This is a genomic window from Campylobacter sp. GB48, assembly GCF_049221845.1.
GTDB classification, from domain to species: Bacteria; Campylobacterota; Campylobacteria; order Campylobacterales; family Campylobacteraceae; genus Campylobacter_D; species Campylobacter_D lari_C.
Map to the genome: position 1 here is coordinate 57,672 of NZ_JBMJAR010000001.1, position 57,671 is coordinate 115,342.

At 30.3% G+C, this 57,671-nt stretch carries 58 protein-coding genes and 1 tRNA gene (2 of these 59 cut by a window edge); 11 read left to right on the forward strand and 48 right to left on the reverse strand.

From position 1 onward, the window contains the following. From ACOTVC_RS00285 to ACOTVC_RS00360, 16 genes are all read right to left on the reverse strand, one after another. A protein-coding gene (locus ACOTVC_RS00285) for a PD-(D/E)XK nuclease family protein (RefSeq protein WP_421627344.1) crosses the window boundary here: on the reverse strand, positions 1 to 400 show its 5' portion. The gene continues 1,988 nt to the left of window position 1, outside the view; the window shows 400 of its 2,388 coding nt (coding positions 1-400); it begins with the start codon at positions 398 to 400; its stop codon lies beyond the left edge, outside the window. After that, the gene (locus ACOTVC_RS00290; RefSeq protein WP_214114866.1) at positions 400 to 912 is read right to left on the reverse strand and encodes a FixH family protein; all 513 of its coding nucleotides are present in this window, start codon (positions 910 to 912) and stop codon (positions 400 to 402) included. The genes ACOTVC_RS00285 and ACOTVC_RS00290 overlap by 1 nt, the downstream gene beginning before the upstream one ends. A gap of 1 nt (position 913) precedes the next feature. Further along, complete coding sequence (locus tag ACOTVC_RS00295) at positions 914 to 1,489, reverse strand: hypothetical protein (RefSeq protein WP_421627346.1); 576 nt, start codon at positions 1,487 to 1,489, stop codon at positions 914 to 916. Then, the gene (locus ACOTVC_RS00300) at positions 1,486 to 1,587 is read right to left on the reverse strand and encodes a hypothetical protein (RefSeq protein ID WP_087685197.1); all 102 of its coding nucleotides are present in this window, start codon (positions 1,585 to 1,587) and stop codon (positions 1,486 to 1,488) included. Before ACOTVC_RS00300 ends, ACOTVC_RS00295 begins: the two co-directional genes overlap by 4 nt. 2 nt (positions 1,588 to 1,589) lie before the next feature. Then, positions 1,590 to 1,802 carry a DUF4006 family protein gene (locus ACOTVC_RS00305; protein WP_039617641.1) on the reverse strand — a complete coding sequence of 71 codons (213 nt, stop codon included), beginning with the start codon at positions 1,800 to 1,802 and terminating at the stop codon, positions 1,590 to 1,592. Further along, entirely contained in the window at positions 1,802 to 2,680 is an 879-nt protein-coding gene (gene ccoP / locus ACOTVC_RS00310) for a cytochrome-c oxidase, cbb3-type subunit III (protein WP_214114864.1), read from the reverse strand. The genes ACOTVC_RS00305 and ccoP overlap by 1 nt, the downstream gene beginning before the upstream one ends. Next, positions 2,680 to 2,883, reverse strand: coding sequence for a cytochrome c oxidase, cbb3-type, CcoQ subunit (locus ACOTVC_RS00315; RefSeq protein WP_039617636.1), 204 nt, complete (start codon positions 2,881 to 2,883; stop codon positions 2,680 to 2,682). The genes ccoP and ACOTVC_RS00315 overlap by 1 nt, the downstream gene beginning before the upstream one ends. Positions 2,884 to 2,891: 8 nt before the next feature. Next, entirely contained in the window at positions 2,892 to 3,557 is a 666-nt protein-coding gene (gene ccoO / locus ACOTVC_RS00320) for a cytochrome-c oxidase, cbb3-type subunit II (protein ID WP_039617633.1), read from the reverse strand. An 11-nt stretch (positions 3,558 to 3,568) separates the two neighbouring features. After that, positions 3,569 to 5,035, reverse strand: coding sequence for a cytochrome-c oxidase, cbb3-type subunit I (gene ccoN, locus ACOTVC_RS00325; RefSeq protein ID WP_039617631.1), 1,467 nt, complete (start codon positions 5,033 to 5,035; stop codon positions 3,569 to 3,571). A 106-nt stretch (positions 5,036 to 5,141) separates the two neighbouring features. Then, complete coding sequence (locus ACOTVC_RS00330) at positions 5,142 to 5,804, reverse strand: sulfite exporter TauE/SafE family protein (protein ID WP_421627349.1); 663 nt, start codon at positions 5,802 to 5,804, stop codon at positions 5,142 to 5,144. Further along, positions 5,801 to 6,919 (reverse strand): glutamine-hydrolyzing carbamoyl-phosphate synthase small subunit, encoded by a 1,119-nt coding sequence (gene carA / locus ACOTVC_RS00335; RefSeq protein ID WP_214114862.1) that lies wholly within the window; start codon positions 6,917 to 6,919, stop codon positions 5,801 to 5,803. The genes ACOTVC_RS00330 and carA overlap by 4 nt, the downstream gene beginning before the upstream one ends. Further along, the gene (locus tag ACOTVC_RS00340; RefSeq protein ID WP_039617626.1) at positions 6,916 to 7,467 is read right to left on the reverse strand and encodes a DUF507 family protein; all 552 of its coding nucleotides are present in this window, start codon (positions 7,465 to 7,467) and stop codon (positions 6,916 to 6,918) included. Before ACOTVC_RS00340 ends, carA begins: the two co-directional genes overlap by 4 nt. 61 nt (positions 7,468 to 7,528) lie before the next feature. Next, a complete protein-coding gene (locus ACOTVC_RS00345) occupies positions 7,529 to 8,044 on the reverse strand; it encodes a MotE family protein (RefSeq protein WP_115645129.1) in 516 nt (171 codons plus the stop codon). Continuing rightward, positions 8,044 to 8,463, reverse strand: coding sequence for a flagellar FliJ family protein (locus tag ACOTVC_RS00350; RefSeq protein ID WP_039617622.1), 420 nt, complete (start codon positions 8,461 to 8,463; stop codon positions 8,044 to 8,046). Before ACOTVC_RS00350 ends, ACOTVC_RS00345 begins: the two co-directional genes overlap by 1 nt. After that, the gene (locus ACOTVC_RS00355) at positions 8,460 to 9,710 is read right to left on the reverse strand and encodes an adenylosuccinate synthase (RefSeq protein WP_421627352.1); all 1,251 of its coding nucleotides are present in this window, start codon (positions 9,708 to 9,710) and stop codon (positions 8,460 to 8,462) included. Before ACOTVC_RS00355 ends, ACOTVC_RS00350 begins: the two co-directional genes overlap by 4 nt. Positions 9,711 to 9,734: 24 nt before the next feature. Continuing rightward, positions 9,735 to 9,832: transfer RNA gene (locus ACOTVC_RS00360), tRNA-Sec, on the reverse strand. 158 nt (positions 9,833 to 9,990) lie between these two features. Here ACOTVC_RS00360 and yedE point away from each other — a divergent pair. Further along, a complete protein-coding gene (gene yedE, locus ACOTVC_RS00365; protein WP_214116214.1) occupies positions 9,991 to 11,205 on the forward strand; it encodes a selenium metabolism membrane protein YedE/FdhT in 1,215 nt (404 codons plus the stop codon). After that, entirely contained in the window at positions 11,202 to 11,429 is a 228-nt protein-coding gene (yedF, locus tag ACOTVC_RS00370; protein ID WP_012661107.1) for a sulfurtransferase-like selenium metabolism protein YedF, read from the forward strand. The genes yedE and yedF (ACOTVC_RS00370) overlap by 4 nt, the downstream gene beginning before the upstream one ends. 61 nt (positions 11,430 to 11,490) lie before the next feature. Here the strand turns inward: yedF (ACOTVC_RS00370) and ACOTVC_RS00375 are convergent, their stop codons facing one another. From ACOTVC_RS00375 to nspC, 14 genes are all read right to left on the reverse strand, one after another. Then, positions 11,491 to 13,026: a type I restriction-modification system subunit M gene (locus tag ACOTVC_RS00375; RefSeq protein WP_214116216.1), complete on the reverse strand. Its 1,536-nt coding sequence runs from the start codon at positions 13,024 to 13,026 to the stop codon at positions 11,491 to 11,493. After that, positions 13,023 to 14,204: a restriction endonuclease subunit S gene (locus tag ACOTVC_RS00380; protein WP_421627355.1), complete on the reverse strand. Its 1,182-nt coding sequence runs from the start codon at positions 14,202 to 14,204 to the stop codon at positions 13,023 to 13,025. The genes ACOTVC_RS00375 and ACOTVC_RS00380 overlap by 4 nt, the downstream gene beginning before the upstream one ends. Continuing rightward, on the reverse strand, positions 14,197 to 17,157 hold the full coding sequence (locus tag ACOTVC_RS00385) for a type I restriction endonuclease subunit R (RefSeq protein WP_421627356.1): 2,961 nt from the start codon (positions 17,155 to 17,157) through the stop codon (positions 14,197 to 14,199). Before ACOTVC_RS00385 ends, ACOTVC_RS00380 begins: the two co-directional genes overlap by 8 nt. Before the next feature lie 74 nt (positions 17,158 to 17,231). Continuing rightward, positions 17,232 to 18,713, reverse strand: a complete 1,482-nt coding sequence (gene putP / locus ACOTVC_RS00390) for a sodium/proline symporter PutP (RefSeq protein ID WP_039617615.1) — start codon at positions 18,711 to 18,713, stop codon at positions 17,232 to 17,234. Positions 18,714 to 18,728: 15 nt separating this feature from the next. Beyond that, entirely contained in the window at positions 18,729 to 22,226 is a 3,498-nt protein-coding gene (locus tag ACOTVC_RS00395; protein WP_214097738.1) for a bifunctional proline dehydrogenase/L-glutamate gamma-semialdehyde dehydrogenase, read from the reverse strand. Positions 22,227 to 22,366: 140 nt separating this feature from the next. Continuing rightward, a complete protein-coding gene (gene selD / locus ACOTVC_RS00400) occupies positions 22,367 to 23,398 on the reverse strand; it encodes a selenide, water dikinase SelD (protein ID WP_214116428.1) in 1,032 nt (343 codons plus the stop codon). Next, positions 23,395 to 23,973 carry a sulfurtransferase-like selenium metabolism protein YedF gene (yedF, locus tag ACOTVC_RS00405; protein ID WP_039625428.1) on the reverse strand — a complete coding sequence of 193 codons (579 nt, stop codon included), beginning with the start codon at positions 23,971 to 23,973 and terminating at the stop codon, positions 23,395 to 23,397. Before yedF (ACOTVC_RS00405) ends, selD begins: the two co-directional genes overlap by 4 nt. Before the next feature lie 48 nt (positions 23,974 to 24,021). Beyond that, positions 24,022 to 24,750, reverse strand: a complete 729-nt coding sequence (locus ACOTVC_RS00410; RefSeq protein ID WP_039617610.1) for a ModE repressor domain protein — start codon at positions 24,748 to 24,750, stop codon at positions 24,022 to 24,024. 55 nt (positions 24,751 to 24,805) lie between these two features. After that, a complete protein-coding gene (gene fdh3B / locus ACOTVC_RS00415) occupies positions 24,806 to 25,375 on the reverse strand; it encodes a formate dehydrogenase FDH3 subunit beta (RefSeq protein ID WP_039617607.1) in 570 nt (189 codons plus the stop codon). A gap of 10 nt (positions 25,376 to 25,385) precedes the next feature. Beyond that, complete coding sequence (locus ACOTVC_RS00420; protein ID WP_236681184.1) at positions 25,386 to 28,208, reverse strand: formate dehydrogenase subunit alpha; 2,823 nt, start codon at positions 28,206 to 28,208, stop codon at positions 25,386 to 25,388. A 16-nt stretch (positions 28,209 to 28,224) separates the two neighbouring features. Beyond that, entirely contained in the window at positions 28,225 to 28,428 is a 204-nt protein-coding gene (locus ACOTVC_RS00425; RefSeq protein ID WP_012661099.1) for a twin-arginine translocation signal domain-containing protein, read from the reverse strand. A 176-nt stretch (positions 28,429 to 28,604) separates the two neighbouring features. Next, complete coding sequence (locus tag ACOTVC_RS00430) at positions 28,605 to 29,285, reverse strand: TorD/DmsD family molecular chaperone (protein WP_214116427.1); 681 nt, start codon at positions 29,283 to 29,285, stop codon at positions 28,605 to 28,607. A 63-nt stretch (positions 29,286 to 29,348) separates the two neighbouring features. Continuing rightward, entirely contained in the window at positions 29,349 to 30,278 is a 930-nt protein-coding gene (locus ACOTVC_RS00435) for a formate dehydrogenase subunit gamma (RefSeq protein ID WP_115645114.1), read from the reverse strand. Positions 30,279 to 30,414: 136 nt separating this feature from the next. Beyond that, the gene (nspC, locus tag ACOTVC_RS00440; protein ID WP_214114856.1) at positions 30,415 to 31,578 is read right to left on the reverse strand and encodes a carboxynorspermidine decarboxylase; all 1,164 of its coding nucleotides are present in this window, start codon (positions 31,576 to 31,578) and stop codon (positions 30,415 to 30,417) included. A gap of 144 nt (positions 31,579 to 31,722) precedes the next feature. On the opposite strand from nspC, the gene ACOTVC_RS00445 reads away from it, so the two are divergent. The 6 genes from ACOTVC_RS00445 (at position 31,723) to ACOTVC_RS00470 (ending at position 37,667) form a co-directional block, all read left to right on the forward strand. Continuing rightward, positions 31,723 to 33,267 (forward strand): multicopper oxidase family protein, encoded by a 1,545-nt coding sequence (locus ACOTVC_RS00445; protein WP_421627361.1) that lies wholly within the window; start codon positions 31,723 to 31,725, stop codon positions 33,265 to 33,267. A gap of 9 nt (positions 33,268 to 33,276) precedes the next feature. Next, positions 33,277 to 33,498 (forward strand): molybdopterin synthase, small subunit, encoded by a 222-nt coding sequence (locus tag ACOTVC_RS00450; RefSeq protein ID WP_039627993.1) that lies wholly within the window; start codon positions 33,277 to 33,279, stop codon positions 33,496 to 33,498. A 3-nt stretch (positions 33,499 to 33,501) separates the two neighbouring features. After that, positions 33,502 to 33,948 (forward strand): molybdopterin synthase catalytic subunit, encoded by a 447-nt coding sequence (locus ACOTVC_RS00455; RefSeq protein WP_039627992.1) that lies wholly within the window; start codon positions 33,502 to 33,504, stop codon positions 33,946 to 33,948. A gap of 1 nt (position 33,949) precedes the next feature. Next, positions 33,950 to 35,131, forward strand: coding sequence for a molybdopterin molybdotransferase MoeA (locus ACOTVC_RS00460; protein WP_421627364.1), 1,182 nt, complete (start codon positions 33,950 to 33,952; stop codon positions 35,129 to 35,131). 34 nt (positions 35,132 to 35,165) lie between these two features. Beyond that, a complete protein-coding gene (locus ACOTVC_RS00465; RefSeq protein WP_214098977.1) occupies positions 35,166 to 36,422 on the forward strand; it encodes a hypothetical protein in 1,257 nt (418 codons plus the stop codon). Between the two features lie 162 nt (positions 36,423 to 36,584). After that, positions 36,585 to 37,667, forward strand: a complete 1,083-nt coding sequence (locus ACOTVC_RS00470; RefSeq protein WP_214098978.1) for an NAD(P)-dependent alcohol dehydrogenase — start codon at positions 36,585 to 36,587, stop codon at positions 37,665 to 37,667. Here the strand turns inward: ACOTVC_RS00470 and ACOTVC_RS00475 are convergent. Beyond that, on the reverse strand, positions 37,664 to 38,116 hold the full coding sequence (locus ACOTVC_RS00475) for a lipocalin family protein (protein ID WP_214114847.1): 453 nt from the start codon (positions 38,114 to 38,116) through the stop codon (positions 37,664 to 37,666). The genes ACOTVC_RS00470 and ACOTVC_RS00475 overlap by 4 nt on opposite strands. Then, positions 38,113 to 38,442, reverse strand: coding sequence for a MarR family transcription factor RrpA (gene rrpA, locus ACOTVC_RS00480; RefSeq protein ID WP_039617585.1), 330 nt, complete (start codon positions 38,440 to 38,442; stop codon positions 38,113 to 38,115). The genes ACOTVC_RS00475 and rrpA overlap by 4 nt, the downstream gene beginning before the upstream one ends. 416 nt (positions 38,443 to 38,858) lie before the next feature. Here rrpA and ACOTVC_RS00485 point away from each other — a divergent pair, with 416 nt between their 5' ends. Further along, complete coding sequence (locus ACOTVC_RS00485; RefSeq protein ID WP_039617583.1) at positions 38,859 to 39,443, forward strand: NAD(P)H-dependent oxidoreductase; 585 nt, start codon at positions 38,859 to 38,861, stop codon at positions 39,441 to 39,443. On the opposite strand, the gene ACOTVC_RS00490 is transcribed toward ACOTVC_RS00485, so the two are convergent. The 6 genes from ACOTVC_RS00490 to lgt form a co-directional block, all read right to left on the reverse strand. Further along, a complete protein-coding gene (locus tag ACOTVC_RS00490; protein ID WP_214098980.1) occupies positions 39,433 to 41,250 on the reverse strand; it encodes a dynamin family protein in 1,818 nt (605 codons plus the stop codon). The genes ACOTVC_RS00485 and ACOTVC_RS00490 overlap by 11 nt on opposite strands. Next, on the reverse strand, positions 41,240 to 43,465 hold the full coding sequence (locus tag ACOTVC_RS00495; RefSeq protein ID WP_214116460.1) for a dynamin family protein: 2,226 nt from the start codon (positions 43,463 to 43,465) through the stop codon (positions 41,240 to 41,242). The genes ACOTVC_RS00490 and ACOTVC_RS00495 overlap by 11 nt, the downstream gene beginning before the upstream one ends. Continuing rightward, entirely contained in the window at positions 43,443 to 44,168 is a 726-nt protein-coding gene (locus tag ACOTVC_RS00500) for a fumarate reductase iron-sulfur subunit (RefSeq protein ID WP_012661078.1), read from the reverse strand. Before ACOTVC_RS00500 ends, ACOTVC_RS00495 begins: the two co-directional genes overlap by 23 nt. Beyond that, entirely contained in the window at positions 44,161 to 46,152 is a 1,992-nt protein-coding gene (locus ACOTVC_RS00505) for a fumarate reductase flavoprotein subunit (RefSeq protein ID WP_087685170.1), read from the reverse strand. The genes ACOTVC_RS00500 and ACOTVC_RS00505 overlap by 8 nt, the downstream gene beginning before the upstream one ends. Continuing rightward, positions 46,136 to 46,915 carry a fumarate reductase cytochrome b subunit gene (locus tag ACOTVC_RS00510; protein WP_039617578.1) on the reverse strand — a complete coding sequence of 260 codons (780 nt, stop codon included), beginning with the start codon at positions 46,913 to 46,915 and terminating at the stop codon, positions 46,136 to 46,138. Before ACOTVC_RS00510 ends, ACOTVC_RS00505 begins: the two co-directional genes overlap by 17 nt. Before the next feature lie 77 nt (positions 46,916 to 46,992). Next, positions 46,993 to 47,808, reverse strand: a complete 816-nt coding sequence (gene lgt / locus ACOTVC_RS00515) for a prolipoprotein diacylglyceryl transferase (RefSeq protein WP_115645084.1) — start codon at positions 47,806 to 47,808, stop codon at positions 46,993 to 46,995. A 72-nt stretch (positions 47,809 to 47,880) separates the two neighbouring features. Here lgt and ACOTVC_RS00520 point away from each other — a divergent pair, with 72 nt between their 5' ends. Next, a complete protein-coding gene (locus ACOTVC_RS00520) occupies positions 47,881 to 48,678 on the forward strand; it encodes a membrane lipoprotein lipid attachment site-containing protein (protein WP_421627369.1) in 798 nt (265 codons plus the stop codon). Here the strand turns inward: ACOTVC_RS00520 and ACOTVC_RS00525 are convergent. From ACOTVC_RS00525 to ACOTVC_RS00550, 6 genes are read right to left on the reverse strand one after another with little or no spacing between them, the layout of a single operon-like run. After that, positions 48,665 to 49,204, reverse strand: a complete 540-nt coding sequence (locus tag ACOTVC_RS00525; RefSeq protein ID WP_039640850.1) for a hypothetical protein — start codon at positions 49,202 to 49,204, stop codon at positions 48,665 to 48,667. The genes ACOTVC_RS00520 and ACOTVC_RS00525 overlap by 14 nt on opposite strands. Continuing rightward, positions 49,188 to 49,742 carry a hypothetical protein gene (locus tag ACOTVC_RS00530; protein ID WP_039627963.1) on the reverse strand — a complete coding sequence of 185 codons (555 nt, stop codon included), beginning with the start codon at positions 49,740 to 49,742 and terminating at the stop codon, positions 49,188 to 49,190. The genes ACOTVC_RS00525 and ACOTVC_RS00530 overlap by 17 nt, the downstream gene beginning before the upstream one ends. Continuing rightward, on the reverse strand, positions 49,739 to 50,704 hold the full coding sequence (locus ACOTVC_RS00535; protein ID WP_214116647.1) for a hypothetical protein: 966 nt from the start codon (positions 50,702 to 50,704) through the stop codon (positions 49,739 to 49,741). Before ACOTVC_RS00535 ends, ACOTVC_RS00530 begins: the two co-directional genes overlap by 4 nt. 5 nt (positions 50,705 to 50,709) lie before the next feature. Further along, entirely contained in the window at positions 50,710 to 51,333 is a 624-nt protein-coding gene (locus ACOTVC_RS00540; protein ID WP_214114839.1) for a lysophospholipid acyltransferase family protein, read from the reverse strand. Then, positions 51,317 to 52,615: a tRNA (N6-isopentenyl adenosine(37)-C2)-methylthiotransferase MiaB gene (miaB, locus tag ACOTVC_RS00545; protein WP_039627961.1), complete on the reverse strand. Its 1,299-nt coding sequence runs from the start codon at positions 52,613 to 52,615 to the stop codon at positions 51,317 to 51,319. Before miaB ends, ACOTVC_RS00540 begins: the two co-directional genes overlap by 17 nt. After that, a complete protein-coding gene (locus tag ACOTVC_RS00550; protein ID WP_039617566.1) occupies positions 52,612 to 52,854 on the reverse strand; it encodes an HP0268 family nuclease in 243 nt (80 codons plus the stop codon). The genes miaB and ACOTVC_RS00550 overlap by 4 nt, the downstream gene beginning before the upstream one ends. Positions 52,855 to 52,977: 123 nt before the next feature. On the opposite strand from ACOTVC_RS00550, the gene nusA reads away from it, so the two are divergent. Beyond that, positions 52,978 to 54,069, forward strand: a complete 1,092-nt coding sequence (gene nusA / locus ACOTVC_RS00555; RefSeq protein ID WP_214116650.1) for a transcription termination factor NusA — start codon at positions 52,978 to 52,980, stop codon at positions 54,067 to 54,069. On the opposite strand, the gene ACOTVC_RS00560 is transcribed toward nusA, so the two are convergent. The 4 genes from ACOTVC_RS00560 to ACOTVC_RS00575 all read right to left on the reverse strand — a co-directional run. After that, entirely contained in the window at positions 54,066 to 54,419 is a 354-nt protein-coding gene (locus ACOTVC_RS00560) for a membrane protein (RefSeq protein WP_039627957.1), read from the reverse strand. The two genes, nusA and ACOTVC_RS00560, sit on opposite strands and share 4 nt — an antisense overlap. Further along, a complete protein-coding gene (locus ACOTVC_RS00565; RefSeq protein ID WP_214116652.1) occupies positions 54,416 to 55,789 on the reverse strand; it encodes a cytochrome P450 in 1,374 nt (457 codons plus the stop codon). Before ACOTVC_RS00565 ends, ACOTVC_RS00560 begins: the two co-directional genes overlap by 4 nt. Positions 55,790 to 55,798: 9 nt before the next feature. Then, positions 55,799 to 56,929 (reverse strand): DUF829 domain-containing protein, encoded by a 1,131-nt coding sequence (locus tag ACOTVC_RS00570; RefSeq protein ID WP_214116654.1) that lies wholly within the window; start codon positions 56,927 to 56,929, stop codon positions 55,799 to 55,801. Between the two features lie 132 nt (positions 56,930 to 57,061). Next, positions 57,062 to 57,671: the 3' portion of a capsule biosynthesis protein gene (locus tag ACOTVC_RS00575; protein WP_214116656.1), read on the reverse strand. The gene runs 569 nt beyond the window's last position; 610 of the gene's 1,179 nt are visible here — the last part of the coding sequence; its start codon lies beyond the right edge, outside the window; its stop codon occupies positions 57,062 to 57,064.

Here is a 57,671-nt window from a genome sequence, read left to right on the forward strand (position 1 = left end):
TTTGTTCTTTTAATAAAGCAAGATAATTTTTAAAAAGTTCTTCTAAAATTTGCAAATGCTCATCATACTGAGCATAAGCATCATGAAATTTTAGCGAGTTGATATCTTTTTTTTCTAAACTAAGCTCTTTAAAGAAACTAAATAAATAAGCATTATTCTTTAAGAAAGCAAAAAAATTACTCGGTATTTTTAAACTTTGCTCTAAATTTTTAGTTTGCTCGCAAGCCTTTTTCATCAAAAGCAAACACTCATAATGAGTTGCTTGAAAATATGGAGAAAAAACTAATTTTTGCATAAATTCAGCTACACTCATAGCCGGTTCTACTAAACTATCATTCTGTAGTTTTTTCTCATAATACTTTCTTAAAGCTCTTAGTGAGCTAAATACAAAAAGTTTCATTATCTAGTTTGTAAAAAGAATTTAAAAAATCCTACACTATTTTCATCTTGAGTGATTTTTAAAAGTATTTGCCAAACACCTTTTTCTTTGAGATTAAAATCAAATACTAAATCACTTCCTTCTAATCTAACTTGTAAATTCTCATCATTTACATTTGTATGTGGGCGTGAAAGTAAAGTTTGAATTTGAAGCTTACTTAAGTCATAATCTTTTAAATTTTCAATAGCAATTCTCAGCTCATTTTGCCCTTCATTGATATAATAAACTTTATTTTTCTTATGCACAAAGCTTTCTTTATCTTTAATGCTTAGTTTAAAATTTTCATCAAAAGTCTTTTGTCTGTTTTGAATTTCATTATAATTTAACTCTACATTTTGATAAGAATCAAAATAAAAATTATCTTCATACACAGGTGCCTTGCTTGCAATAAAAATTGTAACAATACAAGCTATAACAATAAGCCCCAAAGAAATCAAAATACCATAAGGCCAAAATGTTTTCTTATTTTCCATTTTATCTTCTCCTTTTGATTTTTCTTTGAACTAGCATTAAAATTGCAACGCATAAAAAGCCATAAATTAAAATTCTCATGATATTTAAAGTATCACGGTTTGAGTTTCCATAAAAAGGCTTTATATTAAAATGATTTGCCACTTGATCGGCAATATCTGCATAACCATTTAAAATAGCAGCGTTGTAAATGTCTTTTTGTTTAGGATTTGCAAGTATAGGCAAAATCGTTCCTTTTTCAGGATAAGGACTTAAAACGCCTTCTTTATCAAAAAAAGCTAAAGCATCATCACTTGCAAGTATATCTACCTTATGCGAAGCCTTAGAAAAAACAAGTAAAATATATGGTTTACTCAAATTAGCTTCATAGCTTTTTAAATTTTCAAAATCTTTCTTATCACTTAAGGCTAAAGCGATATTCACACCAGTTAACTCATGAATTTGTTTCGAACTTAAAGTGATGTTTTGTTCTATTGCAGTGTTTAAGATGTTATCATTTAATAATATTTCAGCATACAAGAAATTAGTAAAGCAAATAAAAATGGCGGTTAAAAAACCGCCTTTAAATATATTTTTCATCCTATAAAAAGATGATTTACAGTTAAAACCGACCAAGCAGTAATTCCTGCTGCTACAACTAAGCCAGCTATGATTAAGTATTCAAGAACTTTTGCCATAATCATTCCTTTATGATGATATGTTCTTCTCTTTTAGAGTCAAACATTTTAATTTGCTCTGCATTTTCTATTTTATAAGGTTTTTGCATAACATCTTGCTGAGTTTTAAGACCCCAAACAGTAAGTCCAGCTAAAATCGATAACAATAAAACAGTTGCTATTAACATTCCACTAACGCCTGAAAGTGAAAATACACATCTATTTGAATTTTCCATTATTCACCCCTTGAAAGAGAAATCACATATTCACTAACTGCTTCTTTTTGAAGCTCATTTAACAACCCATTGTTAAAATGAGGCATTACCCCTATACTTCCTGCTTTACCACGATTTAAAACATCTACTACAAATTCAGCATTGCCATATTTTGTTAAATCTGGAGCTACTAACTGACCATCAATAGTTCCTTTTCCATCTTCACCATGACATACTGTACAAGTTGCAAAAAGTTCTTTTCCTTTTGCTATAAGTTGAGGATTTTCAGTTTTTTTAATCGCTGAAATTTCAGAAGCAACATAAGCTGCAATTGCAGGAATATCAGCTTCATCTATACCATTATCCGCTGCGCTTAACATCTCGCCCATAGGATAATTCATACCTTTAGAACCTTTAGTAATTACTTCTATAAGTCCTTCTTCTGAACCCCAAATATTAAGATTTTGTGCTTTTCCATTAATACCATCACCAGTAATTCCATGACAAGAAGAACATTGAACCAAGAAAATATTTTTACCCATTTCTTGTTTATCTTGTGCACTTAAATTTGCAAATTTCTGCGCAAATTTCTCATTATGTGTTTGCACTTCTTTATTATACTCACCAATTTGAGAATAGCTATTTAAAGGATATCCCCAAAGAAAATACCATATACACCACACTATAGCCAAGAAAAATACAACAGCCCAGCCAAGTGGTATAGGATTTTTAAACTCACCTATACCATCCCAACTATGCTCACTTAGTTCGCCTTGGCTTTTTTCTTCTTTCATACTTTTAAACAATTTTCCTACCACAACCAGTGTAATCAAGATGATAAGAATTGCTCCAATAAAAGATAACAAATTAACATTATCTTGTAAATTCAACCATTGCATTAAGCACTCCTTTTATTTTGCTCTAAAACACGATCGCTGATTTCATCATGCAGTGCCAAATCAGCGTATTTTTCATAGTTTCTTCTACCTGTCTTTTCAGATCTATACAAATGAAACCAATAAGAATACAAAACCACCACTAAAAATACTACAAGAGCAAAAAAACCATAAGCCTGTAGCTCTCTTATTAGTTCTAAATCCATAGTTTTTCCTATTTTAAGCTATTAAGATACGCGATTATAGCTACAATTTCTCTAATTTCACCTCTAGCAAACGCATCTTTAACATCTTGGTTTTTCATTTGATCTACTATAGCTTGAGCTTCTGCCTTAACTTCTGCTTGAGCTTCTTCCCAAGTACCAAGTTTTGTACCATTTTCAGCATCATAAGGTACATTGAAAACTTTTTTTACAGTTAGTGCTTCCGCATAAGCTGTTTCTATGTTTGCATTATTACTAAACATATGCTTATAGGCTGGCATAATAGAACCAGGTACTACAGATACTGGATCCCACATATGATTTTCATGCCAATCAGTGGTTCTAAAATTTCCTACACGCAATAAATCAGGTCCTGTTCTTTTTGAACCCCATAAAAATGGTCTATCATAAGCATATTCACCGCTAACTGAATACATACCATAACGATCTGTTTCTGATTTAAAAGGACGAATAAGTTGCGAATGACATGCATTGCAACTTTCTTTAATATAAGCATGACGTCCTGCAAGTTGTAAAACAGTGTAAGGTTTTTTACCTTCAATTGGTCTTGCATTTTGTGCAAAATCAGGTAAAACCTCCACAATACCTGCATATGCAATTACAATAAATACTGCTACAGCAAAAAAGAATGGATTTTTTTCTAACCAACTAAACATATTTTTCCTCCTTATGCTGCCATAGGTGAAGCACTTTTTGGTTCTTTATCAAGCACTCTACCCACTGAAATTGATTTATAAATATTATAAACAAACATGAAAAATCCTACTAAGTATAACAAGCCACCCACAGCTCTAATCCAATAATAAGGAATAATAGCTTCAACAGTATCGATGAAAGTATAAAGTAAGTTACCATACTCATCTGTAGCTCTCCACATCATACCTTGAGTAATACCTGCTATCCACATAGAACTAAAATATAGTACTATACCTGTGGTTTGAATCCAAAATTGAGCCTCCATTAATGATTTGCTATATAGCTCTCTTTTAAACATTCTAGGTACCATGTGATAAAGCGCAGCCATAGTCATAAAGCCAACCCAACCTAAAGTACCATCATGAACGTGACCTGGAATCCAATCTGTAAAGTGTGCTAATGCATTAACTGATTTAATAGAAAGAATAGGACCTTCTAAAGTTGAGAACATGTAGAAAGTTGAAGCTAAAATCATAAATTTAATCAATGGACTTTCTCTTAATTGACTCCACTCACCTTTCATAGTAAGCAAGATATTAATTGCTGAACCCCAAGAAGGTAAAATAAGAACAATTGAGAAAACTGAGCCCATAGTTTGCATCCAATCAGGTACAGTCGAATAAATTAAATGGTGTCCACCTGCCCATAGATAAACAAACATTAAGCCCCAAAACGCAAATAAAGATAATTTATAAGAGAAAATTGGCTGACCGCTTTCTTTTGGCAAGAAATAATAAATTTGAGCAATAATACCAACAGTGAATACAAATGCAACAGCATTGTGTCCATACCACCATTGAACTAACGCATCATTTGTTCCTGCATACATAGAAACACTATGCCACCAATCACCCATTCCACTTACAAAGTATGTTGGTACGGCCATATTATTAAATAGATAAAGCATTGCTATACCTAAAAAGGTAGCTATATAATACCAAAGTGAAACATATAAAGTTTTTTCACGGCGAATTCCGATAAGCCCAAAAATACTTACACCCCATAAAACCCAAACTAAAACTACCAATATATCAAGTGGCCATTCAAGTTCTGCGTATTCTTTTGAAGTACTAACACCTGCAAATAAAGTGATAACAGCTATAATCATAGTGATCATATAAAGCCAAAAATGCAATTTACCAATAAACATTAAAAAGCTTGATTCTGCCATACTAACTTTTAGCACGCGTTGACCAATATAATACCAAGTAGCCCAAATTCCTGAGAGCATAAAACCAAAAATTACACCTGAAGTGTGTAATGGTCTAAGTCTTGAAAAAGTACCATACTCACCAGCTAAATAGTTTAAATCCGGATAAGCCATTTGAAAAGCAATAAGCGTTCCAATAGCCATACCAATAACACCAAACAATAAGGTAGCAAACATAAAATATTTAGCGACCGTATAGTCATAGTTTAATGCATTTCCTGGGTGCATTTCCTCTCCTTAATTTTTTTTCTGCAATTATGCAATCTTTATATTATATGATAACTAATATCTTTTTTAGCTTAAAAATTATGTTTATTAATTATCTGTTAATAAATTACTTTGTAAGTATAAAGCCTGTATATGAAAAATACACTCCATATAAAAAGATTAATAAGTAAGAAATCAAACTAGCCGTTTTTTGAAATTTTTCATTTAGTGCTTTAGAAAAATAAGCAAAAAATACCAATGCAGGCAAGGTTGAAAGTCCAAAAACAAGCATAATCAATGCTGCTAAATAAACATTTTGCACACTCATTCCAAAAGCTATATAAAAATATACTAAGCCACAAGGCACAAAACCATTTAAAAAGCCTAAAAAAATAGTACTTTTTAAAGACTTGTTTTGAATTAATCTTGAAATGCTTTTTTTAATGACATAGTCAAAAATTAAAGAATTTTCAAAAAAAACTAAAAATTTTCCTTTAAAAATTAAAGCACAAGATAAAATCATCATAAAAAGCCCAATAATAAAAAACATTACACCTTTTGCAAATTCATTAAAAGAAAATAAATTTCCAAAAATTCCAAAAAATACACCTAAGCAAACATAAGCAAAAATTCGAGATAAATGATAAGAGAAAATCAAAAGAGAAAAAGGAAGTTTGATTTGCTTTGAAAGCTGAGTATAAGCTAAAACAAAGCCTCCACACATTCCATAGCAATGTCCAAAGCTCGAAAGAAAAGCTATACTCGCTAAAGCAATAAAATCTAAATTCACAAAAGCTCTAAAAATTCTTTAAAAATATACTTGCTCTCATGTGGCCCTGATGAGCTTTCTGGATGGTGCTGTACTGATATAATAGGATAATTTTTATATCTTACACCCTCTACATTATTACCAAATAAATTTCTATGAGTAATTGTTGCAACCTCTGCTATTTCTTCAGGAACATTATAGTTGTGATTTTGTGCTGTAATTTCTACTGTGTTATTTGTAAGATTGATTACTGGGTGATTTGCACCGTGTTGACCAAATTTCATCTTATAAGTTTCATAACCAAAAGCATTACTTAAAAGTTGGTGCCCCAAACAAATACCTAACATGGGAATTTTTGCTTCTGCTAATTTTTTAATCTCTGCAATTTCATCTTTTAAAATTCTTGGCTCGCCTGGCCCATTGGATAAAAACACCCCATGAATTACACCTTTTTGATATAAATCAATCAAATCTTTTGCCTTGGTATTATAAGGAAAAACTTCTACTTCAAGTCCTACGCTTACAAGCTCATTTAAAATATTTTCTTTTACACCATAATCAATCACAGCTACTTTTTTACCACTTGCTTTTACATTCTCATAAGCTTTTTTACTATGATCCCAAGCACCTTTACTATGCTTATAAGAGTTTTTAGTGCTAACTTGAGCTACATAATTTACCTCATCAATTTTAGCACTAGAAAGAAGCATTTTTTTAAGTTCTTCTTTATCTTTGATTTCAGTAGAAATAACAGCTCTTAAATTGCCTTGATCTCTAATCATTTTAACTAAAAATCTTGTATCAATTTCACAAATACCTATTTTTCCATGTTTTTTTAAATAAGCACTTAAAGAGTCATTTGCTCTAAAATTTGAATAATCTTCATTTAGCTCTCTTATAATCATGCCACTAGCAAAAACTTCTTTGCTTTCGTTATCCTCATCATTAACACCAACTATACCAATTTCTGGCATTGAAAAAACCACAAATTGACCTGCATATGAAGGATCGGAAATAATTTCTTGATATCCTGTCAAAGAAGTATTAAAGACAAGTTCGCCAAAAAAAGTTCCACCTTCTCCAAAAGCTTTTGCGCTTAAAAAAACATCGTTTTCTATATAAATATATGCTTTCATAAAAGTCCCTTTTTTCTAAGCTCTTCTTGGTAAAGCTTTTCAAATACTAATTCATATTCTTCAGAACCTGGGATAAGCTTTCTTTTATAATTTGAAATTTTTTCATAAACCAAATCTTCTAAATTTTCATACTCTTTTAAATAAGACATAATACTTGAGAAAATGAGATTTTTCACACGATTTTCCGATACATTGTAATTTATCAAATCTTCTTCTACTAAATTTTCTAAAATTTTGTGAGAAAGATTATTGTATCTATCTTCACTATCAAGCATAAATTTAAACTCATTTGCCAATTTTTTCTTAATCATCCAAAACATACTTTTTCTATCTATTTGCATAAACTCGATTTCATCTTCTTGACTTTCTAAAAGCTCTTTTGCTTTTTCATCAAGCTTACGTTCATTTAAAACATCTATTTCTATAATTTCTTTTGCTATTTTTAAAAGCTTTTGACTATCATCTTTAATTTTTACAAAAGAAGAGTGCATTAAATCAAGTATTATTTTATTTGCTATATAAGGTATGTGAGCTGGTTTGATACGCATTTATTCACCTTTTTATTTTTATTGAAATAATACTAAAAAAAAGGTAAAAACTGCTTAAAACTTACTGCGAACTTGCATTTTGATCTAAATTTTTCAAAAGTAGTGTTAAATCCGAAGCTTTTTTAGGTTCCATTTTTGCCATAATAGATGAAATTTTTCTAGGATCTAATGAAAGTAGAATTTTTGAAGCTTCATCAGGTTCCATTTCACTTAATATACCTGCAACAGCCACATCTTTCATTTTTGCATAGATTTCTGTAATACGCCCCATGGTTTTATCATTAATCGCTTGAAGATTTTGCCTAGTTGCTTCTAATATACGTTCATTTTGTTCTTTTAGGCTTTTAATTTGTTCTAAACTTGCATTAACATCAGCTTCTTTTTGCACCAGTGCTTGCATTTTTTCTTTTTGCAAAGCCTCAAAAGATGCTCTATATGCCTCTAAACTTTGCCTTGCCTCATCATATTCTCTAATTTGTTCTTGCATTTGCTCTTTTCTTGCTTCAAAATATTGCTCACAATTTTGCTGTGCATTTACAAAATTTAAAAAAATTAATAAAAATATTATTTTTTTCATTATTTATCCTTATTAAAATGTCTTGTTATAGCAAGCTCGTCTATAAATTTTTCCTCTTCTTTTTGCAGGGCTTTTTGAATCTTTTTTAATTCTTCATTTTCTAAAACTTTGATTTTTTCAAATTCCAAATGAGCTTTTTTATATAAATGCTGATGGTGTGCTAATTCTTTTTTGGTTAAATCCAATTTTTGTTTAACTCTTTGCTTGCCCTCTCTTGCGATTTCTTGCATTTTTAAAGACGATCTTAACAAAGCTATCGAACCCTTTTCGGCCAAAGTTAAGCTTTCGCAAGTTTTTGAGGCTTCTTTAAGCTCTTCCTCGCATTGCAAAAGCTTTTGTCTTGTTTTAGTTAAATTTGCTTCTGCTTTATCAAGCTGTTGTTTTCTAAGCTTAATCACAGAAGAATATTTGCTTTTCATAAAATGATAGTATCTTCTCTTTCAGGGCTTGTAGAGATATAACCTACTTTAACACCACTTAATTCTTCTAAACGTTTAATGTATTTTTTAGCATTTTCAGGTAACAAATCATAATCCCTAATCCCTGCAACTTTATCCCAACCTTCCATTACTTCATAAATAGGTTTAGCATTTTCTAAATCACAAGGTACATAATCTATTTCTTGTCCCTTATACTCATAAGCTTTACAAATTTTAACACTTTCAAAACCATCTAATACATCAAGTTTCATTAATGATAAAGTATCTAAGCCATTTAATCTTGCAGTATATCTTACCGCAACCGCATCAAACCAACCACATCTTCTTTTTCTACCTGTACTTACACCGATTTCTTTACCAATAAGTCCTATTTTTTCACCATCTTCGCCTAAATCTTCACTTGGAAAAGCTCCATTTCCTACTCTTGTTGTATAAGCTTTTACTATACCTATAACTTTTCCAATTTCTTTTGGATTTAACCCCAAACCACTTAAAGCTCCAGCTGAAATAGTCGTTGAGCTAGTAACATAAGGATAAGTTCCATGGTCAATATCAAGCATTGATCCTTGCGCACCTTCTAATAATACTTTTTTATCCTCATCTAAAGCTTTCCAAAGCATTCTTGTAGTATCTGTAATATATGGTGCCAATACCTCTTTAAAGCGTTTTAAATTTTTTAAGATTTCATCATAACTAGGCATTGCGATACCCAAAGCATCAAAATAAGTTTTTTTAAGTTCAAAATCTTTCATTAAATTTTCACAAAGTTTTTCAGGCTCTAGCAACTCCCCTACTCTATGTCCATTGCGACTTATTTTATCTTCATAACTTGGTCCTATACCTTTGCCTGTTGTACCTATAGCTTTATCGCCTTTAAGTCTTTCTCTTGCTTGATCAATCAAAGCATGGTGGTTTAAATTTAAATGAGCCCTATCACTTATAAATAATCTTCCTTCTAAATTTTCAAATTGAGCCATTTCACTAATTAATACATCAGGATTAACCACAACCCCATTTCCTATAACATTAATACATTGCTTATTTAAAACACCTGATGGCATTAAATGTAAAGCATATCTTATACCATCAACCCATATAGTGTGACCTGCATTATGTCCACCTGCACTCCTGCAAACATAATCATAATTTTCGCATAGTTTATCAACTATCTTACCTTTACCTTCATCACCCCATTGGATACCAACGACAATATCTGCTTTACTCATAAAAACTCCATTTTGACTTAAATTTGGCGAGAAGGTGAGAGAATCGAACTCCCCAAAAAGTAGTCAACTACCCTTTCATCTGATTTGAAGTCAGTGGCCATCACCAGATAAGCTAACCTTCCAAAAAATATATTATATCTTAATATTTTTAATTAAAACAAAAATTAAATACTTAAAGTTATAAGTGGTTTTGTTTTATTCTATTATCAAAATTCTTAGTTATAATAGTAGTTTTTATTTTAGTGTCAAGTTTTGACAATCACAATTTTTGGATACAACAATGCATTCTTTCAAACAATCTTTTTTTATAAATTTTTGGGATAATTCCAAAGGCATGATTATGCTTGGAATTTTAAGTGCTATTTATTTTGGAATTTTTGGTAGTGTTTGGGCAGTCACTGGCGAAATGACACGCTGGGGCGGAGAGTTTTTAGAATTTTTTGGTATGGACTTAAGCTCTTATTCTTATTATCAAAAGCAAAATTTAAACGGTACTCCCTTAACAAGAATTGATGGTATTATGCTTATAGGTATGTTTATAGGGTGTTTAAGCGCTGCATTTTTAGCAAATAAATTCAAATGGCGCTTACCTGCTAGCAAAATTCGAATTTTTCAAGCTATTATAGGTGGAATTTTATCTGGTTTTGGCGCAAGACTTGCCTTTGGATGCAACCTAGCAAATTTTTTTACAGGCTTGCCTTATTTTTCTTTACATACTTGGGTTTTTACTTTATTTATGATTTTAGGGATTTATTTAGCTGTTAAAGTTTGCAATCTATCACCTTTTAAACCAAAAGCCAAATTACAACGTGTTTGTAAAGAAAACCAACCATTAAAAACGCACAATAAAACCGCAAAGATATATTTTTATATAGGACTTGGTGTATTTATAATTTTTATAACTTATGTTGTACTTATACTACAAAAACAACCTTTAAATATTAAAAACAAAGAAAGTATTCTTCCTTTAGCGTTAATATTTGGCTTTGTTTTTGGTTTTATCATATCTAGAGCTCAAATTTGCTTTACTTCTTGCTTTAGAGATTTATTTTTATTTGGTAGAGATAATGCCATAAAGGGAGCTTTAATAGGTATGATTATAGCTTGTTTAATAGCTTTTGCATTTATCTTACAAGGACACACTAGCAAAATAATAGAAATATCACCAAATATTGCTTTAGGTGCTTTTTTATTTGGCTTTGGGATAGTTTTTGCCGGAGGATGCGAGTGTGGCTGGATGTATCGAGCTTGTGAAGGACAAAGTCATTTTATTATAGTGGGTATTGCAAATATTATTGGCACTATGATATTAGCTTTAAGCTACGATTATTTTCCAAATTTCTTAACAGATGGAGTAAAGATTCATCTTTTAAATGAATTTGGTTATTTTAATGGTTTAGTAATCAATTTAACTTTATTTGCAATTTTATTTTTATTTATATTAAAGTTTAAAAAATCATTCTTTTTCAAACAAAATAAAAAAGGGAAAATATGATTATTCATTATAGTTTAAATTTAGAAGGTGAAGCTTGTCCATACCCTGCTATAGCTACTATTGATGCCTTAAAAGAACTAAAATCAGGTGAAGTTTTAGAAATTTTATGCGACTGTCCGCAAAGTATCAATTCTATACCTCAAGATGCTAAAAATCGTGGTTTTGAAATTCTAGAAATAAATCAAGATGGCCCAACACTTAGATTTTTAATTCAAAAGCCTTGATAAGTTTTAATTTTAAGTTTAAAAAATAGAGAATATTTGCTCAAATATTCTCATATTAACTTTAATTACCTTCAAGTTCTGCAACGAGATTATCAATTTGTTCCCTTAAAATACTTTGGCGTTTTACTATCCCAACAAGTTCTAAATTTAATGCTTTTATATCGATTGCTTCTCTCGTATCTTTTGCTTCTACATAACTTGATACACTTAAGTTATAATCATTATTTTTTATTTCTTCTATACTTACTAACTTAGTAAGATATGGCACTTCTACCCTATCTTTATAAAGATTTAAAATATTTTCTAAATTTTCTTTACTTAGTATGTTTTTGTTAGTTACTTTGATAAATTCTTCGTTTGCATTGATAAAATGCACATTTTTATCAGTTTTGTTTTTTCTAAGCACCAAAATACACACTGCAATACCTGTCCCAAAAAAGAGATTCGGAGCTAAAGAAATCACACAATCTACAAAATTTTCTTCTATCATATATTTTCTTATTTCTTTTTCTGCACCACCTCTATACATTACACCCGGAAAACAAACAATCGCCGCACTTCCTTTCTCGCTAAGCCAAGAAAGCGAATGCATCACAAAAGCTAAATCTGCTTTAGAGGTAGGTGCTAAAACCCCTGCTTTATTAAATCTTTCATCATTAATTAAAAGTGCATTATTTTTACCTTCCCATTTAGTGCTATAAGGTGGATTGCTAACAATTGCATCAAAAGGCTCTAAGTCTTTATGTTCTTCGTTAGGATTTATCAAAGTATCGCCATGTGCTATATCAAAAAGCGTATAATTTACATCGTGCAAAAACATATTCATTCTTGCAAGATTATAAGTTGTTATATTAATCTCTTGCCCAAAATAACCCTTTTTTGGATCGCTTTTAAGTGATTTTTTATACTGCAAAAGTAGCGATCCACTTCCACATGCAGGATCATAAACTTTATTTGGCTTTTTGTTATTATGTAAAGTAATTTCTACTAAAAGTTTACTTACTTCTTGTGGAGTAAAAAATTCTCCTCCACTTTTACCTGCATTACTTGCATACATAGTCATTAAAAACTCATAAGCATCACCAAAAGCATCAATCTCATTTTCATTATAATGCAAATTAAGTTCAGAAATTGCCTCCATAATCTTTATAATCTTTTTATTACGCTCTAGATTGTTTGCCCCAAGTTTATTAGAATAAAGATCTAAATCATCAAAAAGCCCTTTAAAGCTTTTTTCACTCTCACTTCCATTAGCACTACTTTCAATCTCTTTAAAAATATCGCTAAGTTTTTCATTTAAATTTTCCAAATTTACATTTTTAAGAATACTGGAAAAAAGATAACTTGGTTTTATAAAAAATCCTTTGGCATTAACAATCGCTTCTTTGCCATTTTCCGCCATTTCATCGCTTAAATTTTCATAATCTTGCTTATAAGCTTTCAAAACAAAGCTCTTTAGATTTTCACAGATAAAATAATAAAACAAAAACCCCAAAACATAACTTTTAAAATCCCAACCATCTACACTTCCACGCAATTCATTTGCAATTTTCCAAATAGTTTTGTGTAATTCTTCTCTTTCAATCACGCTTTTCATATAGCTTCCTTAAAAGTTAATAATTTATTTCTATAGTATTCATACTGCTTTTTTCTTGCTTTTATCTCTGCAGGAATTCCACTTTGTAAATCCGTAGTAAGTGTGTGGAATTTATCTAAAATACTAACGATTTTTTCTTGTGTTGCAAGTGGTGGGATAGGAATTTGAAATTGCTTAAGTCTTTCTATACTCAATCGCATTACTTTTGTTCCTTGTGCATATTTTTTCTTATATTCTATAAATCGCTCACTTTGAAACACATAACCTACATATTTAGGATTTAAAGAATGAGAAAAAGCAAAACTATCCCCACTAATACACACATTATTTTCACCTAAATACACAATTGCTTTGCAAATATCTTCTATGTTTTCACTAGCTCCTGCAATAATTAAATCACCTTTTTTAGCCTTTTTAAGCTTTTTAGCACTTTCAAAGTCTACAAAACTTTTAGTTGTATATGTATAGTTATTATAATAAGTATGAATCTGTCCATAATGAATACAAGGAATTCCAAAATCCAATAAATCTTTTTTTTGCAAACCACTTCCACGAGTAAAGTTACCAACTTCGCCTAGCATTTTTAGCTCATACCCCCCCCCATTTTTGTCTAAATACTCAAAAGATAAAAGTTTATTACGATAATACTCATACTGACGACGGCGTGCTTCTAGCTCTGCTTCTAGCTCTGCTTCTAATTTAGTAAAGGTGTCTAAAATTTTCACAATTTCTTCTTGAACTTCAAGGGGTGGAATGGGGATTTGGAGAGTTTGAATATCTATTTTATTTAATGCGGGAATACCTGCTCCATATTGTAATTTAATAAGATTATTTTGATTATTTTTTAAAAAATAATAAATAAATTTATAATTTAAAAATTCTACAATTTTTTCTATTGTATAACAATGTGCTCCAGCCCAAAATGGCGTTTGCATAAAATTGACATACCCAGCCGACGCTCCACCTTGACTTATAATAATGGTTTGAGCATTTTTATTATAAGTATCCCAATAACCTGATGGATTAATTCCGCCGTTCATTACAGGATATAATCCATTTTCTAAAAGCAAATTTTTATTTAATTGTTGTCCTTTTACAACTTCGCACACTTCTCCTAAACTCTTAAACTCTACGCCATTAGGGCAAAGTTCTTTTAAAAGTTTTTCTATTTTATTCATCATCTACCTTTAAAAAAACCATAAATTTATCAAAAAATGCCTTAAGCTTGTTAATGATACTTTCTCGCTTTTCATCATTTCCTTCGCTTTTTGGTGCAAAAGGATTAATAGCAGGTAAAAGCCTACCTATGCGTTCGCCTTTATCTTGGAAAAAATTTAATTCAAAAGCATCATCTAAATACTCTTTTGTCAGTTTTTCATTTAAATTTTCATCTTTTATAAGTTGGTTTAATTCTTGCTCTTTTTTTCTTTGCATAAAATTTTTAAAAAGGCTTTTATAGTCGCTGTTTTTATTATTATCAATTTCATTTAAAAATTCTTCAATAAGTTCTTTTTTATCTCTTAAACTTGGGTTTGAAATAGTAGTTTTTAAAATACTTTCTTTTGTTTTTTCTTGATTTGTTTTATAATATTCTTCAAGTAAAAATAGTATAAAATCTACATTAATTTCATTTTGCTTAATGAGTTCAATTTCAAAAATCAAATCATCGTTAATATTTTCTTTTTCTGTTTTTTGCTTAAGCGTAGCATAAAGCTCTAAATAATGACTTTGATAATCTTGTTTATCTCTTATATTTAAAGGATTTTTAAATTCATCAAAAAGACTTAAAATATTCTCAAGTTTTAAAACTTCATTAAAAATCTTAATAAATTCTTTTTGCTCTTTTTCACTATAAAGTGGGAAATTTAAAAGATCAAATTTTTGTTTTAACTCATCTATTAGCACAACATACTTTTCAAAATAAAAAGCAAAATTTTCTAGCAAAACAATACTTGATGCTTTTTCATCGCCAAACATCTGCAAGCTTTTATTTGTCGCATTTTCTAAATCTCTAAAACACACGATATTACCACAATTTTTTTGCTCATTTAAAATTCTATTAGTGCGTGAAAAGGCTTGTAAAAGTCCGTGATATTTTAGATTTTTATCCACATAAAGAGTATTGATTGTTTTAGAATCAAATCCTGTTAAAAACATATTTACTACGATTAGTAAATCTAATTCTTTATCTTTAAGCTTTTGTGATACATCTTTGTAATAATTATCAAATTTTTCTAAACTAAAATCACTTTTAAAATAACTATTATAATCTTTTATCGCCTTGCTTAAAAACTCTTTAGCGCTTTGTGTATCATTTATAAATTCATCTAAATCTTCATTTTGCTCATAAGAATAAATAACACCAACTTTTAAATTACTATTATTTTGCTTTAACTGCTTACTAAATTCTTCATAGTATTTTTTAGCAAAATCTACACTAGCAGTAGCAAAGATCGCATTAAAACCTTGGACTCTTTGATTTTTTAACATATAAGCACTTTGTCTTTTGGTGTGGCGATTAAAATTTTCTAAAATATAACTTGTGATTTTTTCTATGCGTTCATCATTTAAAAGACTTGATTCTCTATCGATAGTAGAAATTTTCTTATCTAAATCACTTTCAATTTGTTTCATTGTAGAATGATAACTTACTTTAAAAGGTAAAACATTTTTATCTTTTATCGCATTTAATATTGTATAAGAATGTAAACAATCGCCAAAAGTACTTTGAGTAGTTTTAAGTTCTAAGTTTTTATTATCATTTACAAAATAATTTTTTCCCGCATTTTCTTCAAAAATAGGCGTTCCTGTGAAACCAAAAACATAGTATTTTTTAAATTTTTTAATGATTTGCTCGTGCATTTTTCCAAATTGACTTCTATGGCATTCATCAAAGATAAAAACAATTTCAGAATCAAAAATGCGAGAATTGTCGTATTTTTGTACGAATTTTGAAAGTTTTTGTATGGTAGTAATGATGATTTTCTCATCTTCTTTTACGCTTTCAATTCTTCTTTTTAACTCATCGGTGTTTTTAGTAGCATTTGCTGCACCTTTTTCAAATTTATCGTATTCTTTTTGGGTTTGATAATCTAAATCTTTTCTATCCACAATAAAAAGTACTTTTTTAATAAAGTCAAGTTTTGTAGCTAAAATTGCTGTTTTAAACGAAGTTAAAGTTTTTCCACTTCCTGTGCTATGCCAAATAAACCCTCCTGCCTCTATATTTCCATAGTATTTATACTTATGAGCGATTTTAATTTTATTGATTATTCTCTCACTTGCTGCGATTTGATAAGCACGCATAATCAATAATTCATTATCAGCATTAAAAACACAATATTTTGTAAGAATATTAAGTAAATTTCTTTTAGCTAAAAAAGTCTTTGTAAAATCTTCTAAGTCTTCGATGATGTTATTTTTTGCATCTGAAAAACTCATACAAAAAGCATAATTATCATTTAAAGATTTTTTAACTTTATGTTGATTTGTATTGCTATAATATTTGGTTAATGTGCCATTTGAAATGATAAAAATTTGCACAAATTCATAGAGTGCATTTCCTTGTAAAAAACTTTCTTTTTGATAACGCTTAATTTGATTAAAAGCTTCTTTTAAATTTACACCACGCTTTTTTAACTCAATATGTACCAAAGGCAAACCATTTACCAAAATACTAACATCATAGCGATTTTTAAATTTACCACTTTCATTTTTTAATTGCGACACAACTTGAAGATGATTGTTAATAGGATTGATCCTATCTATAAGAATGATATTTTTCTTACTTCCATCATCTTTTTCAAGTGTGAGAGTAAAACTATCATTTTGAAGCATCTTGGTTTTGTCTTCAAAATTTAGTTTTTTATTTGCAATATTTTCTTTATAAAATTTTTGCCATTCTTCTTGTGAGAAAATGATATTATTTAATCTTTCAAGTTGTAATTTGAAATTATTTTCAAGTTCTAAAATATTATTTAGCTCTAATTTTTCATAGCCTTGAAGCTCTAATTCTTTAATAAGAAATTTTTCTAAATCTTCTTCATTTTGATAAGCTTTTAGCTCTTTTGGTGTAAATTTGTATTCTGTAACAATAGTAGTATTGTCATTTTGTGTAATTAAATCATTCATAAAAAAACCTAAAAAATATAATTTAAAAATTATACACAATTATCCCTACAAAAAAGTAGGGAAATTTAAGGATTTTATAGATGTTTTAACATTGTTTCATAAGCTGCTTTAGTTCCTGGGCGCACTTTTGTAACCAAGCTTACTAAAACAATCACAACAGAAGCAGCTAAAAATCCTGGAATAATTTCATATATAGGAAAATTAAGCCACTCGGCTAAGAAATTTTTATATGCTACAACCACAACTGCACCGGTAATCATACCTGCAATAGCAGCGTATCTTGTCATTTTTGACCAAAATAACGAAAAGAGCATTACAGAACCAAAACTTGCTCCAAATCCCGCCCAAGCATAAGCTACTATACTTAATACACTTGAGTTTTTATCAGTAGAAATGATAAAAGCTATCACAGCTACTGCTAAAACACCAAATCTACCCAAAGTCATCACTGTTTTATTAGATGCTTCTTTATTAAAAATTCTTTTATAAAAATCTTCTGCTATAGTTGAACTTGAAACAAGTAATTGCGAACTTGCTGTACTCATAATAGCTGCTAAAATAGCACTAAGTAAAATACCTGCTATCCAAGGATTAAAAAGTAATTGTGACATCACTATGAAAATCTTTTCAGGGTCTTGCAAACTAAGCTCAAATTTACTCACATAAGCTATACCTAAAATACCTATCAAACAAGCACCTATTAAAGATATAACCATCCAAGAAATTCCTACAAAAGTAGCAGTTGGAATATCTTTAGTTGATCTTATAGACATAAAACGCACCAAAATATGTGGCTGACCAAAATATCCAAGTCCCCATGAAAGCGCTGAAACTATACCTAAAAAGCTTAATCCTTCTCCCATAGAAAAAGTATTTGGCTTAATTTCTTTGACTATATTAACAGCTTCACTAAAGCCACCTAAATGATAAATCATCACTATAGGCACAACAATCAAAGCACTCATCATTAATAAACCTTGAATCAAATCCGTCCAACAAACTGCCTTATATCCACCTAAAAATGTATAAGCAACTATAATAACAGTTCCTGTAGTTAAAGCATAATCATATTGAATTCCAAAAGTTGCTTCAAAAAGTTTTGCTCCACCTACAAGCCCCGATGAAACATAAAAAGTAAAGAAAATTAAAATAACAATAGCACAAACCACTCTTAATATATGCTTATCATCATCAAACCTTGTTTCAAAATAATCTGGAATTGTAATAGAATTTGCAATCACACTAGTATAAATTCTAAGTCTTTTTGCTACAAAAGCCCAGTTTAAAAACGCTCCTATACTAAGACCTATTGCAATATAACTTTCAGCCAAACCACTTACATATAAAGCTCCTGGTAAACCCATTAAAAGCCAACCGCTCATATCAGAAGCTCCAGCACTAAGTGCTGAAACCACTGGTCCCATAGAACGACCACCTAAAAAATAGTCCTCTGAATTTTTATTTTGTTTATAAAAATAAAATCCGATAAAAAGCATTAGCGCTGAATATGCGACAAACATTATCGCAATTTGAGTATTAATTTGAACAACCTCCATTTTATCTCCTTTATATTATTTTAAAGCACGAATGCCTAGATTTCCATAACGATGGAAAGATATACTTAAAGCTTTCTCATTGTGATATAAAAGCAACTCAAAACGCCCATTTATTAAAGGCTTAGCATTAGCGATGATTTTTGCACAACTTGCTGCTTTTATGAAAATTTCATCATTAACATCTAATGGGGCAAAATAACGAATTCTCTCATAATCAGCTATTTTGCTAATGAAATTTTCTTTACTTTCTTTAAGGAATAAAGTTTTTGAACTAATTTTTTGATTAATCTTTTGCACAAGATCTATTTTTTCATGCTCATCATAACTTAAAACAAGATCAATATTTAATACACTAGCTGCTAAAATAACTCCTAAAATATCTTTTAAACTATCATCTTTATGCACTCTATAAGCGATATTTTTAACCTTTGTATAAGAGAAAAGATTATCCTCGCCTCTTATATTGACATAATCTTTCGCACTTGCAAATTCATGTTTTGCATGGTAAGCATAGCTTCTTGCCATAGCTTTAATGACTTCAAAATCGGCTTTATCTTTTTCATTTAAATCTAAGCTTAAAGCATTTAAATTTGATACTAATTCATTGTCTAAGACATTTTGATCAGCTTGACTTTGCTCTATATCTAAAAATTGGGTAATGTAATTATAAATTCCAACCTTTCTACCAAAACCAATGGCTGATTTTTTAATACCACCAAAAGGCTGTCTAAGAACTATAGCTCCTGTTGTTGGTTTATTAATATAAATATTTCCTGCCTCTATGTGAGTGTGAAAATACTCCCATTCTCTCTCATCTAAACTTTCAAATCCTGCTGTAAGTCCATAGCCTGTTGAATTTACTATATCAATAGCTTCTTTTAAATCTTTTGCTTTCATTACAGTTAAGATTGGTGCAAAAAGCTCATTCATGTGCGTAAAATCACCTTTTTTAGTACCATACTTAATCCCTGGAGTTAAAAGATAAGGATTATCATCTACAAATTTAGGTTTTAAAGCCCAACTTTCATACGGAGCTAGCTCATCTAAAGCTTTTTGTAATTTCACATCTGGTTTATCTGCTAAAGCTCCAAGTTTATTTTTAAACACAAATGGATTTCCAACCGCCATAGAACTAGCAGCATCTACCAAAGTCTTTTTAAACTCTTCATCATTATAAACTTCTTCTTCTAAAACTAGTAAAGAAGTAGCAGAGCATTTTTGACCTGAATTTGAAAAAGCTGAATGAATGATATTTTTAATCGCACTATCACGATCAGCAAATTTAGAAACAATAGTTGCGTTTTTACCGCCTGTTTCAGCACTTAAAAGCAAGGTTGGATTAGCTTTGAGCATTGCATAAGCAGTTTCTTCCCCACCGGTTAATACTGAAAATTTCACACTTTGATCAACAAGTAAGTATTTTGATATATCACTACCTTTAGCAGGTAAGAAAATCAAAGCATCTTTAGGAATTCCTGCATCCCAAAAACATTTACAAAGCATATAACCTGTTAACATCGATAAAGATGAAGGTTTGTATATCACTCTATTTCCTGCAGCCAAAGGTGCTGCTATAGTTCCTACTGAAATACCCACTGGAAAATTCCATGGCGCAATCACCACACCTATACCTTTTGCTTTAAAAGTAGTATTAGGGTTTTGCTCTTTTAGTTTTTCCAAAGAATGTGGGTAAAATTCTAAAAAGTCTATAGCCTCACTAACTTCAGGATCAATTTCTAAGAAAGTTTTTCCTACTTCTAAAGCTGCTATACCTATTAAATCTCCTCTACGATCTCTAACAAGTTGAGCAGTTTTTGCTAAAATTTTATAAATTTCATCGTGACTTAAATCACTAAAATTTGAGCTCTTAGCTACATCTAAAGCGTATTTAATCTCTGCTTGGCCTGCTAAATGTGCTTTACCTATAGTGCGATTTTTGATTTTATCTTTAACTTCTACTACTTGTAAATTTTCGTTTTTAATTTCCTCTTTTGCAACCGGATAGACATCATAATTTTCTAAATTTTCATATTTAGTTCTTATATTTTTAGCCCACTCTCTATTTGCTTTTAAGATAAAATCTGTGTCAGGTTCGTTTTTAAATTCTTTACTCTCATAAGAACTAATAGCCTTTGTTTCATTGTTTCTATCTTGAGTTCTATGAGTAGAATTATCCAAGCTAGCAACACCTTCTAAAGATTTTATAAACAATTCTTTTTGCGTCTGCCAATTTTTATCATTAATTTTAAGATTGAAAAAATATCTCATGAAATTATCTTCACTAGTATTTTCATCAAGTCTTCTTACTAAGTATGCAATAGCATTGTTAAAATGTGCTTCATCGCAAACTGGTGCATAAAGTATAAGATCATGCATTTTAGAAAGCTCATAAGAGCATTGCAAACTCATACCTTCAAGCATTTCAAAAGTAAAAGATGATAAAGCTCCTGCTTGTGAAATCCTAGTATAAGCATAAGCAATTTCAAACAAATTATGGCTTGCAATACCTACATTAATATATTTATAATTATCTCCCTCTAAGACAAAATCAAGCATTTTTTTATAGTTACTATCAGTGTCAATTTTTTTATAAAAAGTAGGCAGAGCCCAACCTCTTTGTGAAGCTATAGTTTCTTCACTTTCCATATTCGCTCCTTTAACAAAGCGAATTTTTATAGGCTTCATACCTTTTAAAACTCTTTCTTTTGAAAAAGCAAAAAGTTTTTTCAAATACTCATAAGAATCAGGTAAATAAGCTTGCAAAACAATACCTGCTTTAATATCATATTTTGCAACACTCTCCATAAAAGCTTCAACAGTTAATTCTAAATCTCTAAATTCTTCCATGTCAAGATTGATAAATTTAGACACACCTTGCTTTTTTTCTTCCTCTAAAGCAAGAGCATATAATTTATCCAATCTTTTTACCACCTCATCTTTAGAGTATTCAAAATCAATAATATTGATTTGGGAAAAAATGGTAGTAATTTTAATAGAAATATAAGTAATATAGCTTGTTTTTAATGCTTCTTCGTATTTTTTCATTCTATAAGCACTCTCAGTCTCACCCAAAACCTCTTCACCAATTAAATTTACATTTAAGGTGATTTTATCTTCATCTTTTCTTTTACGCATATGAGGCTCTAAAACACTAGGATTTGCATCTAAAACCATAGCTTTAGTATCTTCTCTTAAATGCTTAATGAAAAATGGCACACTAAGAGTTGGTGCAAATTTTCCAAAATTTAAAAATGAAAAAAGTAAAAATTTTTCAAAAGCACTAAAAAAATCTGCTATACCATATTTATTTAAAGTATGTTCTATTAGCTCAAAACTAGCGCTTTTATCTTTACATCTAAAAGAGCGATCTAAAAGCTCAATTAACATTACTTTATTTTTAGGATTGTTTAAAAGTTTTTGCATTTTGGCATGAAATTCTTTTTCACTTTGAGAAATATTACTTTCTATCTTTCTTTGTAATTCTTCAGCTAATTGCAAAGCTTTTTGTATCATTTTTTCCTCCACTTTAATAGTTAATATGTATTTATGATACAAAAATTGCAACGAAAATCAACATATATTTATTTGTAATTTATTTTTTTATGTAAAAAAGTAACAAATATAAACATATATTTTTAATTGTAAATAAAATATTAGCGTAATAATAAATAATTATGAGTATTTTTTACACATCTAGCGATAATCTTTGCTTCAATATTATATTCTTTAAGTATTTTTAAAGCTTCACTTGCTTCATTTTCACTCATACTAGCTAAAAGTCCACCTGAAGTTTGAGGATCAAAATACACTATATCCCCATCTTTTTCATTTAAATTTTCAACCCAAATTTTTAGGCTATCTTTATTTTTATAAGCTCCCGCGGGGATTATCCCCATATTAGCCATTGACAAAACTCCATCCATTAAAGGAATTTCATTTTTATACACTTCTATCATAATCTCTTTATTTAACATTTCTTTTAAATGTCCTAAAAGACCAAAACCTGTCACATCACTTAAAGCACTAAGACTTTTAAATTCCCTCAAAATACGACTTGCATATAAATTTAAAAAACTCATTTGCTCTACCGCTTTTAAAATCTTTGCTTTTTCTAGCAAACCAGCCTTGATAGCAGTACTAATAATACCACTGCCTATAGGCTTAGTAAGTAAAATCACATCACCATCTTTTGCGCTATTATTAGCTATAAATTTCTTAGGATGAACTACGCCTGTTACACTAAGCCCAAAAATAAATTCATCATTTTCTATAGTATGCCCACCTACTAGCACAGCGCCAGCTTCTTCAACTTTAACTCTAGCACCTTCTAACACTTCAAGTAAAATTTCATTATTAAAATGACAAGTATCAAAACCTACAATATTTAAAGCATTAATCGCCTCAGCACCCATAGCAAATACATCACTTAAAGCATTTGCAGCAGCTATAGCGCCAAAATGATACGCACTATCAACCACGGGTGTAACAAAATCAAGAGTTTGCACCAAAGCTAAATCTTCATTTAGCTTATAAACACTCGCATCTTCATTATTATTAATACCACTTAAAATGTTTTCATGCGGTTTTAAAATGCCAAGAATTTTGTCAAGACCCACCGAGTCTAATTTGGCAGCTCAACCCGCAGCTTTTACATATTGGGTTAGTTTTTGATCTTTATATATCATAAAGAAATAATCTTTGCCTTTCCAAAAAGTTCATTTAAAATTTCATAAGCATTACCTATTTTGCCTATTTTAAGTTCTTTGCTTTTGCCAAAAAATTCCAAACATGCCCCGCAACTATAAATTTCAACTCCTAAATTTTCAAGTTCTTTCATAGCTTCAAAAGCAATATGAGAACAATCAGTATTCATCAAAACACTATCATTAACACAAAGGATTTTTACAGGTTTATTAGGTAAATCTTTTAGAGTTTTTAAAAAACCTAGCATTAAATTTTTTCCAAGTTCTCCCTCGCCCACTCTATCGCTTTTTAAAAATAACACATTGTATTCTTGTAAATTTTTTTCTTGAGTTTGAGCTATATTGCCATCTTTTACAATGCTAATAATACTCTCATCATCTAAATCTTTAACGCTAAATTCCAAATTTAAAGATTTTAAAAATCTCATTACATTTTCTTTAGAAGCTTGAGAATTTAAAAGAATTTCTAAATTTTCATTTTCTTTTAACTCTTCTAAGGCTTTTTTTGTTTCTATCACAGGACGTGGACAAGCTAAATCTCTACAATCAATTTTCATTTTTTACCTTTTTTATTTAATGATATATTGTTATAACTTGTATTCAAATTAAGTTTTGTTTTTTTCTTGATTTTTCTTAAAAAATAATTCTTTAAAGCGTTTATTGGTATATTCTTCTACATCTTGTTGTAAAATTTTAAAATTTTGAATTAATTCATAAGCTCTTGGAGTAAGTTTGCTACCAGCTTCACTTCCTCTTCCTTTTTTGGCAATGAGCAGTTCTTCTTTCATATTTTTTTCCAAATCTTGTATATAAAGCCATGCTTTTTTATAATTAATCCCTAATTGTTTAGCTGCTTGAGAAATACTTCCACATTCTCCTACTAATTCTAAAATATCTGTTTTACCTTTACCAAAAAGCAATTCTCCATCAGAATTTTCTATCCAAATTTTACTTTTTATATGAAATTTTTTACCTTTTTTTTCTTCAAAACAACCAAGTTCACAGTATTTAACATCAATTTTATAAGTTTTAAGTGTGGCTCTAATATCAGCCATATTAAAGTCTTTAGTACATTCTAAAGTATCTTTACATGATATACGACGCTTAGAATCTAATTTTGTTTCTAATTTTTCTAAAATTTCACTTTTTGCTATATTTTTGTTTAACTTGCCAAATTGACCTAGCTCACAATCTGAAATTTTTACGCCTAATTCTTTTATAGCAGTTTGAAAATCTTCTTTAGAATATTGTTTTAAAAGTTCTAGTGCTTTTTTACAAGTAAGTTTATTATTTTCATCAAGATTTTTTTGAATTTGTAAAATTAGCTCTTCCATGAATTAACCTTGGATTATAAGTAGTAAAAAAGGGTGCTTGTAAACACCCTTTGAATTATTTTACATCAAGTCCTAAATTTTGACCCTTGAGTAAAACTCTTTTTCTATACATTGCACTAACTTCAGCTGCATCGCCAACCAAAAGTGCATTTGTAGAACAAACCGCAGCACACATAGGCACTTTACCTTCTGCGATACGATTTTGTCCATAAAGCTCTCTTTCTTCATGAGAGTTAGTAGGCTCAGGACCACCTGCACACATAGTACATTTGTCCATTTCACCCTTAATACCAAAAGCACCATCTCTTGGAAATTGTGGAGCGCCAAAAGGACATGCATAAAGACAATACCCACAACCTATACAAGTTTTTTTATCATGTAAAACAATACCATCAGCTCTAATATAAAAGCATTTTACAGGACAAACTTGCTCACATGGAGCATCTGTACAGTGTTGGCAAGCAAGAGTTGTTGAAAACTCTTTGCCTTCTATACCTTCATTTAAAGTGATTACTTTTCTTCTATTAATTCCTACTGGCACTTCATGCGCACTTGAACAAGCTACTTGACAAGCAAAGCAAGAAATACAGCGATTGTTATCTACATAAAATTTCATTCTAGCCATAACTTACCCCTTAAGCCTTTTCAAGTCTGCAAAGTCCTGCATTAAACTCAGAAATTTGCGTATTTATATCAAAACCATAGTTAGTAACCGTGTTAGAACTTTCCCCTATAGTATAAGGTTTAGTACCTTCAGGATAATTATAACTTAAATCCACACCTTGCATAATACCTGCAAAATTATAAGGCAAGCAAATTCTATCTGGTGTAACTGAATGATTATGCACACATTTTACTTTAATCTTAGTGCCTTGTGGTGAATGAATCCACATCATATCACCATCATTTATACCATATTTTAAAGCAAGTTCAGGGTGCACATTAGCAAACATTTCAGGTGTGATTGCAGCAAGATATTTACTAGTTCTCTCAAGCATACCCGCACCGCTTAAATTTACTAAGCGCATACTTGAAATAATAGTTGGAAACTCTTTACTCCAATCTGTTTTTTGTTGCTCGCTAATAAATTTACTCTCAACCCTAAAGTTTTTCTCTTGATCACCCCAAGTAGGATATTTTTTAACCAAATCCCAACGAGGCGAGTGAATAGGCTCTCTATGTAGTGGAATAGGATCAGCAAATTCCCAAACTTTCATTCTAGCTCTTGCATTACCTAAACAACAAGCACTTTTTTCTCTACATTTTTCTAAGATAATACCTGAAATATCTGTGCTCCAGCTAGCACCCATTAATTCTTTTTCTTTATCGCTTAGTTTGATATTAAATACTTTTTCGATATTTTCTTTAGTAATTTGTGGGTAGCCACCTTTAACTTTACATCCTTTTGGAGTAAAAGTTTCATCTGCTAATTGAGAATGCCCATCATGCTCTAAACCAAAGCGATTTCTAAAGCCCATACCACCTTCTTCATAAGGAATATCTGTGTTCCACATGATAGAAGTGCCTGGGTGTTGTTTATCCCAACAAGGCCAAGGTAAGCCATAATATTCACCTTTAACTTCACCACCAATACCTCTTTGAGTATCAGGATCAAAATGTTCCCAATTTTGCTGGTGTTTTCTTAGACGTTCAGCTGAAATACCTCTTAAACCTATACTTAAAAGACCATTGCTCATTTCTCTTGTGGCATCATCAGGCCATATGAAATTATCATCATTATCATCTCTTGTTTGTACAAGTTTATGGTCTTTTAATTCCATTTTCATGCCACGAGTGTATTCTTTATAAAAACCAAATTTTTTAGCAAAAGCAAACATAATCTCTTGGTCTTCTTTACTTTCATAAATTGGTTTTACTACTTGAGAACGCCATTGCATAGCACGGTTAGTCGCTGTTACATAACCTTCTGTTTCAAATTGGGTTGAAGCAGGAATAATATAAATACCATCTGGACGATCTGCTAAAACTGCTACTTCATTTACAAAAGGCTCAGCAATTACGATCATATCAAGTTTTTTAAGTGCTTCTTGAATTTTTACCGTATGTGCCATAGAAGTAATACCCGTTCCTTGCACCCAAAGTACACGGATAGGTGAGTTTGAATAAGTTTTTTCTTCATGTAAAACGCCTTGCCACCATTTTGCTAGTGAAAAGCCTTTTTCATGCATCCATTCTTTAGAATAAAATCTTGAATTTAAATACTCTCTCTCAACATTCCATACATTAGAAAAATGATTCCAAGCATTATCATCAAGTCCATAATAAGCTGGTAAAGTATCAGCCAAACAACCCATATCAGTAGCACCTTGAACATTATCATGACCTCTAATGATGTTTGTTCCTGCGCCTGGTTTGCCTATATTACCAAGAACGAGTTGCAAGATAGCTAGGATTCTTGTATTAGAGCTACCTACTGAGTGTTGTGTAATACCTAAAGCCCAAAATAGCGTAGCAGGTTTGATTGTAGCTAACATTCTTGTGATTTTTTCAAGTTGAGCAGCTGGAACACCTGTTACATCTTCTACAACTTCAGGAGTCCATTTAGCAGCCTCTGCTTTTATTTCTTCAACCCCATAAGTTCTAGTTTTGATTAATTCTTTATCTTCCCAACCGTTTTTGAAGATCAAATGAAGCATACCATAAACTAAAGCTATATCTGTACCTGGACGAATTCTTACGTATTCATCAGCATGCACTGCAGTTTTTGTAAATACAGGATCTACAACTACTAATTTAGCATTATTACGATCTTTTGCTTGCAATAAGTGTTTAAATCCAATAGGATTAGCCACAGCAGTATTTGCACCAAAAATAATCATCATTTTTGAATGTTTAGTCACATCACCAAAATGATTTGTCATAGCGCCATAACCCCATGTATTCGCCACACCGGCGACTGTTGCGCTGTGTCAAATTCTAGCAACGTGGTCTATATTATTAGTACCCCAAAATGCTGCAAATTTTCTAAAATAATAAGCTTGTTGGTTATTAAATTTAGCCGAACCTAAAAACATAACGCTATCAGGTCCATTTTCTTTACGGATTTCAAGCATTTTATCGCCAATTTCGTTGATAGCTTGTTCCCAAGTTAAACGTACCCATTTGCCATTTTCTTTTTTCATAGGATATTTAATACGCTGTTTTGATTTAGTAAGATCGATTTGATCTATCCCTTTACAGCAGTGTGATCCTTGAGAAATAGGATGTTCTATAGCGTTTTCTTGACGCACCCAAACTCCATCTTGTACTTCTGCTTTAATTCCACAGCCTGCACTACAGATACTACAGATTGTTCTAACAATCTTAGAATCTGGATAAGGATTTGCTACTTCTTGTTCGCTTGCAGCTCTAATAGCTTTGTTTTCACTACCAAAAGCCGCACTTCCAAGACCAGCAATACCAGCAAGCTTAAGAAAATTTCTTCTTGCTAATGCCATCTTCTTCCTTTCTTAATTAGTAAGCTATTTTGTAATATTTTTCCCAATGCATAGTTTTTTTATAAAGCACTTCTTTTTTAGTGCTTTTTCCCAAAACTACGGTATTTTGCTCTTGGTAATCATCTTTAGCTAAAGCATTTACACTTGCTCCAGCTACCACCCCTAAAGCACCAATTTTCAAAGATTTTTTTAAAAAATCCCTTCTTTGATTGGCCTCCATGTTCTCTCCTTTGAAATAAAAGTAAAGAATAACTATAAATACTTATTTTCAAAGTATTTACGCACTTACACAAAATGAATTTTGCATATTTTCACTTAAGATTTTATTTAATTTCTATTTTCATAAAAAGATGATTTTGATAATATGTATTTTGGTAACAAAATACATATTAATTTTTATAATTTGCTAAGTTCTTCTATATTTGTTTTACTAAATTTGGTAGGAAGTCTTGGTTCATAAGGAAGTCTTTGTAAAGCTTCATCTGCTATACTTTTACCTTCTTTTTTTACAGGCGCTTGTACTTCTAAATAAGCCCTTTCGTTTGCAAAAAAGACTTTCATAATATTAGCAATAGCAATGTAAAAATTTGAATTTTTGTGGATTTGTAATTTTTCTATAAACTCATCTATCACAGGGTTTATCACAAAACGAAATAATTGCTGTGCAACTTTTAAATCATGCTCAATAATACTTGCCATAAAAGCAAATAAAAAGCCAAATTCATCTTCACTTTGTCTGCAATCTTCTTTTTTTCTAAATTTGGTTTTTCTAATGATTTCACAAGCTTGAAGCTTCATTTTACCATCATCTCTACCCTCATCGTAAAAAGAAGCACTAATAGGTACATTCACATAAGAAAAATCAAAAAACACCGCATTTTGTTCTTCTTTAAAACTTGCAAAATCACATACACTAAGTTTTTCAAAATCAGACTTTAAACTATCATCTAAAGGGCTTTGAGCTAAAACTAAAACTTGTTCATGCCAAATTTTAAATTCATTTTCATCGATAAAATTAAAAGCTTTAGAAAAAAATTCATAAAAATATTTGCGCGAAAGATCAATATCTTGTATCATTAATTTTCCTTGTTATTTTTATTTGATTATAACAAGGAAAATTTAAAAAAATCAAGTGAGATTTTAAAATTTTGTTTTAGAATCGTAAGTAAATGATGGGTTGATTTGTTTTTTATCGCTTAATTCTTTATACCAATAAGAGTGTAAAATATAAACTTCCTCTTCTTCTTTGTAACCACTAATCATAGAGTGGATACTTCCTTTAATAGCAAATACAGCCATATAAATATGAATAGCAAAAAATACTGCACATAAAATACCCAAAATATTATGGATGATAGCTGAAGCTCTTAAAATATCTATATGAGAAATTCCAAAAATAGACTGTAAAGAAGTAGAATTAAAATCAAGGAAAAACATAAACGCACCGGTGATTATCATCAAAAATCCACCAAAAACAGCTATATAATACCAAGATTTTTGACCAAAATTAAACTTACCCGCAGGAACAGGTTTTTTCTCTTTGCTTAAATATCCACCTACTATCATCATCCATCTTAAATCATAACTTGCAGGAAGCATTCTTTTAATCCAACACAAAAGCATAGGAATGATAGAAATGATAAATAAAATAGTAGCAATACCATGTAAGTTTTTACACATTCTTACAAAGAATCCACCACCAAAATATGATCCAAAAATCATAATAAGTCCGGTTGGCACAAGGATAATCCAAGAAATTGCCGCTACAAAATGAAACAATCTTTCAAATACTGAAAAGGCATAAATTTTCTTACCATCATGAGAAAATTTCTTTGGACCTATGACCATATAGTGCAATGCAAAAGCTGAAATAACCACTATAAGTATAATCAAAACAGCACTTGCAATATACTCACCTTGTAGTTTAGTCCACAAAGCACCAAAATTTTGATAACTTTCTATATTCATCACTCTTTGCGCATCCCAAATTTGAGTATTTTTAACTTCAAAATTTTCTTGAGCAAATAGAAAGTTAAAACAGGCTAAAAGAGCTAGTATAACCCTATGCATAAATTACTCCTAAACATTACACGCTAGCTAAAGCTTAGCATTGTAGTTTTGTTAATTTTCAGTTTCCATTTTTATTTTAAAAAAAGTTTTATTTAAAAAACATAAATTTGCAAAAAACTACAAAAAAACTCAATTTTTAGTTTCTTTTTGAATAATTTTCATAACAAAACTCTCTTATCATAGATAAATTTTCATTCTTATCTAAGAACATTAAATTTGGAAGTCTTACTCCATTAAAAGTGGTGTTTTTAACTATAGAATAATGAATTTGATCTAAAAATACTATTTTTTGTCCTATTTTTAACTCTTGATTAAAAGCATACTCACCCATGATATCCCCTGCTAGGCAAGTATTGCCACCAAGTAAATAAGCAAATTCATTTTCTTTTAACTCGCTATATTTTTCCCCGTCACGACTTGATAAAATTCTAGCATTTAAAACCTCGCTTGTATAAGGCATGATGATAGTATCTGGCATATGAGCTTCGCTTGAAGTATCTAAAATAGCTATTTTTTTCTCATTTTCTACTATGTCTATCACACTTGCAACTAAAGTTCCACACTGCCAACCCACAGCCTCACCTGGCTCAAGATACACTTGCACTCCATATTTATCGCTAAATTTTTTACAAAGATCAATTAGTTTTTGCGTGTCATAGCCTTCTTTTGTAATGTGATGACCCCCGCCAAAATTAACCCATTTCATATTTTTAATAAATTTTGAAAATTTTGCTTCAAAAGCATTTAACACAAGCTCTAAAGAATGCGCACTTTCTTCACATAAAGCATGAAAATGAAGCCCACTTAAGGCACTTAAATCTTCATTTTCAAAATCAATCGCACGAATTCCTAATCTTGAAAATCTACCACAAGGATTATAAAGTTCTTTTGGAGCCACTGAAAGCTCTGGATTACAACGCAAACCAAGAGACTTGTGGCTTGCTTTGTCTTTAAATTTTTTAAACTGATTAAAAGAATTAAATACTATATGATGTGAAAGATCTATGATTTCATCTATTTCATCCTCTTTAAAAGCAGGTGAAAAAGTATGAATTTCTTTATCCATATATTCTTTTGCAAATTTAGCTTCCCAAAGCCCACTACAAGTACAGCCTGATAGATACTCACCCACTATATCCATAGCACCTGAAAAAGCAAAACCCTTTAACGCAAGCAAAACTTTTGCTCCACTTTGCTCACTTACTTTAGCCAAAAGTTCACAATTTTTTCTAAGTTTATCTTCTTCTAAAATATAAGCAGGGGTTTGAAAGTCTTTATCTAGATGATTTTTAATTAGCATTATTTATCCTTAATTTTTGATTTAAAACCACTTGTATAACAAATCATATTAAAATTATATCTTGTTTTTATAATTTACAATCATTAATCAAATAATAGTTATAATCAAAATCCAAATCAAAATTAATTTAGGAGTAAAAATTTAATGGACAGAAGGTTATTTTTAAAATTTAATGCTTTAGGTTTAGCAAGTATTAGCAGTGCTTATGCAATGGGAGATCATTCTCATCACAATATGCACTCAAAACATACACAAAAAGAAGTAAAAGAAATCGATACTTCTTTTATAAAACTAGAAAATCCAAACATTAAACTACTCGATGAAAAAAACTTTCCTAGCGGACAAACATTAGCAAATTTAAAACTTCTAAAAAACACAAGTACAAAGAAAAATTTCTTTAGATCAAGTATAGAAATCAAAGAAAGTCAAATAGAACTTGTTAAAGGTAAAAAAACAAAATGTTTTACTTACAATGGCTCTATACCTGGACCTAAAATAGAAGTTTATGAAGGTGACACTGTAGAAATTTTAGTAAAAAATAGTTTAAAAGAGCCAACTACAATCCACTGGCATGGACTTGACATACCACCTGAGCAAGATGGCAATCCACATGATCCTATCATGCCTGGTAGAGAAAGAATTTATCGCTTTAAACTTGGAGAAAATTCAGCAGGAACTTACTGGTATCATCCACATCCACACTACACCACAGCAAAGCAAGTTTATAAAGGCTTAGCAGGGGTATTTGTAGTAAAAGCTAAAAAAGATGCATTGTCGCATTTACAAGAACAAGATTGGGTGATTAGTGATTTGCGTTTAGATGAAAATGCACAAATTCCTGATAATAATTTATTTGATTGGCTAAATGGTAGAGAAGGAAATTTAGTTCTTATCAATGGACAATTAAAGCCAAAAATAACGCTTGACAAAGCTCAAAGAATTCGTATTTATAATTTTTGTGCGGCAAGATATTTAAATTTACGCATTAAAGGCGCTAAATTTATTTTAGTAGGAACTGATGGAGGGCTTATAGAAAAAGGTGTTGAATTAGATGAGTTATTTTTAAGTCCTGCCTCAAGAGTAGAAGTATTAATCAAAGCAAATAAAGGTGATTTCAAACTTGAGAGTACTTATTATGACCGCGATAAAATGCTTGTTAAAGAAGAACCTTACACTCTTATGTTAGCTGATCTTAAGGTAGAAAAAATTATAGAAAACATACCGGAGAAATTACGCGAATTTCCACCTTTAAAAGAAGCTACAAACTTTAAAGAAGTGATTATGAGTGAAGATCATATGCAAATACATGGTATTAGTAAAAAAAGTGAAGAAGAAATCAAAAAAAGCCTTGCCTCTATGTTTTTAATCAATGGTAAAACATTTGATATGAATAGAACGGATTTAACCTCAAAATTAAATGAAGTAGAAGAATGGGTAGTAAAAAACAAATCACATATGGATCATCCTTTCCATATACACGGAACACAATTTGAACTCATTTCTTCTAAATTTAAGGGTAAAATAACAAAAGCAAAATTCAGAGCATTGCAAGATACGATTAATGTAAGACCTGGGGAAGAATTAAGACTTAGAATGAGTCAAAAATTTACCGGTATTAGAATGTTTCACTGCCATATTTTAGAGCATGAAGATCTTGGAATGATGGGAATTTTAGAAATCAAAGAATAAAGGTAAAAAATGGTAAAAGTCGAATTTCTAGGGCCAATTGACAAAGAAAGCTTAGAACTAAACGTAAGCAATCTTAAAGAATTAAAAGCGATTTTAGGGCAAGATGAAAGCTTAAAAGAATGGCTTGAGCTTTGTGCGGTTGCTTTAAATGATGAAATGGTTTTTGATGATGAAACTACCTTAAAAGATGGGGATAAAATATGCTTATTACCACCGGTTTGTGGAGGATGAGTTATGTTTGAATTACATCAAGGAGCCTTAGAAATTCCTAGCATTTACGCTAGATGGTATGAATATGCTAAAGATAAAAACTGCGGAGCTTTGATCACATTTTGCGGTATAGTGAGGGCTGAAGATGAGATTGAGGCTTTGAGTTTTGATATATATGAGCCTTTATTAAAAACTTGGTTTGAAAAGTGGTGCCAAAAACTTGCAAATGAAAATGTAAGCTTGATGTTTGCTCACTCTATCGGTGAAGTTAAGGTGCATGAGAGTTCTTATTTTGCTGGGGTTTTAAGTAAGCAAAGAAAATTAGGACTTAAGCTAATTAATGATTTTGTAGAAGATTTTAAAGCAAGCGCACCTATATGGAAATATGATATCATTAATGGCGAAAAAATTTATGCCAAAGAACGCTCTTTGAAACTTCAAGGAGCAGGAATTTTAAGTACTAAGGACTAAAATGCTAACTTCTTATAGCCAAAGTTTAGACATACTTCATTCACACATACAAACATATGAAAAGATAGAAAACATCGCCTTAACACAGTGCTTAGATAGAATTTTAGCCATAGACATCAAAGCTTCTACTAACAACCCTCAATTTCCCACAGCCTCTATGGATGGCTATGCGATCAAATTTAGCGAACAAGATGAGCCTTTGTCTATCATAGGCGAAGTGCCTGCGGGAGTTTTTCCAAGCTTTAAAATACAAAATAAAGAATGCGTTAAAACCTTTACAGGTTCTTTAATGAGTGAGGGTTGTGATACCTTAGTGCCTGTGGAAAAAGTAGAAGTTAAAGAAGGTGTGGTTTACATCAAAGAAAAAGTTCCACAAGGCTTTGCTATAAGAAAGGTTGGCGAGAGCTACACTAAAGGTGAAATTTTACTCACTAAAGGCACAAAACTAGGCTATAGCGAGATAGCACTTTTAGCCGAGCTTGGACACTTTCACATTAGTGTTTTTGCTAAACCTATCATAGGCGTGCTAAGCAGTGGAAGTGAGATCAAAGACTTAGGCGAAAGCTTAGAACACCCTGCACAAATTCGCTCATCAAACCATGTAGCCATAGCTAATATGGCAAAAAAACTTGGTGCTGAAGCTAGAATTTTCCCACTTTTAAAAGATGATATGCAAAAAACTCCAAGTGTTTTAAAACAAGCACTTAATGCATGTGATATTTTAGTTACCACTGGTGGAGTTTCCATGGGGGATTTTGACTTTTTAAAACAAGCTGTTAAAGAGTATGAAATCATCATAGACAAAGTCGATGTAAAGCCTGGCAAACACATCAAAATAGCCAAATTTGAAGATAAATTCATCTTTGCCCTGCCGGGTTTTCCATACTCGGCTATGGTGATGTTTAATTTATACGTAAGAGAACTTTTAAATGCTTGGCTTTTACAAGAAAAAGACTATGTATTTAAGGCATTTGCAAATACTGATTATAAGAAAAAAAGTCCGCATTTAGAATTTGTAGCTTGTAATGTAGAATTTAAAGATGGAAAAATTTATGCCAATTTAAAAGGTAAAAAACAAGGCTCAAGTGCCATCATCAACAACCTTAACCACAAAGCCGCACTTATGATAGCAAATGATGATATAAAAGAAAATGATTTAGTGGATATTGTTTTAATGCCTTAATACTAATTGTGATAATATAAAATAAGGATTATTAATGAATTTTGAAACCCTGCTAGCTACAAAAGAAAAAAAGCTACAAGATTGTCAAGAATTAATTGAAGAACTTAAAAAAGAAGAAGAAATTTTAAACCATGAGAATATAAAGATAATAAATAGAAGATTACAAGAACTTATAAATAAAGAAATATTATTTTTTAATAATTTAGAATATACAAAATTTAAAAACAACCCTCATGAAATCAATGATTTAGAAGATGAAATTTATTTTTATTTTAATTTGTATATGAATAATATTTTTGAATTAAAATCAAATAATTTAATTTTTAAATCTGAATCCAAATTTATAAAATATAGAGAATCTTATAGAATAAGAAAAGATACGCAAGATTTTACCAATACTTCAAAATTAGTTTTAGAAAATTCAAAAGATTTATTTTCATTGATTAATATCGTGGGATTTTTTATAGTCATATTCATACTAGCACAACATTTTATACAAACAAAAACTTTTCCTTCTATAGACAATCAAAAGATAATCGCTTTGGCAATAACAGGTATTGTATTTGGAAGCTGTTTTTGCTTTTTCTATATAGTAGTATTCTTTTTTTCAAGAGAGTTACATAGACATTTTCTTAAAATACCAATAGAAATTCCTATAATAATTTATATTGCCACATTGATAATATTTTTTATTACACAAAACGACCCTAGTATAAAATTTTTATTTTTATTTTTAATTACATTAGTTGTTACAAATATAATACTATGGTTTTTTGGGAGAAAATATATAATTTCATCAAACAAGATAGAAATTTGCGTAATGCAGATCATACTAATATTTATATTGTATATGGTTATTGCTTTTATTTATGCCCTTATTATTATTAAAACACAAAAAATTAATGATATTTATTTAATCTCTACTTGTATTCTTATTTTAGGTTTATTCAGCTTTTTATTTTACTTTAATGATTTTAAATTTTTTATACTTATCAATGCTATCATCTTGTTTTTTTCTCTTTTTGCTTTAAATGAAAATATTGTTTCCTATTTAAAAATAGGTAATTTTGACGCAGAATTGTTACTAAGCAAAAATAAATTTCTAAAAGATAAATTAATAGATAATAATATCAGCTTTATTGAAAACACAGAAGGTATAAAAGTAGAAAATATACACATTCTATCGGATGCAAAAGATGTTTATTATATACAAAGTAAAAAAGAAGATAATACATCTACAGAAAAATCATTTATAATAGATAAAAAATATGTTTTAGATAAAAATTTTTAATTTTTGAAAAATTCACAATTACCGAGAAAAACTCGGTAATTAAATTGTATATTTTTTTACAAAACAAGCTTACACACCTTGAGTATAGTATCTTACTTTATTTTCCCTATTGCAATAAAAACCTAGCTTTAATATAATTTCAAAAACCACAAAGGAGAGAAAATGGACTCAAAAATCTTTTTAGAAAATGGTCGTGTTAAAAGTAAAGGTTATGCTATGCTTAGCAAGGATTCTAAATTTACACCTTTTGAATTTACACGCCATAAAGTAGGCAAAAACGACATCTTAATCGCTATCAAGTATGCAGGAATTTGCCATAGTGACATACACACCGCAAGAAGCGAATGGGGCGAGGCAACCTACCCTTGCGTACCTGGCCATGAGATAGCAGGAGAAGTTATCGCAGTGGGTGAAAATGTGAGTAAATTTAAAGTAGGTGATTTTGCTGGGGTTGGGTGCATGGTCAACTCATGCGGAGAATGCGAAGCATGCAAAAAATCTCAAGAGCAATTTTGCGAAAATGGTAAAACCATCTACACTTATAACTGCAAAGATGTATTTCATGATAATGAAAACACCTATGGAGGCTACTCAAACAACATCGTAGTAAGTGAAAAATTTGCTATCAATGTACCCAAAAATGCTCCACTTGACAAAGTAGCACCTTTACTTTGTGCGGGTATTACTACCTACTCACCACTTAAATTTTCAAATATCAAAGAAGGCTCAAGCGTAGCCATAGCAGGATTTGGTGGACTTGGTATGATGGCAGTTAAATATGCTGTAAAAATGGGTGCAAAAGTAAGTGTTTTTGCAAGAAATGAAAACAAAAAAGCAGAAGCTTTAGCTATGGGTGTGAGTAATTTTTATACTAGTACAGACAAAAGCGTGGTAAAAGAAAGATTTGACCTCATCATCTCTACTATACCAACCCCTTATGATCCGCTAGCTTATATGGATTTGTTAAAATTTGGTGGTGAGATGGCTATCGTAGGATTACCTCCACATGAAGTAAGTCCTAGCATTAACATCATTCATTTTGTATTTAAAGCAGGTAAAAAAGTATATGGCTCGCTTATTGGGGGTATTAAAGAAACTCAAGAAATGCTTGATTTTTCTTTAGAACATGGAATTTATCCTGAAATTGAACTCATCAAACCAAGCGAGATTGACAAAGCTTATGAAAATCTCACTTCAGGAAAAGCCAAATTCCGCTATGTAATCGATATGAGTGCAGAAAATTAATACTCATCAAAAATCACATCGCTAGTGTCAAAACCTCTTTGCTTGGCTATTTCAAGCAAGGAGTTTATTTGCTCTTTTGCTAAAATCTCTCTTGATAAAATCCATAAATATTTTTTATCAGGACTACCTACGATAGAAACTTGATAATTTGTATCAATGTAAATAATCTCATAATTTGGTTTGTTAAAAACATTCATAAATATACTAAATTTAACCGCTAAAGCCCTTGGTGATTTTACCCTAGCTTTGCCATTTGCTTGAGAGATTTCTCCATTTTCTTTAGTACATATATTTTTAACTTTAATTATAGGCGTAGAGCCTTCATACTCTAGCTCATATTCTGCCTTAGCACTTTTGCAAGTTTTTTGAAAAAAAGCAGGTTTTCTAGCCATTTCTAACCATGTACCCATGTATTTTTCTAAATTTATACCATCTAATAATTCTATCATTTTTCTTCCTTTTGGTTTACCTCACCCCAATCACACATTGCTTGTAAAATAGGAATTAAACTTTGACCTTTTTTAGCAAGGCGGTATTCTACTTTTGGAGGGATTTGTGGGTATTCTTTACGCGTGATTAAATCATCATTTTCAAGCTCTCTTAAAGTATGTGTCAAAGTCTTAAAAGAAATATTGCCAAGATATCTTTTAAGTTCATTATATCTTACTACTTCATAGCGAAATAAACAGTACAAAACACTCATCTTGTATTTGCCTGAAATCAAAGACAAGGTATAGTTAAACCCACATTCTGTAAAATCGCACTTTTCTTCCATATACTTTCCTTTAATATAGTATTATGCTTTTTTATATTATAATCCAAAATCATTTTTTATCAAAATGAAAACAAATTAAAAAGGATTTCGATGGATTTCATCACAAATCTTATCATTGCTGCTATTGTTGGTGGCGCATGTGGAGTTGCGCTTCATTTATGGAAAAAGAAAAAAGAAAAAGACAGTAGCGAAAAATAATATGTGAAGCAAAATGCTTCACATTGATTTAATTTATAATATATTTCAGCATATTCTAACTTCAAGATTAAAAAGTAAAAATACTTATTCTATACATTCTGCCTTAAAAGTATAAAAATATAATTACACTTTCTTATAGTATAGTATCTTACATAAATTTCAGTATTGAAATAAAATTATAGTTAAATTATAATTTCAAAAAACGCAAAAGGATAAATATGCAAAAAATATTACTATTAAACGGTGCAAAAGACTTTGGACACTCTAAAGGAAGATTAAACACAAGCTTACATGAGCTTGCACTTAAAACCTTAAAAGATCTTGGTTTGCAAATCCAGCAAACACATATAGATCAAGGCTATAACACTAACGATGAAGTAGAAAAAATTCTAAATGCTGATGTTTTGATTTGGCAAATGCCTGGTTGGTGGATGGGAGAACCTTGGATAGTGAAAAAATACATTGATGATGTTTTTACAGCTGGACATGGAGTATTTTATAAAAACGATGGTAGAAGTCATAACGAACCTACTAAAAATTATGGCACAGGTGGGCTTTTAAAAAATAAAAAATACATGCTTTCACTAACTTGGAATGCTCCAATGCAAGCTTTTGATGATAAGAATGAATTTTTTAATGGAGCTGGGGTTGATGGAGTGTATTTGCACTTTCACAAAGCGCATGAGTTCTTAGGAATGAGTGCTTTACCTACTTTCATAGCAAATGATGTAATCAAAAATCCTCAAGTGCAAGAATATTTTACAAACTATAAAGCACACTTAGAAAAAATTTTTAAAGCTTAGAAATTTGAGATTTGATGCTAGAAATCATTGATTTTTTAGCCTCAAATTCACTTTTTAAATTCAAAATAATCTGCCTTTTAGCTTCTGCAAAATCAACAAAGCTTTGCATATAATTTTTATAAATTTTTAAAACTACAGGCTTATTTAAAAGCAAATCTTCAAATTCATAGACATTAAGCTCGGTTAATACCCTTTGATGTACTTCACTTGCTTTTGGATGATACAAGCTAAACTCAGTGCTATCAAGCTCATAAAATTCTTTACTCGCATTCATTTTAGTGCTAAAAAATCCCAAAGTAAGTTTAGTAGCACTTTCATAATTTGCTAAAGCTTTTAGATTAAGCTTTTCTAAAAATAAATCAAGTTCAAGTTGGCTTTTAAACAATAATTGCTTAAAATCTTTTAAAAAAAGCTCCTCGCTAGCACTAGCAAAGCTTCTAAAGCTAGCAAATTCTTTTTCACTTTCTAAGGCATTTTCTTTTTGTAAATTTGAAAATTGAGCTTTAAAAAGCAAAATTTGCTCTTCTAAATGAGTAAAAAATAAGGAAAAATCATCTTTGATTTGACTAAATTCTAAAGTGATTTCATTTTTTAATCTTTTAAATTCCTTATTCATTGCTTCAGAGTTATAAAACATAGCCAAAAACGCATCATCACTTGAAAGATACGGTGCTTTATAAGCAACTTTTTCATAAAGATTTTTCTTAAACAAACCCTTAGCTTCTTTATAATAACTACTATCTTTTTCTTTGATAAATTTTAAAATTTCTTGAGAAATTTTTTCTCCAACAAGTTTTAATTTATCTAAACAATTATGATTTAAAATTTTGATTTTTTGCTCTAGATTACTTACTTTGAAAGTTTGCAAAATAGTATTAAATTTAAGCTCTAATTGCTCTAGCGCATTTTGAAATAAATCATATTGATTTGACAAAAGTTCGCATAAATTACTAAGTTTTTCTTTAACAAAATCTTTTTTAATGCGCTCATAATCAAGTTCTTTTAAATACTCATAAAGCAAAGGTAAATTTGACTTTTGTAAATCAAATTTTGCTTCTTTGCATGAAATTGCGATGATTTTTTCAAAATACTTATCAAAAACTAAATGTGCATAATTTAAAACATTTTCTAACTCATCTTGACTTAACTTATCTTTTTGATTTAGCACGCAAATCCCACCACGCTCTAAAAGCTTGGCATTTGCTTTTATGGCATCTTCTTCACTTTTTTTGCCTGCATTATCAATCAAACTAAGCCAAATAGCACTATGCATAAAAGAAAGTTCTTTAAAAGTAGTTAGCGTATCAGTTGTATTCGCATTTAAACCTGGGGTATCTATAAGCGTGATATCTTTTAAAAGCTCAATAGGCGCAAAAAGGTGCAAACTTTTAGTTTCTTTTAGCTCATTTCTTTGATCGCTAAATTTAGAAAGCTCATCTATATCAACAATCTCATCACTGCCATCTTCATATTCAACTCTTAAAAAATACTCCTTAGCATAGCGTAAAAAAGTAGGCTTAAAAGTCACTGGCACCACACCTGTTGGCAGGCATTCTTTTTGTAAAATCAAATTTAAAAGCGTGGATTTACCGCTAGAAAATTGCCCTATAATGGCCACATTAATGGCTCTTTTATAGCTAGCTATGATCATCTCAAGATCTTTTAAAAACACATCATTTAAATGCAAACTTGGCTCTAAAAATGCATTTTTAATTGCTAAAATTTTTCCTTCAAAACTATCATCAAAACTTTTACAATAAGCATTTTCATAAGCTTTTAAAAAATCATCAATCAAATCATTTTGCATTTAAAAGCTCCGTTTTTAAAATCTTTAAACTTTGTAATTTTGTATTATTTTTTTCTAAAAGCTCTTTGGAGTTTTGTTCGTTTTGCTCTATTTGTAAAATCAAGTCTTTTAAGTCTTTGATTTGCTCTTCTTGTTCTTTTTCGTATAAATTTAAACTAAGCTCTAAATTAGTAAAAAATTCTTGATTATTTTTTAAATCTAAGGCAATTTTTTCTATATTAAATGTTTGTAATTTTTCTAAAATTTGATTTTCTAAAGAGCTTTCTAGTTTATAAATATCTTGCGTAGATTCTAAATTTTTTAAAAGCTCTGCTTTTAATGTCATAAAAAGATCATTAGTAAAAATACCTTCTATTTTTGTTTCAACCTTACTTTTAAAATCATCACAATTTTGCTCTAAAATAGCTTTTAAAAAATCATATTTCACACTTAGAGTGTTTTTAAGCTCATTAATTTTATACTCACTTTGCTGTTTTAACTCTCTTAAAAGATCAAAAATTCCATCTTTTAAAGTCGTATCGATGATAGTATTTAGTCTTTGAGTATTGTTTTTGATTTTATTATTTTGATTATATTTTAGCTCATCTATGAGTTTTTCTTTTAATTTCTTAGCTAGCAAATGCAAAAGCGTTAAAATTTCTTGAGTATTTTCATCTTTTGTGTTAAAAATAGCACTTAGCTCTGCTTTTACTTGCATTAATTTTTCTTTTTTTGCTTTAAAATCATTGATAATAGTTTGATTTTGCTTATCAAGTTCAAAGCTTTCGTAATTTAGCATTTTATTAGAAAATTTAATTTTTTCTTCTATTTTTTCTAAATGCAATAATAATTCTTTTTTATAAGCACTTAGAGCAATTTTGTTTTTATCATATAAGCTTTTAGCTATAAGTTCTTCTAGTGTCAAAATATTGCTTTGTTCTAAATTTCCACCTTTTTTTTGATAAAAATCATTGGCTAGTTTTGAAGAGATACACACAAAATCTACATTATCTAATAATTCTTGGCTAAGCTGCTTTTGTGCTAAATTTTCTTTGAGCTTATTTTTAGTATAACTAATCACTTCTTGCAAGTCTTTTTGACTAAGCAAGTCAGCTTTAGTAAGCACAATCAAAAGCTTACTTACTCTTGAAGTTAGCAAACATTCTATAATAAAATCACAATCTTTTTGACTAAGACTTTGAGAAGCATTCATAAGGTGGATTAAAAAGTCAGCTTTGCTTATATAAGCTTTTGTTAAAAGCTCTCTTTGGATGATCACATCATCAAGTCCTGGAGTATCAACTATACAAACATTATCTTTTAAAAAATCAAGCGATGCAAAAAGCTCTATTTTTTTAATAAGTGCTGAAATTTTGTTTTTTGCACTAGTGTAATTTTTTAATTCTTCAATTTTTATTTCTATATTTTTATTTTCTTTTTCAATATACTCATTTAGATTAAAATTTTGCTCTAATTGTTTTATAAGCTCTTGCATATCTTGATTATCTTTAGAGCTTTTTAAAATATCTTGCCATTCTTCTTCACTCCAAAAATATATCTTAGCTTTTTGTTCTTTGCCATATTTTAAAACGCTCAAATTTGCAGTTTCAGGCACATTAGATACACCTAGAAAATCTTTTTTTAAAAGTGCATTTAGCATACTTGATTTACCTGCATTTACCACACCCGTTACCGCAATAGAAAAATCAATATTACTAAATTTAACCAAAGCTTCTTGTAAGAGTTTTTGAGCTTTTTTATTCTCGCAAAGCTCTTGTAAGCTTTGGTTAATGAGATCTAATGTTTGATGTGAGTTTTTAACTTCTTGCTTGTAATCTTTTTGAATAACTTTTTGCCTAGATACAAAAGCATGTATTAAAGTATTATCAGTGATTTTTTGAAGTTTTTCCAGGGATTTTAAAAGCTCGTTTTTATCTAAAATTCCTAAATTTAAAGCATTAATAAAACAAACCTGTGCATACTGAATACCATAAAGATCTAAGCGTAAATTTAAACTTTTCATCAAATTTTTAAATTCATTCAAAGCGCTAAATCTTTCATAATTATCAAGATTAGTACTTAAAAGAATTGCTGCTTTTTGAGTATCAATTAAACTTTCATCAAAAAGTGTATTTGTGTCAAGATAAACACTATGATTTTGCCAAATTTGTTTTAGTAAGGTTTTAATAACCCCCTTTTCTTGGGGGTTAGGATTATTTGTTTCTTTGAGCGACAAGCTGTCTTCTCATATAAGCGATTTTACTTTGTAAAGGTAGTTCTTTTGGACAATTATCTTCACATGCAAGTAAAGACATACATCCAAATACACCATCATCATCGCCCACTAATTCATAAAAATCTTCTATGGTTCTGTGATCATGTGGATCTTGTAAATATCTAGCTGTTCTTAAAAGTCCAGTAGCTGCGATAAAGTCAGGTCTCATTAATTTAGTCGCACAAGAAGCAACACAAATTCCACACTCTATACAACGATCAAGTTCAAAAGTCTCATCAGCAACTTCTGGCTCAATACGTTCTTCAAGTTTAGAAATATCTGTTTCTTTTTCATTATGCACCCAGCTTTCAACGCGTTTACACATACCATCAAACCACTCACCTGTATTAACACTTAAGTCTTTTATGTGTCTAAATGCAGGTAAAGGCATAAGCTCTATAACGCCATCTGGATAGTCTTTTGTCAATGTTTTACAAGCAAGTTTTGGCTTACCATTAATCATCATAGCACAGCTTCCGCAAATCCCTGCTCTACATACAAAGTCAAAACTCAAATCTGCATCCATTTTTTCTCTGATTTGAGTTAAGCACACAAAAATCGTCATAAATGGAGTTTCTTCAAGCTCATAAGTAACAAAATGAGGCTTAGAAATTTTACTTAATGGATTATATTTAAATGCTCTTATTGTTAATTTTCTACTCATAATCAACTCCTATTCTTTGATTTGGTGCTTTAAATTTAGCTTGTAATTCATAAGGCATTAGAGCATGTTGAATTTCATATCTACCTTTGCCTTCTGCTTCCATTTTTTCACGGATCGCATCAACTTCAGCTTGACGTTTTTCGCTTAATGGATTTTCAATGATATTTCCTTTAGCACCATAACCTCTAAATGCAGGTGGAATTTCCATTTTCATAATGTCAAGATCTTCATACTCAACTCTAGGCATACTTTCACCTTCTACCCAGTAAGTATTTGTTCTTTTCATCCAATTTAAATCATCTCTTTTTGGATAATCTTCTCTATAATGAGCCCCACGACTTTCTGTTCTTAAAAGCGCACCATAAGCAACACATAAAGCAATTTTTAACATTCTTGGAACTCTATAAGCTTCTTCAAGCTCTGGATTTGCACATTTTAATTCTTTATCATGTACTTTTAAATCAAGTGATTTATGATATAACTCTTCAAGCTCTTTAACCGCTTCTTCAAGACCTTGGCCTGTTCTAAAGATAGCTACTTTTTCCCACATAATGTCTTTCATTCTGTTTTTGATTTCAAATACATCATGTTTTCCTTCTTTGCTAACAAGAGATTTTAAGTAATCATACTCTTTAGAAAGGAAAGATTTAACGATATTGGTATCAATTTCTGAACCATTTTCTTTACAATATTGTGCAAAATAATCTCCCACGATCATACCTGCAACAACAGTTTCTGAACATGAATTTCCACCCAAGCGGTTAAATCCGTGCATATCCCAGCAAGCTGCTTCACCGCACGCAAAAAGACCATTTAGCCATTGACTTTCGCCGGTTGGCTTAGTTCTAATACCACCCATTGAGTAATGTTGCATAGGTAAAACTGGCGCCCAGCCTTTTGGACCCTCATCAGCAGGATCAATACCATTAAATGTTTTACAAATATCTTGAACATCGCGAAGATTTTTTTCAACATGAGCACGACCAAGGATAGAAATATCAAGCCATAAATGATCTCCATAAGGGCTTTTTACACCTTTACCTTTTCTAATGTGCTCCATCATTCTACGACTTACAACGTCCCTACTTGCAAGTTCTTTTTTCTCAGGCTCATAATCAGGCATAAAGCGGTAACCATCAACATCTCTTAAGATACCACCATCACCTCTGCAACCTTCAGTAAGCAAGATACCGCTTGGTACGATTGGAGTTGGATGAAATTGCACTGCTTCCATATTTGAAAGTCTGCAAAGTCCAGTTTCAAGTGCAATAGCAGCTCCTGTACCTTCACAAATAACAGCATTTGTAGTTTGTTTATAAATTCTACCATAACCACCTGTTGCAATCATAGTTCCTCTAGCAACATAAGCAATTAATTCTCCATTAGTTAAATCTCTAGCAATAGCTCCTAGACATTTTTTACCATCATGGATAATTCTTACTGCTTCCATTCTATCAATGATTTTAACTTGATGTTTAATCGCTTCATTTGCCACACCATATAGCATACAGTGTCCTGTTGCATCAGCGATATAACATGTTCTCCATTTTTTAGTACCACCAAAGTCTCTTGCATTTATAAGACCATGTGCTTCTTCTTTTTCTTCAATGGTAGTTTTTTGAGCATTAATAACTACAGTTCTAGGTCCTTTTGTAACCCTAGTCCAAGGCACACCCCAAGCAGCAAGCTCACGCACAGCTTTTGGAGCAGTTTGTGCAAACATTCTTGCAACTTCTTGATCACAGCCCCAGTCAGATCCTTTTACTGTATCAGCAAAATGCACATCTTCATTATCTCCCTCACCTTTAACGCTATTTCCTAAACTCGCTTGCATACCACCTTGCACAGCAGCTGAGTGAGATCTTTTAACCGGACAAATACTTAATAAAGTTACACTTTGACCACTTTTTGCAACTTCAATAGCAGCTCTTAAACCTGCAAGACCACCACCGATAACTAAAGCATCACTATATTGTATGTTCATATTTAGCTCCATCATAAGTTTTTACTATTTGCGCTACAGAGTTGTTTTGGTAATTATTAAAGCCTATTTTTGCAAAAGCAGCTAAGCTTAATACACCTAAAACTAAGAAGAAAATACTAATAAACCATTTTGCTTTTTTAAGTTTTTTACGACTTTCTTTTGCATCTTTACCTTCAAACCAACCCCATTTTACACATAATCTATAAAGACCAATACTACCATGCAACTCAACACAGATTAATAAAGCAATGTAAAATAACCACATAAAATGGCTTACTACTCTATCGCCTGACATATCAGCACTGATTTTATCTGCATTAGTAATGATAAAAATTAAGTGTGCAGAACCCAAGAAAAACATTACAAAACCAGTTGCAGCTTGAACCCACCATAAAGAAGAATCACCATGATTCATATATTTTAAGTGTGTTCTGCAAAGTTGGTATTGTCTGAAATTAATAGGGAATTTTCTCATTGCAAGACCCGCATGCACAAAGAAAATAACCAAAACACAGGCAGCTAAGAAAGAAGTGATGTAGCTCATCATAGGGCTATTAATGATAAATTTTAGTTCTAAAAAGTGAACCACCGAATCAAAAAAATCATCACTAACCAAAATGGTAGAAACGAAAAACATATGTGCCCACATAAACAAGCCTAAAATCAAGCCTGTTGCACTTTGAATATAGTCAAGTTTTGCTGGCATTTTGCTTTTTTTGCCATCAATACTCTTGCCTAAAAAACCTTCAATGAGTTGGCTCATATTTACTCCTTTTAAAAGTTGATAAGTTTTAATATCGGAGCAATTATAGAACTTTTATTCTTAAAATAAATAAAAATTTATAAATTTTTTTTAATATTTCTTAAATAAAAAGATAAAAATAGTCCTAATAAAAACATTAATAAACTCAATATCTGACCCATGCTCATACCAAAAGCAACAAAGCCTATACCAAAATCAGGCTCTCTAAAAAACTCGCATACAAAGCGCGCTAGGGCATATAAAATCGTATAGTAAGCAATCAATTCTCCATTATATTTTTTATATTTTTTTATTAATAATAAAACAATAAAAACAATAAAACCTTCCAAAAAAGCTTCATAAAGTTGCGAAGGATGACGCAATATCCCATCTACATAAATACCCCAAGGTACTTCTGTAGCTCTACCAAATAATTCTTGATTTAAAAAATTTCCAATACGACCAAAAATATATCCACATGGCACACTAATAGCAACTAAATCTAAATATTTCCATAAATTTTGCTTATTTTTTTTACAAAAAGCATAAGTTGCTATTAAAAACCCCACAACAGCTCCGTGATAACTCATACCTCTAATCCCTACAAATTCTCCATTATAAAAGGGATTAAAAATTTGCCAAGGATGTGTAAGATACCATAAAGTATGCGCATCATAAATTAAAATATAACCCAATCTTGCACCTAAAATCACCCCTATTTCTACCCATATAAAATAGCTATCAAGCATAGCTTTAGAAATTCCCATATTATCTTTAATCGCATAGTATTTTGCAACCATTAAGGCAACAAGCAAAGCTAGCACATACATAATGCCATACCAATGCACTTTTAAACCAAAAATTTCAAAAGCTACCACATCAAAATTTGCATAAATATTTTGCCAAAATTCCATAAAAAGCCCTTATTATAAAACATATAATATAGCAAAAAATTGTTATAATTATAAAAATCACAAGGAGAGAAAATGAAAAAAATATTATTATTTTTTAGCATAATTTTATTTTTAAGTGCTTGCGCTGGTAATCAAAAAACTTATTATATTTCTATGCCAAATTTTAAAAGCACTTTTGAAGAACACAACCATACAAATGCTAATGGCCCTAAAGTCAAAATCAATGATGTAGAAATTATAAAAAGTACTTTTTATAGTTCATATTTTGAACAATCTACTCTAAATCAAAGAATCAATAAAAGCTTAGAATTACTCAAAAAACAACTTTTAGAAGATAGTAAAGTATTGCTTCAAAGTAAAGGATATACTATAAATAATGAAAATCCTGATTATATTTTTAATATAGTTATCAATGCTAATTTATATGAAGATAAGGTTAGAAGAAATTCAAGTCTTGGGGGCGATAGCGTAGAGTCTTCTTTTATGATCATTTTAGAAGCTCAAAGTCATTTAAATAATTTACATCAAGAAGATACTTTCCAAAGCACAACAAGCTCGGCAAAATTAAACGATCCTATTATTTTAAATTATCCTATAAAAGGGCAAGCAAGTATAGAAAGCTTTAGAGAGGTATATAGTGCTGTTCCAACCCAAGTTAATGAAAGTCTTGCAGCAAGTGCTTTAGAAATTGATAAAGTTTTTGTTACTTTTTATAAAGAAATCACATCTGGTTTAAAAACTAGTATAAAAGAAATCAAAGAAGAGCCAAACACGCAAGAAAACTCAGAAATTCAAGATGTAAAACAAGATGATAAAAAAGAAGAAGAAATTTCTCCCTATCAAAATAATGAAGTAATTATTTTTGAATAGCTTGTGCATAAAACACTTTGATCTTAAATTTAAGATTAATGTGTTTTTCTTCGGATTTAAACTCTACAGGAGTGCTAACTTCTATTAAATTTTTATATTTTTGCAAATCATTTAAAAAAGAGTAAAAAGCTTGAGGATTTTTCATCTTCACATTAGCTCCAAATTGGTATTTTAAATACTCTTGCTCTTTTTTAATAGGAATAAGATTGATTTTTACATCATCAAAGTAATTTTTCATAAATTCTAATAATTCTTTTTGTGAAAATTCTGCATTAATTTGAGCTAAATTTTGTGCATTCACCTTTTGAAACTCATCAATAACTTTTTCTAAAGCTTGCAACTCATTTATTGCTTTAGTGTTTTGAATTTGCTGGGTTGCTAATCTTGAGTGTTCGATTTTATAATCTTTCAAAAAAGGTACAATTAAAAATAAAACCAAAATCGCACAAAGTGCTACAAATGAAAAAGAATAAATCAAGATTTTTAATACATCAGCTTCTTCTAAGCTTTTATCGTTTTTGCTCATACATTTCCTCTGGTATAGTGATATTTACACTTACAAAGCGATACCACCCATTTTCTAATTGATAATAACTTGTTTGAGAATTGGAAAAAATACTTCTTAATGGAGCCTCTAATAACAATGCAAACATCTCTTTAGTAGGTGTAATGCCTCTTAAAATAAGTGATCTATCTTCCATTAAAACCTCATCTAAAGATATGTTTTTAGGCACTAGAGTAAAAAGATTTTGAATGCTTTTTAATAAAACTTTATTTTTACCATTTTCTTGCTCTTGCTCTAAATCTCCCAAAATTAACTCTGCTTTATCATTTTGTCTTACTAATTCTTGATATTTAAGCTTATTAGCATTAATTTGTGCGATAATTTGAGCTAATTCTTCTTTTTTATTATCAAGTTGCACAGACGCATAATAGCTTTTAAAAACTACCACAATAAATACTACAAAAATTAAAGCAACACTAATACTAGTAAAATAAATCCAAATTCTAGTAAAAAGATTAAAAACAGGTTTTATCTTAGGTTTGATTAGACTATATCTCATAGTTTTAAGTCCTTCACCATAAGTTCATTCATCAAATTTAAAGTATCTACAAGTTCTACTTTAGGCTTTATAAATAGCTCATTTTCTAAATAATCAAGCGAGGTCGGACTAAAACTTTCCTCATCAAAAATCACAATTTCTTCTAAAAAGCTATTATCATACAAAGGATTTTGATAAAATTCTTTTACACTTGAAATGATGTATTCTATCATTTTCATATCTGAGCTAAAATTTTCTAAAGAATCGATAGGAAGCTCTTCTTTTTCTTCATTTAATTCCTCAAGTTTATCAAACTCTTGACTCATTTCTTCTAAACTTTTTAAATCATAATTTTGTTCATTTTCTTCTTCTTGATTTTCATCATCAATTTGCAAGTCAAATTCTTCTTTAATATCATCAAAAAAATCATCTTCATCATAATTTTGACTAGCTATATTAAAATAACTTCCAAACAATATAGCTTCATTTTTACAAATTAACATCGCAACAAAATCATGGTATCTATACACATAAAGGCCTATTTTTTCTTCAAAACCCCTATTTGCCATACAATGATAAAGCAAAGAAAAAGGCGAATAAAGCAAATCCAAACCGCCAAAAGCCTCATAATCTTGCTCATATGAGCTTAAAGAATGATTAGATGCATACAATAAACCATTATTAAAAGAAATACACTTAACACTACTTGCATCGACACCAAAATTAGAAAGATCTTTAAAATTTGAGCTTGGCACAACGCCTTGTGCAATAGGAGTAAAAAAAGTGCATATATAATAAATTTGAAAATCTTTAGTTAAATTTTTTACATATTCTATGGCTTTTTCTTTATCTTCAAAGCTTTTTTCAAAAGTATCAACAGCTTGGGATTTTTTCCAAGTATGACATCTTATAATGTATTGTTTTTCATCATAGCAAATACATACTAAAAGTTGCAAAATATATTTTCTAAAAAAAGATAACATAGTGTTTATCCTTTGTCTATTTGACTTATCATATCAAATTTTTCTTTTATCAATACTTTAGCTTCTTCTAAATTTAATTTTTGCATTTTGATTTCTTCACTTAGTCTATAGGTAATCTTAGAAAAAGGTTTAGGTAAGATCATTTTATCCCAACTTTTAAATTCCCAAAAAGAACTTGCTTCATAATTTAGCAAAAAAAGTGGAGCATTTTTTTTCAAAGCTATCATCACAGAACCATCTGAAACACTATGATAAGGCCCTCTTGGCCCATCTGGAGTGATAATCACATCATCGCCTTGATCTAAAATTTTAAAAGATTGTTTTAATAAAGCCAAAGCACCTTTGCTTGTACTACCTCTTAAAGTATCTAAACCAAAAAAGGCAATATTTCTAGCAATGATTTCTCCATCTTTATGGTGTGAAATCATCACATAAGCCTTTTTTCCTTTAATACCCATTTTACGATAAGCAAAAGGCATTAGAGCAAGACGCCCATGCCAAAAAAGTATCACACATGATCTTTTTGGAAGCTTTTGCCCTAAATAAACCTTTCTACAAGTTAAAAAAATCAGCCATTGTAATAAAAAAATTCCAAAAGCTAAAAGATTAATCTTAAAGGATTTCGCCATTTAACACCATACGCCTAGGATTGGTGATTTTTACTTTTTTCATTTGTCCTAATAACTCTTCACTACCTTTAACTTGAATCAAAAAGTTATTATCACTTCTACCTGCTACAAAACCTTCACTTCTTAATTCTTCAAATAAAACTTCAAATTCTTTATCTTTTTGTTTTGCAACAATTTCATCTAAAATTTCTGTATGTCTTGCTTGTAAAATACTCAAGCGTTTTGAAGCTATATCATCAGGAATTTGATTTGGCATAGTTGCAGCTTTAGTTAGTGGTCTTTTAGAGTATTTAAAAGAAAACATTTGCTCAAATCGCACTTTTTCAAGCACATCCATAGTATCTTCAAAGTCTTTATCGCTCTCACCTGGAAAAGCTACAATCACATCAGTAGAAATACTCACATCTTTACACATAGAACGCAATTTCAATGCTCTATCTAAATACCACTCTTTAGTATAACCACGTTTCATAGCCTTTAAAATTTCACTCGAACCACTTTGTAAAGGCATATGCATAGACTTACATACTTTAGGATTTTTAGAAAAAACCTCTAAAAATCTATCATCCATATGTAATGGGTGTGGGCTTGTAAAGCGAATACGCTCTAAACCTTCGATTTCACTTAACTTTTCTAAAAGATCTGAAAAATTAATCTTTTCATGTGCATTAGAAAATCTTTTACCATAATTATTAACATTTTGTCCTAGCAAAAAAATCTCTTTAGCACCTTTAGAAACAGCTTTCAATGCTTCATTTTTAATAATCTCAAAAGGTATAGAAATTTCATCTCCTCTTGTGTGAGGCACTATACAATAAGTACAATGTTTATCACAACCTATAGAGATATTAATATAGGTTTTATAAAGGCTGTTTCTAAAATCTGCAAAAGCATAATTACTCTCATCAAAATCTATATCATTACCTAAAAATTTTGGCGTATTTACAGCCTTTGTGATCTTAGAAACATTTCTAGCACCCAAAACAAAATCCACATTTGGAGCACGCTTAAAAATCTCATCTCCTAAATGTGAAGCAGTGCAACCACAAACTCCTATTTTAGCGCCATTTTTTTTGATTTTTTCAAAACTTCCAACTTCTGAAAAAAGCTTATGCACAGGCTTTTCACGTACTGAGCAAGTATTGATTAAAATCAAATCTGCTTCTTTTGCATCTTGAGTTAATTCGTAATTTTCTTTTTCTTTAAGTTCGGCTATCATATGCTCTGAATCACGCACATTCATAGCACAACCTAAAGTTTGTATAAAAAGTTTTTTACTCAAAGAATGTGTACCTCATACATAAAATCTGTATCATCTAAACCATATTTGATCGTTCTATGATAAACACATTTTCCTTTTTTTTCAAAATGCTCTACTAAAGCGATTAATTGCTTATGTGCATTGTCTTTATCAAAATAGAAAAATTTTTGACCTTCTTTATCCACAGCCTTTTCAATACTTTCTAAACTTATACTTTTTGGCTTTTCATCAACAGAGGTTCTTGCTATTTTTAAATCCATATCATCATCCTCAAGTTTTTTTAATCTGAAATTATAGCAAATTTTACTTTTAATTAAACTTATTAAAGATATAATTTTATTCTTCAAACTTTTAAAATCCAAAATTAAGGTTGTATTGTCATTATGGAAAAAATCACAGATATAATTGAATCCATTGCTAATGAGAAAAATTTACAAATAGAAGATGTAAGAGAAAGAGTTAAAAAAGCACTTATTAATACTGCTAAGAAAATTTATGGCGATAAGTATGAATTTTTTGTTGATTCAGGTAAAAATTTACAACTTTATCAAAAAATCATCGTAGTAGCTGATAATGATGAAAGATTAGAAAATGGAAATGAGCATTTTATCGCTTTAAGTAAAGCAAGAGCTGAAGCTAAAGATGTAGAAATTGGCGATGAGTTAACTTATGAATGTTCTTTGGAAAATTTAGGTCGTACTGCTGTAAACATCTTACACAAAGAATTAGAATATAACATTCAAAAACTCTTAGAAGAAAAAATCTATGAAAAATACCAAAAAATGGTAGGACATATGGTTTTTGGTAGCGTGGTAAGAGTAGATAGTGAAGAAAATACTTATGTGGAAATTGATGAGTTTCGTGCATATTTACCTAGAAAAAATCGTATCAAAGGTGAAAAATTTAAAGTAGGCGATGTGATTAAGGCTGTTATTAGACATGTATATATTGATAAATCAGGCATGAGAATGGAGCTTAGCAGAACTAGTCCTAAATTTTTAGAAGCTTTATTAAAAGCTGAGGTTCCTGAAATCAAAGATGGTCTTATAAATATTTATGCGAGTGCAAGAATTCCGGGTGAGAGAGCAAAAATCATCTTGCAAGCTAATAGCCCAAGCGTTGATGCAGTAGGAGCAACTGTGGGTATAAAAGGAGTTAGAATCAATGCTGTAAGCAAAGAATTAAAAAATGAAAATATCGACTGCATTGAGTATTCTAATGAAATGGCAATTTTAATCACTAGAAGCTTAGCTCCAGCCATTATAAACTCAGTTAGTATTGAAGATAAAAAAGCCATTGTAACGCTAAATAGTGAGCAAAAAAGCAAAGCCATAGGAAAAAGTGGTATTAATATACGCTTAGCTAGCATGCTTCTTGGATATGAGATAGAGCTTAATGAAGTAAATAATGAAGATAAAACTAATAACCAAGAAGAAGCGTTTAAAAATCTTAAAGCTTTATTTGGAGAAAATTAAAGCTGCTTACCGACGGTTTGTTCGGTAAGCTTTCTTTCTAAAACTAAATCCACTATAGGTTGTTCTCTTTTATTTGCCTTTTGACAGTGATTTTTATCAAAAAAATCTGTAATTTTAATAACTATTTTAGCCCATCTTTTATCACGTTCCCTCCAAGCATGAGATGATAAAGACTCCCAAGCATAACCATTAAACAAAGTAGCATTGACAAAATGATCAAGCGCTCTCACACCTTGTCTAACCCTAGCAGGATTACCAAAAGTACCTACTATAACAATAAAAAGATAACTAATCACCGCTAAAGGAACGATAGCGCAAAGTAGTATAGTTCCTGCTAACTTTTCTTTCATTTTTGCCTTTTTGTAAATCTTATATTCATACCATTTGCTGATCTTATAGTTAATCTTCCTACTATATCAGGTACAAAATTTTCTTCTAATTCTAACTTATAAGTCCTTAAAATATTAGCTAAAATCAAAACGGCCTCTTGCATAGCAAAGCCCTGCCCTATACACACACGCTCTCCCATACCAAAAGGCATATAAGTGTCTTTTTTAATCTTGCTTTTATCTTCATGGCGACTTGGATTAAACTCATGTGGATTTTCCCAAAAACTGTCATGTCTATGGATAAGCCATGGAGCTACCACTACACCTGAGCCTTTTTTGATGAGCTTATCTCTCATTTTACTTTCATTTCTTGCTTCTCTAGCAAAAAAGCCAACTGGTGGATAAAGCCTTAAGCTTTCTTTAAACACATTAGTAAGATATTTCATCGCTCTAATATGTTCTATCTTAAACTCCTCATTACCCGCAACTTGCATGATTTCTTCATAAGCTTTTTGTTGCTCATTTGGAGAAATGCTTAAAATATATAATGTCCAAGTAAGTGAACTTGCAGTGGTTTCATGACCTGCCAAAAACAACATGGCAACTTGATCTAAAATTTCATTAAAAGAAAATCTCTTATTCGTATCTGCATCTACTACCATAAGCAATGACGATAAAATATCTTCATATTTTCCTTGGTCATTTAAAGCATTATCATATCTTGGTTTTATAATATCTGATAAAACCTTGCGTATAACACCACCTGCTTTGAGTCTTTTTCTCTCACCTAAAAGATTTGAAATCCAAGTTGGAAAACGAAACATTCTTCGCATAGCTGTTTTAACTGTTTCTTCTTGCACAGCTACAAAAGCATCTAAGACAAGTTTGCCTTTTTGCTCATCCAGTTTTGATGACATGATAGTTCTAAAAATCACATCTGCAGTTACAAAAGTCATAGCCTCATCTACTTCTATAATTGCTTTGTCTTCATACTTTGCAAATCTAGCCATCATATCTGAAGCTGCCTCACTCATCAAATTAAAAACCTTAGAAATCCTTGTCATTTCAAAAGAAGGTCTTAAAAGCTCTCTTTGCTTTTCCCATACTCTATCATTAGTAGTAAAAATGCTTGTACCCAAAAGTGGCTCTAAAAGCTCATGTAAAAGTTGACTTTTTGGGTATTCTCTAACCTCATCTACCATAATGCGTCTTACTTCTTTAGGATCATTAACTACATAAAGGTCAAATCCAGGCATTTTCACTCTACCCATCATCATCTTATAGCTTCGCTCATAAAGTCCATCAAGCCATGACCTTCTTTTTAAAAAAAAAGTAGTTAATGTAGAAGCTTTATTTTTATAAGGCTTTGGATGAAAAGGACATTGACCCATGTTTTTCTCCTATTTGATTTTCTCTTCTAATTTATTTTTACCTATGATAAATTCAAAAAAGTTATACACCCCTTGAATTTGCGTAGCAAATAAATATAAAAAATGTGCTTTGTATTTATCTTTTTTGATTTTTTTATAATCTTTATTTTTATATAAGGTATGAAATTTAGCCGAAAGGTATTTTGGACTAAATTGTGCTTTTACTCCGCTTGTGCGTATGAAATCAACTTGTGCAAAACAAGCCCCATCAATAATAGAGGTAAAATCATACCATACTAAATTTTTACCTCCTAAATACTCTAAATCTTTTCTAAACTCAAAAGATCTTTTTTGATAGCTTACCAAAGGTATACACTCACCTAAAGTTAAAACCTTTAAATTTTCAAAAGAAATATTTTCTTTTTCGCATTTTCTAAGTACTTTTGCTAAAACATTTATACAAAGCACCGTTCCTACGCTATGTGCGCTTAAGACGAGTTCATAGTTTTTATCATTTGTATTTTCTTTTAGCTTTTCAAAAACAACCCTAGCAAAATCATCCATTCTTAACTCAAGCTCACCTTGGGAATTTTTCTCCCAGTTTGCACAAAAAAAACAAATTCTAGCTATCCAAAAAACAGCTAATTTCTTGCCTAGTTTATAAAGCATTTTTGGTAAAAATACTAATGATAAAATAAAAACCAAAATTCCTAAAATAATATGAAAATTTTGCAAATAAAACAAGCTTCCAAAAGCACAAACTAAAGTAAAAATCAAACTCAAAAGTACATAAAAAAATGGATAATAACCTGTGATGAGTTGGTGTGGGGATTCTTTACCAAATTTTAAAAAAAGCCCTGTGATGGTATAAATTCTAAAAAAACTATAACAATCAGCCAAAGCATCTTTTATACCTTCTGACCAGTTTTTTTTGACTATATCATTCCAGCTTAAAAAGGTGTAAGTGGTGCTTGTATACGGGGTTTGAATTTGCCAAAAAGCATATGCATTAACTTGAGCTTTTGATAAAGTATAATCATAATTTGAAAGTATATTTTGCTCGGTTAAATTTTTTTTAAACATAGCATAATAATGCCTATATCCTCTAGGATCATAACCAGCTATATAAAAAACATCTCTTTTTTGACACAATTTATCCATTAAAATCCCAAATAAACTCAAAATGAATTTAAAAATATAGCTAAAGTTGTTATCTTTGTCAAATGCTTATTTAAAGGCAAAATGAGGTGTTTTTACTCTGAAATTATTCATTAAAGCTTTAAGCTATAAAAATCAATTTAAACTAACGTTTTTGAAAAAATTCCCATTTACTTGGGTTTTATATACCACATAATTTCTAAATTTAGCGTGCAAAACCGCATCAGGTTTATAGGCTCTGCATTCTTTCCAAAAAGTATGCAAGCTTTTTTGATACGTTAGGCCTTCTATATCATAAAAGGCTTTACCCATAACCTTTAAAGGACTATTGTGATATAAAGCAGAAAGTCCTACTGTGCTATTTATAACTATAGTGCCTCTTGCATTGATTAAGAGCGTAGGTAAGTGTAAATCGTGCACATATAAAATTCTACCCTCGACATTGTATTTTAAACTCAAATCTTCTATAAGTTTAGTATAGTCCCTATAACCACGATCCATGGGATGGTGTTTAAAAATTAAATAAGACTTTGCTTTGGCATGATTAGCAAAAGAGATAATCACTTCTTCTATAAATTTTTCTGTAGTTTTTTTATAATGATGGGATAGTTGAGTATCATTATGCACTTGTAAAATAGCTAAAAAATACTTTTGTTTTAGAGAAAGAATTTTTTCATTTAAACTTTTTTCTGTGATTTTGTATTTGTTTTTTCTATATACTGAGCAAAGCCAAGGTAAAAAGTCA

Excerpts from the sequence above, each read along its gene's own strand:
- ACOTVC_RS00395 (WP_214097738.1), bottom strand. The coding sequence starts at position 22,226 with ATGATACAAAAAGCTTTGCAATTAGCTGAAGAATTACAAAGAAAGATA.
- yedE (WP_214116214.1), top strand. The coding sequence starts at position 9,991 with ATGCATTCTTTCAAACAATCTTTTTTTATAAATTTTTGGGATAATTCC.
- putP (WP_039617615.1), bottom strand. The coding sequence starts at position 18,713 with ATGGAGGTTGTTCAAATTAATACTCAAATTGCGATAATGTTTGTCGCA.
- ACOTVC_RS00525 (WP_039640850.1), bottom strand. The coding sequence starts at position 49,204 with ATGAGCAAAAACGATAAAAGCTTAGAAGAAGCTGATGTATTAAAAATC.
- ACOTVC_RS00410 (WP_039617610.1), bottom strand. The coding sequence starts at position 24,750 with ATGGAAGAGCTAATTTTACAAATTCAAAAAAATCTTGATGAAAATAAT.
- nspC (WP_214114856.1), bottom strand. The coding sequence starts at position 31,578 with ATGCTAATTAAAAATCATCTAGATAAAGACTTTCAAACCCCTGCTTAT.
- ACOTVC_RS00340 (WP_039617626.1), bottom strand. The coding sequence starts at position 7,467 with ATGCGTATCAAACCAGCTCACATACCTTATATAGCAAATAAAATAATA.
- ACOTVC_RS00345 (WP_115645129.1), bottom strand. The coding sequence starts at position 8,044 with ATGAAAAAAATAATATTTTTATTAATTTTTTTAAATTTTGTAAATGCA.
- ACOTVC_RS00435 (WP_115645114.1), bottom strand. The coding sequence starts at position 30,278 with ATGCATAGGGTTATACTAGCTCTTTTAGCCTGTTTTAACTTTCTATTT.
- ccoO (WP_039617633.1), bottom strand. The coding sequence starts at position 3,557 with ATGTTTAGTTGGTTAGAAAAAAATCCATTCTTTTTTGCTGTAGCAGTA.
- ACOTVC_RS00530 (WP_039627963.1), bottom strand. The coding sequence starts at position 49,742 with ATGAGATATAGTCTAATCAAACCTAAGATAAAACCTGTTTTTAATCTT.
- ACOTVC_RS00540 (WP_214114839.1), bottom strand. The coding sequence starts at position 51,333 with ATGGCGAAATCCTTTAAGATTAATCTTTTAGCTTTTGGAATTTTTTTA.
- ACOTVC_RS00315 (WP_039617636.1), bottom strand. The coding sequence starts at position 2,883 with ATGGATTTAGAACTAATAAGAGAGCTACAGGCTTATGGTTTTTTTGCT.
- ACOTVC_RS00425 (WP_012661099.1), bottom strand. The coding sequence starts at position 28,428 with ATGGAGGCCAATCAAAGAAGGGATTTTTTAAAAAAATCTTTGAAAATT.
- ACOTVC_RS00455 (WP_039627992.1), top strand. The coding sequence starts at position 33,502 with ATGTTTGAATTACATCAAGGAGCCTTAGAAATTCCTAGCATTTACGCT.
- lgt (WP_115645084.1), bottom strand. The coding sequence starts at position 47,808 with ATGGAATTTTGGCAAAATATTTATGCAAATTTTGATGTGGTAGCTTTT.
- ACOTVC_RS00535 (WP_214116647.1), bottom strand. The coding sequence starts at position 50,704 with ATGTTATCTTTTTTTAGAAAATATATTTTGCAACTTTTAGTATGTATT.
- ccoP (WP_214114864.1), bottom strand. The coding sequence starts at position 2,680 with ATGCAATGGTTGAATTTACAAGATAATGTTAATTTGTTATCTTTTATT.
- ACOTVC_RS00475 (WP_214114847.1), bottom strand. The coding sequence starts at position 38,116 with ATGATAGAATTATTAGATGGTATAAATTTAGAAAAATACATGGGTACA.
- ACOTVC_RS00430 (WP_214116427.1), bottom strand. The coding sequence starts at position 29,285 with ATGATACAAGATATTGATCTTTCGCGCAAATATTTTTATGAATTTTTT.
- ACOTVC_RS00295 (WP_421627346.1), bottom strand. The coding sequence starts at position 1,489 with ATGAAAAATATATTTAAAGGCGGTTTTTTAACCGCCATTTTTATTTGC.
- yedF (WP_039625428.1), bottom strand. The coding sequence starts at position 23,973 with ATGAAAATTGATTGTAGAGATTTAGCTTGTCCACGTCCTGTGATAGAA.
- ACOTVC_RS00385 (WP_421627356.1), bottom strand. The coding sequence starts at position 17,157 with ATGAATGATTTAATTACACAAAATGACAATACTACTATTGTTACAGAA.
- ACOTVC_RS00505 (WP_087685170.1), bottom strand. The coding sequence starts at position 46,152 with ATGAACATACAATATAGTGATGCTTTAGTTATCGGTGGTGGTCTTGCA.
- carA (WP_214114862.1), bottom strand. The coding sequence starts at position 6,919 with ATGAAAGCATATATTTATATAGAAAACGATGTTTTTTTAAGCGCAAAA.
- yedF (WP_012661107.1), top strand. The coding sequence starts at position 11,202 with ATGATTATTCATTATAGTTTAAATTTAGAAGGTGAAGCTTGTCCATAC.
- ACOTVC_RS00490 (WP_214098980.1), bottom strand. The coding sequence starts at position 41,250 with ATGCAAAATGATTTGATTGATGATTTTTTAAAAGCTTATGAAAATGCT.
- ACOTVC_RS00290 (WP_214114866.1), bottom strand. The coding sequence starts at position 912 with ATGGAAAATAAGAAAACATTTTGGCCTTATGGTATTTTGATTTCTTTG.
- ACOTVC_RS00500 (WP_012661078.1), bottom strand. The coding sequence starts at position 44,168 with ATGAGTAGAAAATTAACAATAAGAGCATTTAAATATAATCCATTAAGT.
- ccoN (WP_039617631.1), bottom strand. The coding sequence starts at position 5,035 with ATGCACCCAGGAAATGCATTAAACTATGACTATACGGTCGCTAAATAT.
- ACOTVC_RS00375 (WP_214116216.1), bottom strand. The coding sequence starts at position 13,026 with ATGAAAAGCGTGATTGAAAGAGAAGAATTACACAAAACTATTTGGAAA.
- rrpA (WP_039617585.1), bottom strand. The coding sequence starts at position 38,442 with ATGGAAGAAAAGTGCGATTTTACAGAATGTGGGTTTAACTATACCTTG.
- ACOTVC_RS00380 (WP_421627355.1), bottom strand. The coding sequence starts at position 14,204 with ATGAATAAAATAGAAAAACTTTTAAAAGAACTTTGCCCTAATGGCGTA.
- ACOTVC_RS00565 (WP_214116652.1), bottom strand. The coding sequence starts at position 55,789 with ATGGGTCAATGTCCTTTTCATCCAAAGCCTTATAAAAATAAAGCTTCT.
- nusA (WP_214116650.1), top strand. The coding sequence starts at position 52,978 with ATGGAAAAAATCACAGATATAATTGAATCCATTGCTAATGAGAAAAAT.
- ACOTVC_RS00510 (WP_039617578.1), bottom strand. The coding sequence starts at position 46,915 with ATGAGCCAACTCATTGAAGGTTTTTTAGGCAAGAGTATTGATGGCAAA.
- ACOTVC_RS00560 (WP_039627957.1), bottom strand. The coding sequence starts at position 54,419 with ATGAAAGAAAAGTTAGCAGGAACTATACTACTTTGCGCTATCGTTCCT.
- ACOTVC_RS00300 (WP_087685197.1), bottom strand. The coding sequence starts at position 1,587 with ATGGCAAAAGTTCTTGAATACTTAATCATAGCTGGCTTAGTTGTAGCA.
- fdh3B (WP_039617607.1), bottom strand. The coding sequence starts at position 25,375 with ATGGCTAGAATGAAATTTTATGTAGATAACAATCGCTGTATTTCTTGC.
- ACOTVC_RS00520 (WP_421627369.1), top strand. The coding sequence starts at position 47,881 with ATGAAAAAAATATTATTATTTTTTAGCATAATTTTATTTTTAAGTGCT.
- ACOTVC_RS00355 (WP_421627352.1), bottom strand. The coding sequence starts at position 9,710 with ATGAGTAAAGCAGATATTGTCGTTGGTATCCAATGGGGTGATGAAGGT.
- ACOTVC_RS00305 (WP_039617641.1), bottom strand. The coding sequence starts at position 1,802 with ATGGAAAATTCAAATAGATGTGTATTTTCACTTTCAGGCGTTAGTGGA.
- ACOTVC_RS00445 (WP_421627361.1), top strand. The coding sequence starts at position 31,723 with ATGGACAGAAGGTTATTTTTAAAATTTAATGCTTTAGGTTTAGCAAGT.
- ACOTVC_RS00470 (WP_214098978.1), top strand. The coding sequence starts at position 36,585 with ATGGACTCAAAAATCTTTTTAGAAAATGGTCGTGTTAAAAGTAAAGGT.
- ACOTVC_RS00570 (WP_214116654.1), bottom strand. The coding sequence starts at position 56,929 with ATGGATAAATTGTGTCAAAAAAGAGATGTTTTTTATATAGCTGGTTAT.
- ACOTVC_RS00350 (WP_039617622.1), bottom strand. The coding sequence starts at position 8,463 with ATGAAAAGCAAATATTCTTCTGTGATTAAGCTTAGAAAACAACAGCTT.
- ACOTVC_RS00550 (WP_039617566.1), bottom strand. The coding sequence starts at position 52,854 with ATGGATTTAAAAATAGCAAGAACCTCTGTTGATGAAAAGCCAAAAAGT.
- ACOTVC_RS00465 (WP_214098977.1), top strand. The coding sequence starts at position 35,166 with ATGAATTTTGAAACCCTGCTAGCTACAAAAGAAAAAAAGCTACAAGAT.
- ACOTVC_RS00460 (WP_421627364.1), top strand. The coding sequence starts at position 33,950 with ATGCTAACTTCTTATAGCCAAAGTTTAGACATACTTCATTCACACATA.
- ACOTVC_RS00485 (WP_039617583.1), top strand. The coding sequence starts at position 38,859 with ATGCAAAAAATATTACTATTAAACGGTGCAAAAGACTTTGGACACTCT.
- ACOTVC_RS00450 (WP_039627993.1), top strand. The coding sequence starts at position 33,277 with ATGGTAAAAGTCGAATTTCTAGGGCCAATTGACAAAGAAAGCTTAGAA.